This is a genomic window from Paludibacterium yongneupense DSM 18731, assembly GCF_000422925.1.
GTDB lineage: Bacteria > Pseudomonadota > Gammaproteobacteria > Burkholderiales > Chromobacteriaceae > Paludibacterium > Paludibacterium yongneupense.
Genome location: NZ_AUGZ01000036.1, coordinates 1 through 40,905 on the forward strand (window position 1 = coordinate 1; position 40,905 = coordinate 40,905).

Consider the following 40,905-nt stretch of genomic DNA (forward strand, 5'->3'; position numbering starts at 1 on the left):
GCCGGTCTGATGGTGGAAGGCTTGACCGACATGACGACGCTGGAGCCGTTCCAGACCCGTTTCGTGCAACCGGCCGCGGCGATTGCCGGCTGGACGCTGGAAACGGCGGGGCGCGTCAGCTTGCTCGATGTCATGAAGAATGCGCACCCGACCGTGCTGATCGGCGTGTCCGGACAGGCGGGCGCTTTCAGCGAGGCGATCGTGCGCGAAATGGCGCGCCATTGCGCGCAGCCGGTGATCTTCCCGCTGTCGAATCCGACCTCGAGCTGCGAAGCGCTGCCGCAAGACCTGCTGGACTGGACCGACGGACGGGTGGTGCTGGGCACCGGCAGTCCCTTCCCCCCGGTCGAACGCGACGGGCGTCCGTTCAAGGTCGACCAGACCAATAACTCTTACATCTTCCCGGGTGTCGGTCTGGCCGCGATCGCGCTCAAGCTGCCGTCGATTCCCGACAGCCTGTTCATGGCGGCTGCGCGCGCGCTGGCGTCGATCTCGCCGGCGCGGGCCAATCCGCGGGCCAATCTGCTGCCTCCGGTCAGCGATCTGCGCCGTGTGTCGTATACCGTCGCGCTGGCGGTGGGTTTGCAGGCGCATCGCGAAGGCCTGCTCGATGCCGCGCTCGGCATCGACGAGATCGAAGCCCTGATCCGGGCCAAGATCTGGGAGCCGCGCTACCCGACCATGCGCCATGTGGCGGCGGCAGACGACGGGCGTTGATCCGCTGCGCTTGGCGCAACTCGAAACCGGATTTTTCTTGGTATGATGGCTGGCCTGCGGCGGAGACGCCGTGGCGCCACGCCGGATTTCCGACACGATTTCCCCCGCTTGCGGAGGACCGTGCGGCGTGTGCCGCGACGGTCTGCACGCGTTTCCGGGGGGAATCTAGAACATGGGCACGTTAATTTCGATGGTTAAAGCGGCGTCGTTCCGGACGCGGTCGTTCTTGTTGTTGCTAAGCGTTTCCCTCGTCTTGTCGCTGATTATCGGGCAGTACGTCTTCAGTCGGATGGAAGACAGTCTCTATCGTCAGATCGGCATTCGCGCGCTGGTGCAGGCCCAGGAAATCGCGGTCATGCCTGATGTCGTTGCGGCAGTCGGCAAGGGTGACGTTGCGGCCCTCAAGCATCTGATTCTTCCCCTCAAAGCGCAGTCCGATGCCAGTTACATTGTCATAGGCGATGCCGCCGGCCGGCACTTGATGCACACCGATCCCGCTGTCAACGTCGGCAGCCCGATGCAGGGCGGCGACAACTATGCCGTTCTGAGGGAAGGGCAGAGTCGGGTGACGCTGAAGCGGGGCACGCTCGGTCTGTCGTGGCGCGGCAAGGCCCCGGTGCGCGATGCGGCCGGACGGGTCATCGGCGTGGTGTCGGTCGGCTATTTCCAGTCGCGCATCGAGCGCTGGAACCGCTCCCAGTTCATGCCCCTGTTCGCCATGTTGCTGGCGGTGCTGACCGCGCTGTTTTGTTGCGCCTGGCTGTTTACCCGCAGCATCAAGAAGCAGATGTTCAATCTGGAGCCCCTGGAAATCGCGCGCCTGGTCCGGCAGCAGGAGGCCGTGTTCGAATCGATCTATGAAGGCGTGTTGTCGCTCGATGTCGATCGGCATCTGACTGCAATCAACCGAGCCGCGCGCGATATTCTCGAGTTGCAGCAATCCGCGTCCGAATTGCTCGGAGTCTGCCTGGATGAGCTGGTTCCCGATTGCCCGTTCCTGATTGCGGCGGATGGCCAGGGCGACAAGAAAGACGAAATCTGTCTGTTCAATTCGGTGCAGGTGATTGCCAGTCGCGTCGGCATCCATATCGATGGCCGCCCTCAGGGCTGGGTGATCAGTTTCCGCCGCAAAGACGACATCAGCACCCTGAGTCTGCAACTGAGCCAGGTCAAACGCTATGCCGACAATCTGCGCGTGATCCGGCATGAGCATTTGAACTGGATCTCGACCGTGTCCGGTCTGTTGCACATCAAGGCCTATGATGAAGTGCTGAAGCTGGTCCAGTCGCAGTCAGCCACACATCAGAAAGTGCTGGACTATATTTCGATGACGTTCGGCAACTATCATATTTGCGGGTTGCTGATCGGTAAATATTATCGTGCCCAGGAGCTGGGGCTGGAGCTGGAATTCGAGTCGGGGTGCTGTCTCGACGCCTTGCCCGATGTCCTGACCGAAGTCGAATGGATGTCCATCATCGGCAACCTGCTGGATAATGCCTTCGACGCGACGCTATCCAGCGGCTACCCTGAGCGCCAGATCGTGCTCTACATTTCTGATGTCGGCGACGAAATGATCGTCGAGGTCGCGGACAAGGGGCGCGGCATCGCTCCGGCGGTGCGCGACACGCTGTTCGAACGCGGCGTCAGTACCAATGATGGCGCCGACCGCGGCATCGGACTCTATCTGGTCGGCAGCTACGTCAAGCAGGCGGGAGGGACGATCACCGTGGAAAACAATATACCCTACGGCACGGTATTTACCGTTTTCGTGCCTAAAAGGACGCAGAGCAATGCCTAATATCGATGTGCTTATTGTCGAAGATGAAACTCGGCTGGCCGAAATCCATGCCGAGTTCATCCGCAAAAACAACCGCTTCCGTGCCGTGAACGTGGCGTCCAATCTGTCGGATGCACGCAAGATGATCCAGGTGCTCAAGCCCAACCTGTTGCTGCTGGACAATTACTTGCCGGACGGCAAAGGCATTGAACTGCTCGAGGACATCGTCTCCTGCGACTACCCGACCCGGGTGATCTTCATCACGGCTGCCAGCGATATGGAAACATGCAGCAAGGCGATCCGCTACGGTGCGTTCGACTACATTATCAAGCCGGTATCTTACGAACGTCTGCAGATGACGCTGGATCGCTACATCCGTTTCTTCGATTCGCAGCAAGCGAAGGATCATGTCAACCAGCATCATGTCGACGAGCTGTTCAACCTGCAGTCGAAAGATTTTCGCAGCGAGAAACACACCAAGGGCATCGAGGAGCTGACCCTGCAGCGGATCAAGGATGTTTTCATTGCCAATGCGGACGAGCACACCACCGAGAGCGTGGCGCGCACGATAGGCATCAGCAAGACCACCGCACGGCGCTATCTCGAATTCTGCGTCGAGAACCGTTTTCTGCGAGCCGAGATTTCATATGGCCGCATCGGCCGTCCCGAGCGTGTCTACAAGAAGCAGGACGCATCGGACTGAACGCGGCGGTGGGGCGTACGGGCAGCGCAGGGACCGGATCAGGACGGAGCCGGCGTTTTTCCCTCGGCCTTGCGGGCTTTTACGTGTTCGATGACTTTGCGGCAAGGAACGTCGAGCGTGCTTTCGTGTTTTTCCAGACAGGCTAGAATGCGTCCGTCCCCGGAGGGAACGTTCGGGCAGTACTGCCTGATGTCGGGCTTGCAGGCGCGAATGGCGCGCAGGGTGGCGGGCCCGGCTTCGGGGGCGTCGGCGCCGTGGGCCGACAGGCTGAGCAGGGCCAGCAAGGTGGCGCCGCCTTTCATCACTGAATACTTCATCTCGCTCTCCATGAGAAAGTGGTTCGGGTTTTCGTGATGATAAGGGATGCGGGCTGTCTGACATTTGCCTGTTCGGACAGTGGCCCGGACGCTCATTCGGGCTATAGTCGAAGATTGACGCAAAAAGGGGCGCTCCCATGAAGCGCCCCTTTTGCCGTGCATGCCGTATTGAATCCTCGCGCGAGCGATATCAGACGTTTTCGCGCACGAGCCCCTCGCTTTCGGCGCTGCCTGCCGCCGCCGGCTTGATCTGCGGCGGGCCGACGAAGCGGCGGCGTTCGAACAGGAACCAGCCGCCGACCAGCAGCACCACACTGGCAATGGCATAGTTGTCGATGATGTCGTTGGGCGGTTGCAGTGCGATGAAGATCAGTCCAAGCACGCCCAATACCGTGATGGCGGCAAAAGGTTTGGACAGTGCGCCCAGGCGGAACGGACCGAAATCGGTCCAGGTTTTGCCTTCGGCGAACAGCCCGGCGGCAATCGGCATCGCATAGGATACGTACAGGAACATCGCGCAACCGGCCGCCAGGGCGGTAAAGGCCGGCGAATACAGGGTGGCGGCAACGGAGAGCACGGCCACGGTCCAGACGGCGTTTACCGGGGACTTGTAGCGCGGACTCACGCGACGCAGCCAGTGCGAGCCCGGCAGGCCGCCATCGCGGGCAAAGGCAAACACCATGCGCGAGGTCGATGTTACACAAGCCAGCGCGCACAGATAGTTGGCGACAACGATGGCGATGTAGAGCGTCGATTTGAGCGCAACGGGAATCGGCAGGCCGGCCAGCAGATTGAAGACCACGCTCCCGCCATCCTTGGCGGCGGCTGCCGGATTGTGCATCGCGAGCACGAAAGAGCAGATCAGGATGTAGCCGAACAGAACCGACCACAGTACGGCATGCAGCATGCTGCGCGGAACGGTGACCTTGGCGTTGACGGTTTCCTCCGCCGTGTGGGCGGAAGCGTCAAAGCCGGTAATGGTGTACATCGGCAGCAGCAGACCCAGTGCAAAGGCCATCAAGCCGCTACTGTGCGGAATCACGTTCCCGCCGGGAGCGCCGCTGTTGTTGACGAAGGTGAACAGGCGCGACACATCCAGCACCGGGATGCTGTAGAACATGATCAGGGTCAGTATGACGGCGACGGCCAGGATCAGGTAGCCCGAGAAGTCGGTCAGCTTGCTGGTCACGCGGATGCCGATATGGTTGAAAACAGCCTGGCTGGCCGTGATCAGGCTAACGGCCAGCGCTTGTTGCCACGGGCCCCAGTGCGAGACGTCGATGCCGAAGACCGGCGTCAATACCAACTGCGAGAACAAGGTGTAGACGCCGACATTGACCGACGCCACCACGAAAATCAGCCCCAGGAGATTGACCCAGGCTGTGGCCCAGCCCCAGCCGCGACCGCCGAGGATGGAGGACCAGTGGTAGAGACCGCCGGCAGTCGGGTAGGCCGAGGCGATCTGGGCCATGGCCGCGGCCACGATCAGCGCGAAAGCGCCGCCCACCAGCCAGCCGACCCCGATGCCGAAGCCACCTGTGCTGGAGAAGCCCGCCTGGAACGACGTGATGCCCCCTGCCAGAATGCAGATGGTGGAAAAGGAGATGGCAAAGTTGGAAAAACCGTGCATGCGCCGCGCCAACTCCTGGGTGTAGCCCATTTTGTGCAACTCGTGCGCATCGGCATCGGTAAGCGATTTGACCTCTGGTGTCTTGTCTGACATGGATACACCTCGTCTGTAGCGAAATATGAAGGCGTTGGGCGATAATTCGCAACGCACTGCGTGTTTACCTGCAACAAGCGTGCCACGCCGTTTTCGGGGCTTTACGCGATTTTTACTTGACTTCTGCACAGGCAGGGTAAAAAAAGGGGCGCCATTGTTGTGCACTGCACCAGCGCCGGGCATGTGCCGTGGCTGGCGCTTGACGCCGGATGGCCGCGAGACGGCGCGCCGGGGCTGGCGGCAGGCATGATTCATGCTGGCAATGGCTGACACCATTAAGGGCGGAGACCAACTACAATGGCTTACTTCAGTAGCATCGGTGTCAAACGCTATCGTTTCGACGACTTGAAAACCCTGATGGCCAGAGCCACTCCCGAGCGTTCGGGGGATTGTCTGGCCGGCGTCGCGGCGGAGTCCGCGGAAGAGAGGATGGCTGCGCGTCTGGCGCTGGCCGATGTTCCGCTTTCCACTTTCGTCGAACAGGCGCTGATTCCCTACGAAAGCGATGAAGTGACGCGCCTGATCATGGACAGCCATGATCGTGCGGCTTTCGCCGAGATCGCCAGCCTGAGCGTGGGGGAACTGCGCGACTGGTTGCTCGGCGATGCGGCTGACAGTGCGGCCCTCGCCCGTGTCGCGCCGGGTCTTACGCCCGAGATGGTGGCCGCCGTCAGCAAATTGATGCGCAACCAGGATCTGATCCTGGTCGCCGCCAAATGCCGGGTGGTGACCCGTTTTCGCAATACGATAGGCCTGCCGGGGCATCTTGCGGTCAGGCTGCAGCCGAATCACCCCACCGACGACCCGCGCGGCATCGCCGCCTCGATGCTGGACGGTCTGCTCTACGGTTGCGGCGATGCCGTGATAGGCATCAACCCGGCTACCGACAGCCTGTCGGCTCTGGCTACGCTCGAACATCTGCTTGCCGATGTCATCGAGCGCTACCGGATCCCGACCCAATCGTGCATCCTGACCCATGTCACCAACTCCATCCAACTGATAGAGCGTTCCGTTCCGGTCGACCTTGTGTTTCAGTCCATCGCAGGCACCGAGCGAGCGAATGCGGGCTTTGGCATCAACCTCGCCATTCTCGACGAAGCGCACCAGGCTGCGCTGTCGCTGGAGCGCGGTACGCTAGGAGACAATGTGATGTACTTCGAGACAGGGCAGGGCAGCGCGCTGTCAGCCGGCGCCCATCATGGGGTGGACCAGCAGACCTGCGAGGCGCGCGCCTATGCCGTGGCACGTCGCTACCGCCCCTTGCTGGTGAATACGGTCGTCGGCTTCATCGGTCCCGAGTATTTGTATGACGGCAAGCAAATCATCCGCGCCGGCCTCGAAGATCATTTCTGCGGCAAGCTGCTCGGACTGCCGCTGGGGTGCGATGTGTGCTACACCAATCATGCCGAAGCCGATCAGGACGATATGGATACGCTGCTGACCTTGCTCGGCACGGCGGGGGTGAATTTCATCATGGGAGTGCCGGGAGCCGACGACATCATGCTCAATTATCAGAGCACATCCTTCCACGACGCCCTGTATCTGCGCCGCGTACTGGGTCTCAAGCGCGCCCCCGAATTCGAACAATGGCTAGTCGAAATGGGAGTGGTCGATGCGGGGGGGCGGCTGTTGCCGGCATCGGCCAGCCACCCTCTGTTGGGCGTGATGCCGAAGCAGGAGGCCGCATGAGCGATATCTCGCAACAGGACAGCTGGCAGAAACTGAAGTGTTTTACCGCTGCGCGCATTGCCCTCGGACGGTGCGGCGTGAGCCTGCCGACCCGTGAAGTGCTGCGCTTCGGCATCGCGCATGCCCAGGCGCGCGATGCGGTGCATCTGCCGTTCGATGCGGAGGCCCTGGCCGCGCGGCTGACGGCGCACGGTTTTACGACACTGATGGCGCAGAGCCAGGCCTGCGACCGGCCGACCTATTTGCGGCGTCCCGATCTCGGCAGGAAGTTGGCTCCTGCCGCGAGACAGGCGCTGTGTGCCGCGGAGACTTCTTGCGATCTGGTTTTCATGGTCGGCGATGGGTTGTCCTCGCGTGCGGTGCACGAGCAGGCCGAACCCTTTCTGATCGAAGCGCGCTCGCGCCTGGAGAAGGAAGGCATTTCGGTGGGGCCCGTCGTGCTGGCGCGGCAGGCGCGGGTGGCCCTCGGCGACGAAGTGGCCGAATGCCTGCAGGCAAAACTGGTCGTGGTGCTGATCGGTGAACGTCCGGGATTGTCTTCACCCGACAGCCTGGGCTTGTATCTGACCTGGCAGGCGCATGTCGGCTGCAGCGACGCCGATCGCAACTGCATCTCCAATATCCGCGGCGCGGGCCTGTCCCATGCCCTGGCGGCGCAGAAAATGACGTGGCTTGTACTGCAGGCGCGGCATCTGGGGTTGAGCGGCGTCAACCTTAAGGACGAGAGCGATCTGATCGAGGCGCAGTGACGATGGCGTGCCGAAGCGGCCGGAGCGCATGTCTTCAACTCCGCTCGCACAGGTATAGCGTGTCTGCACGCCAGAACGTGACGTAACGTTCCGGGCACGGATGCACCTTCAGCGTGCAGCCGCCGTGCAAGCGCGCCTTGAGCAGCGGCAGCCCGTCGACGGGAACGGCAGGGTAGCCGTGTTCTACCGATAACATCAACAGTGCGCCGGGGTCCAGCTCGGCGCGTCCCCCGACCGCGATCAGGTCGGCCGCGCGAACCTTGCCGTCGGCCAGTGCGATGCCCAGCGATGGCGCCCAGGCGCCATTGGCGCGCACGATCAGGTCGCCTGCAATGGCGACGCGCCCGCTTCCCGCCGCCTTTGCATGGACGATGGAGAAGCGGCTGCCCAGGTCCAGTGCCGCGAGCCGTCCCCTGTCTGCCAGCCGCAAGCTCTGCCCGGTTCCGCCCTGGGTCGCCACCGGCGTGGTGGGCGAATCGGCCATGACGACCGAACCGTGAACGACTTCGAGACCGGAGGGGAGGTCGAGCGGGCGGATGAACTCGATGCCCCCCGTCGCACAGGCAAAAACCAGCACGACAGCCGGCCCAGTCAGGGTGCCGCGCTGTACCGCGCAACCTTCCGGAATCAGTAGACGCACGCGCTGATAGCATTCGACATCGCTGATGCAGTCGGCTCCCGGGTGATAGACAAAGCTTGAGTCGGCGGCGGCAAGCGGGGCCGCACCGAGGCTCATACGGCCATCGATGGTCCTTCTGCATCGTCGCAGCAGGGTGGCAAAACGACTGGGGTCGGGTAGCGGGTCGCGGCCGGGGCGGTCGATGCCGGGAACGGGGGCCAGCCAGGCATTCTCCCTTTCATCCGCCATGGCGTTCTCCCGATGCGCCGCGCCCGATCTGCCTGAGGTAGAGCGTAGAGGCTTGCCATTCGAGGTACAGGCCTATGGTAGCGATCAACTCGGGCGCCGGACCGTGGATATGGCCGGACACGGTCAGCAAGGGCAGACCGTCGACCGGAATCGGCAGTCCTAGCATATAGTTGTCCAGAGCCAGGCTGGCCCCTCTGTCAAACCGCGCATCGCCGCCGATGGCGATGTGGTCGGCGGCGACGACGGACTGCGACTCGGAATCGAGTACAAGGCTCAGGCATAACAGGCCCGAGGCGCTTACATCCAGATCACCCAGAATGCAAAGCGTCTGGGCGGCCGGATGACACCCCGTGCTGACGCCCAGTTTGCCTGTTTCCACGCGTACGGAAGCGATCCGCGTTGCACAGATCAGGGGGCCGTACAGGGTGAACGGCGTGCGCGCGGCATCTCCGCAGACCAGCAGGCTTCCTGCGCCGGTGACGAGCACCCCGGCGGGCAGGTCGACATTGCAGGCCAGAATGGCCTGGCCCTTGCCGGGTGGGGTGGAGACCGTCAAACGGGCTTCCCCGCTCAAGTCTCCGCTGTGCACGGCTTCGGTTTCGACCGCACCGAAGTTGAGGCTGCCGGCGCGAATCCACTCGATGGCATCCTCGCACTGTCCGGAATCGGGGTAGATCAGCGCCGCGCCGTCCGCGACGACGGGGGCGCTGCCGAAGTGCCCCGTCGGCGGCACCGATGTGCGCCCGCTGAGCAGCGTCTGGCTGCGGTTGAAAACATGAAGGGTGTCGCCGACCCAGTCCGTTCGATACCACTGCGGCTGAGGCTGGACCACCAGCCGCCCCGCATGTGTGCCCTTGCACTGCAGCACGGGCAGACCCGTCGCAGGGAAGACGAGAGGGTGAGGGCTGTGCGCGAGCTTCAATACGGCGCCCTCGTCCAGGGTGGCATCGCCGTCGACACGCACGATATCGCCCTGATAGCTGATGCCGTCATCGCGCGGGGGGGCGAAACTGGGGGCGAAAACGGCGGTCTCGCGCATGCGCAGATTGCGCTTGATTTGCAACTGCCGGTGCCCGGGCTCGCCCTGGGTGAGCGCGAGGCCGCTGCCAAGATCCAGCGCCAGCAGGCAGCCCCGGTTGCCGAGGTAGAGCTGCTCTGCGCTCCCCTGTGTCGTGACCGGCGTTGTCGGCGCCGAGGGCAGGGAGACCGAACCGCGTGTAAGGAAGAGGCCGGCCGGCAGGTCGGGGGCGCTGCCGAATTGCAGCATGCTGGCGGGGTTGACGGATAGGCTGACCTCGCCCGGGCCGGACAGGATGCCGCTGTGGCTGGCGTTGCCGTTGGGAACCTGCAGCTGGACCGTACTGTAACAGGCAATGTCGCTGGTGCAGTCCGATCCGCTGGTATAGACGAAGGTCGTGAAAATGGCCGCTATCGGCGGCTCGCCCACGCCCTGCCGCCCGCAGAGGGTGACGGTCTCGTGCCCATACAGGGTTTTGTAGCGCCTCGCCAGCGTCCGATTCGCGTCGCTTGACGCGTCGAGCATGAATGTCGGCTGCCGGTCCGGGCAGGGTTTCAGCGCCGGGCTGAGGTCGGACATGCGTCTCCCTCCTCGTGGTCCTGAGTTGATTTGATACATATGGTGACAATAGTTTATGTATAGTATTGCAAACAGGGCCAAACGGACAGTAGACGACAGACAAAGCGACAGCTAAGGCGGGATCAATCGGACAAAGGGGGCGTGGCGGAGCCCGCGCCGCCCCCTGCATGGTCAGGAAGCGGCGCGAGCCGGGGAGGCTCAGTCGCTGGAGAGGATTAGCAACAAGTCGTGGGCATTGACGGTGCTGCCGCGCTTGGCGACGACCTCGCGCACGGTCGCGTCGTTCTCTGCCCGCAAGACCGTTTCCATCTTCATGGCTTCGATCGACAGGAGCGGGTCGCCTTTCTTGACCTTCTGTCCGGGTTTGACTGCGACCATCACCACGATGCCGGGCATGGCGGCTCCGACATGGTTCGGGTTGCCGATCTCTGCCTTGGGGTGGTGGCTCTTGGCCGTCTGACCGGCGACGCCGACGCGAACGGCCCGCGGTTGGCCGTTGAGCTCGAAGAACAGCTTGACGCAGGCTTCTTCGCTCAGATCGGTCCGCCCCTGCAAAAATAGCAGCAAGGTCTTGCCTTGTTCGATCTCGATGGCAACTTCCTGCTGCTCCTGGAGACCGTAGAAAAAGGTCGGCGTCGGCAGGACCGAAACGTCGCCGAAGCGGGCCTCATGCGCGGCGAAATCGCGGAATACCTCCGGATACATCAAGCTGGACGCGAGCTCCTGTTCGCTGACCTTGCGACCGAGCTGCTTCTCCAGTGCCTGATGTGCGAGGACCAGGTCGACCGGTGGCAGCAGCTCGCCGGCACGGCCGGTCAGTGGCGCCTGGCCGGCGAGAACCTTCTTCTGCAGTTCGGCCGGGAAGCCGTCCGCCGGGAAACCCAGTTCGCCGCTGAACAGCTGAACCACCGACTTGGGGAAGGCGATTTCGCGTTCCGGGTCCAGAATATCCTCCGGCTTGAGGCCGTTGGCGACCATGTACAAGGCCATGTCGCCGACGACCTTGGAGGTCGGCGTAACCTTGACGATGTCGCCGAACAGCTTGTTGACGTCGGCGTAAGCCTGGCAAATCTCGGGCCAGTGCGAATCGATCCCCATCGAACGGGCTTGCTCGCGCAGATTGGTATACTGGCCGCCGGGCATTTCATGCACGTAGACACTCGACGTGCCGGAGCGCATCTCAGACTCGAACGGGGCGTAGTAGCGGCGCACCCCCTCCCAGTAGTTGGAAATGGAAGCGATGGCCTCGCGCGGCAGCAGCGGGTCGCGCTCGCTCCCTTCCAGAGCGGAGTTGATGCCGCCCAAGCTGGGTTGCGAGGTCAATCCGCTCATCGCGTCCATCGCCGCATCGACGGCGTCGACGCCGGCATTGATCGCGGCCAGCACGCTGGCCGATGCGATGCCGCTGGTATCGTGGGTATGAAAGTGGATAGGGAGCCCGGTTTCCTGCTTCAGCGTCCGGACCAGCGTCTCGATTGCACGCGGACGGCATACTCCGGCCATGTCTTTTATGCCTAGAATGTGGGCTCCGGCGCGTTCGAGCTCGTGCGCCATGTCGACGTAGTACTTCAAGGCGTACTTGGGGCGCGAGGCATCGAACAGGTCGCCGGTGTAGCAGATGGTCCCCTCGCACAAGGCCCCGTTTTCGCGTACCGCATCCATCGCCACCCGCATGTTGTCGACGCTGTTGAGCGAGTCGAATACGCGGAATACGTCCATGCCGGCCGCCGCCGCCTGCTCGACGAAGTGACGCACGACATTGTCGGGATAGTTGGTGTAGCCGACCGCATTGGATGCGCGCAGCAGCATCTGGAACAGGATGTTGGGCACCGCTTCGCGCAGCGTGCTCAGACGGTGCCACGGGTCTTCCTTGAGGAAGCGCATCGCGACATCGAATGTGGCACCGCCCCAGCACTCGAGCGAAAACAATTGCGGCAGCATCTGGGCGTAGTAGGGCGCGATATTCAGCATGTCGCGCGTCCGCATCCGGGTCGCCAGCAAAGACTGGTGCGCATCGCGCATTGTCGTGTCGGTGATCAGTACGCGCGGCTCATCCTTCATCCAGCGCGCGAAGCCTTCCGCGCCGAGCTCGCGCAGACGGTCGCGGGTGCCCGCTAGCAGCGGGGCGGTCAGGTCGACGTGCGGGCGTTGCGCCTCGGGCATGTGGCCGGATGGCGCCGCACGGCCCTTCATCTCGGGATTCCCGTTGACGGTGACTTCGGCGATGAAGTTCAGCATGCGGCTGGCGCGGTCGCGACGCTTCGGAAATTTGAACAGCTCGGGCGTCGTGTCGATGAAACGCGTGGTGTATTCGCCGGAACGGAACAAGGGGTGGTTGATCACGTTCTCGAGGAAGGCGAGGTTGGTCGACACGCCGCGCACGCGAAACTCGCGCAATGCGCGATCCATGCGCAAGATGGCCTCGGCCGCATCTGGCGCCCAGGTCGTCACCTTGACGAGCAGGGAGTCGTAGTAGGGGGTGATCACGGCGCCGGAATACGCCGTGCCGCCATCGAGGCGCAGCCCGAAACCCGCCGCGCTGCGATAAGCGGTGATGCGGCCGTAGTCGGGCGTGAAATTCTGCTCCGGATCCTCGGTGGTGATACGACACTGCAAGGCATGACCGTTGAGGCGGATGTTCTCCTGTCGCGGTATGCCGCTCGCACCGTCTCCGATGCGCTTGCCTTCGCTCACGTGAATCTGCGCCTTGACGATATCGATGCCGGTGACTTCCTCGGTCACGGTATGTTCGACCTGGACGCGCGGATTGACCTCGATGAAGTAGAACTTGCCGGTGTCGGCGTCCATCAGGAACTCGACCGTACCGGCGTGAGTGTAATTGACGGCCCGGCCTAGCTTGATTGCCGCGGAGCACAGGGCTTCGCGCGTGGCCTGGTCAAGCAGCGGCGACGGCGCGCGCTCGACCACTTTCTGATTGCGGCGCTGGACCGAACAGTCGCGCTCGAACAAGTGGACGAGTCCGCCGTGTTTGTCGCCCAGCAGCTGGACTTCGATATGGCGCGCGCGGCGCACCAGTTTTTCCAGATAGACCTCGTCGTTGCCGAAAGCCGACAGCGCTTCACGCTTGGCAACGGCGACCAGATTATTGAGATCATCCTCGTTTTCGATGACCCGCATGCCGCGTCCGCCCCCGCCCCAACTGGCCTTGAGCATCAGGGGATAGCCTATCTCGGCCGCCATCTGGCGCACGCTTTGCATATCGTCAGGCAGGGGCTTGGTCGCAGGCATGACCGGAACGCCGGCGGCTTCGGCCACGTTGCGTGCGGCGACCTTGTTGCCCAGCGTGCGCATCACTTCGGGCGTCGGTCCGATGAAAATGAAGCCGGCCTCGGTACAGGCCTCGGCAAACTCGGGATTCTCCGACAGGAAGCCATAGCCCGGGTGTATGGCATCGACTTTGGCAAGGCGCGCGATGCGCAGGATTTCCTGGATGTCGAGATAGGCTGCGATCGGTTTTTGACCGTCGCCGACCCGATAGCTCTCGTCTGCCTTGAAGCGGTGCAGAGCGAAACGGTCCTCGTTTGCATAAATTGCAACCGTTTTGATGCCCAGTTCCGATGCGGCACGCATGACGCGTATTGCGATCTCGCTACGGTTTGCGATGAGTATTTTATTGATTTTCATAATACGTCCTGGATGGGAAGAAAATCGTTCTGCGTCGAACCGGATGGCTCAACGCAGCGGTTTGATGTCGCTGCGGGTGACAGACGAGGCGTGCCGCGGGGCGATCGCGGTTGAGGTGTACTTAAATAGGTAACGATATATCAATGGCATATTCTCTACTATGGTCGGCCGTTCGGTATTCATGCCGCTGCGGCTGGCCGGTTCCCTTGTGATGGATGATTTTTTTATGTTCTAAACTTGTGTCATACCTGTGCGAAGCTGTCAAGACTTTGGCCGTTCCGGATGCCGCGTTGCACCATCGCGGCGCGCCGCGGTGCGAGCGAATCTCACCAACCTCATAAGGCATGTCGCATTTCAGACATTTGGTCGCATTATCGCAAATATTTGCGACGAGCGGGGCTTTGCATGCAGACCGACACGGCACGGTCCGCCGTATGGGGCCGCCATTCACGCCGTCATCGTGTCGGCGGCCGGCGACAGCCGCTCCGGCCGGGCCGCCAGATAGCATAGAAAATCGGCCGCCGGCAGCGGGCGTGCCAACACGTAACCTTGTACTTCGTCACACTTCAGCTCGCGCAAATAGTCCAGTACGGCCTCCTGTTCCACCCCCTCTGCAAGGGTTTGCAGCTTGAGGCTGCGCGCCATTTCGATGATGGCCTTGACGATAACCGAGTCCTCTTGCGAGGCGGTCAGGTTATCGATGAAAGAGCGATCTATCTTCAGCTTGTTGACTTCCAGCCGCTTGAGATAGGCGAGGCTGGAGTAGCCGGTTCCGAAGTCGTCTATGGATAGCCGCACGCCAAGTTCGCGCAGCCGGTGCATGGTGGCGAGCACCATTTCTGTCTGCGTGAGCAAGGTGCTCTCGGTCAGCTCAAGTTCCAGCAGATGCGGGGGAAGTCCGCTCTCATGCAGCGCCGCCGCAACGGTCTGTTCGAGGAGGCCGCGCTTGAACTGGATGGCCGAGATATTGACCGCAACGACGAGCGGCTCGGGGTGGAGGGCCTGCCATTGCACCGCTTGCCGGCAGGCCTTGCGCAGCACCCATTCGCCCAGCGGCACGATCATGCCGCTGCTTTCCGCCAATGCAATGAAGTGCGCGGGCGGGATCAGTCTGCCGTTCGCATCCTTCCAGCGCACCAGGGCCTCGGCCCCGATCAGGCGATTGTCTGCGAGCCGCAGCTGCGGCTGGTCGTGCAGGACGAACTCGTTGTTCTGCAGACCGTCGAGGAAGCTGCCGCGCAGATGCAGGGTCTGATGCTCCAGACGGCCCATCGCCGTTTCGAATGCACGCCAGGTATTGCGGCCAGCATCCTTCGCCTGGTACATCGCCGTGTCGGCTTTCTTGACCAGTGTCGCGAAATCCGGTCCGTCATCGGGGAAAAAGCTCGCACCTATCGAGACCGACGCCGACAGCGGGTGCGGTCCGACCCGGTAGGGCTGCGCGAGGGCCTGAAGCAGCGACTCGATCTGCGCTGTCGCGGCCTTTCTGTCGGTCAGCTCTGGCAGCAGAACGACGAATTCGTCGCCGCCGACGCGGCTGACGGTGGCATCCTGAGCCACATGCTGTTGCAGCCGGTCGGCAACCGCCTGCAACATGCGGTCGCCGCTTTCATGGCCCAGCGTGTCGTTGATATGCTTGAATCCGTCGAGGTCGAGAAAAAGAACGGCGATCGAGCCGCCGGGCTCCTTTATCTCGGCGCAATGGTGCGCGAACCGCTGCTCGGCCAGCAGCCGGTTGGCCAGCGAAGTCAGCGGGTCGTGGTGGGCCAGAAATTCGATACGCGCTGCATTGCGCCTGGCCTCTGTGACATCGTTGAAAAACAGGACGGCGCCGATCCGCTGGCGACCTCTCATGAGAGGGTAGGCGTTGTATTGCACGGGCAATGCCTGGCCGGCACGGCCACGGGAAGGCGTCAGCGCTATCCGTCCGCGTAAAAATGCCCGCCAGCGGCGGGCATCGGTATGGAGAACGGGGCAGGCGAAATCCCGTCCGCCCGAGCCGTCTCAGTCAAGCAGTGTCCACTTGGCGCCTTTGAGCTGGTACAGGGTCACGGTGCCGTCCTTGACATTGCCCTTGGCGTCGAAGGCAAGCTTGCCCGTTACGCCCTGGAAATCCGTCTTCGGCAGTTCGGCCAGGTATTTGGCCGGCGAGGCGGACCCTGCGCGCTTCATCGCGGCGATCAGCACCCGGGTAGCATCGTAGGTATAGGGCGCATACGCCTGTATTTCGGCATTGAAGCGTTTCTTGAACTTTTCGTTGAAGCTGGCGTAGCCGGGCATTTTTTCCTTGGCGGCACCGGCGGTCGATGCATAGCTGCCTTCGGCATCCGGACCGGCCAGTTTGGCAAATTCAGGCGTATTGATGCCATCGGCGCCCATGAACGGGGTAGCCATGCCAAGCTGCTTCATCTGCTTTACCATCGGGCCGGCCTGGGCATCCATGCCGCCGTAGAAAATCAGATCGGGTTGCGTGCCCTTGATCGAAGTCAGGATCGCGCGGAAGTCGGTCGCGCTATTGGTCGTGAACTCGCGCTTGACGATCTTGCCGCCTGCCGCTTCAATGGCCCGGGAGAAGTCATCGGCCAGCCCCTGGCCATAGGTGGTGCGGTCGTCGATGACGGCGACCTGTCTGGCCTTGAGCTTGTCGACGGCAAAACGGGCCAGTGCCTGTCCCTGTTGCTGGTCGTCGGCGATGATGCGGAAGGTGTTCTTGTAGCCCTGGTCGGTAAACTTCGGACTGGTCACCGAGCCGGAAATCATGGGAATGCCGGCATCGGAATAAATGCGCGATGCCGGGATCGCGGCGCCTGACGTCAGGTGGCCGATGACGCCGGCGACGGACGCATCGACAAAGCGCTGTGCAACCTGGGTGGCAACTTTGGGGTCGGCCTGGTCGTCTTCGGATACGATTTCGAAGCGCGCTTTTTTACCGTCGAGAACGATATTCTCGGCATTGGCTTCTTCGGCGGCCAGCTTGACGCCGTTGTCGGCGTCATGGCCCCAGTGCGCGAACGGACCGGTCAACGGATTGGCGGAGCCGATCTTGACGACGGTTTCGTCGTTCTTGGAGGAGGCCTGATCCTTGGCCGGATGGCAGGCGCTCAGTGCCAGCACGCTGGCGGCGATGAGGGTGAGACGGATGGTATACATGGTGATGCCCTGGTTATTGTAATGATTCAACGACGTGGGTCACTCGCCATTCACGCTTGTGGCATTGCAGCAGTCACGGACACGGGGTCGGTATCCGTTCATGCCGGCGAATGGATACAATCGCCAGCATCGACCGCCCCATTTTTGTGCCGGTGCACCATTTTCGTCAAGCCTGCACGGAGGCAAGCTGCGCTTCGTGTGATCGATATCAACTACCGGGGCGCTGCCGTGGCAAAGGCCGTGGGCCGAATTTTTGCTCAATACTGTTATTATCATCAAAATATTTATGCAAGAAGCAATACCTGCCGCCGGGCAAGTATCGGTTCCCGAATTCAGGGGTGGGGCGGGCTAGCATGCTTAGAGGGATACTCGTATCGTGAATCGCCAGGCGGCACGTATTGCAACGATCTATGCTCTTAGCGGCGCGATCTGGATTCTGCTCGGCAACGAGCTGCTGTCGCAGTGGGTGAAAGGGGGCGTCGTACTGACGCGTCTGCTGCCTTCTGTCGGACTGTCGTTTGTCTTTGTCAGCGCCCTCCTGATCTACGTCCTGACCCTGCGCGGATTGCGGCGGCAAGGCCAGGTCGAGAACGAATTGTTCCGTCACGACGAGAGATGGCGTTTGGCGCTGGCGGGGGCCGGAGATGGCATATGGGATTGGGATGCGACGAGCGACGCCCTGTTTCTCTCCACGCGTTACAAGGAAATGCTGGGTTACGATGAGGACGACTTCCCTAATGTCATCGGCAACTGGGAGGCGATTCTTCACCCCGAGGACCGCGAGTTCGCGATACGCTCCATCAACGATCATCTGAGCGGCAGGACGCCGCTGCACTATGCCGAATTCCGTTTGCGCTGCAAGGATGACAGCTGGAAATGGATACTTGGCCGCGGGCGGGTCGTCGCGCGCGATAGCGAAGGACGACCGCTGCGTATCGTCGGCACCCATACCGACATCACGGTGCTCAAACTCGCGCAGCAGGCCTTGCAGACGACCGAGAACCAGATGCGGGAACAATTCGACTCGCTGCCGACCGCCATGCTGCTGCTCGATGCCGATAGCGCACGTATTGCGGACTCCAACTTCGCCGCGCAAAGCCTGTTCGGCTACGATGCGGCGGCGCTGCACGAGATGAGCCTGGCCGATCTGACTGTCTGGCCCGAGGTCGTTCTACCCTTGCCTTGCACGAGTGCCAGTTTCGAGGCCCGTTACCGCCGGAGCGACGGTAGCGTCATGTGGGCCGACGTTTGCGCTGCGCCGCAGCGCAGCGCGGACGGTGCCGTCGCTCGGCTGTCGCTCGGCATTCTCGACGTGACTGAGCGCAAGGCCGCGCGCGAGGCGGCGGCGGCCAGCGATCGGCGCTATCGCGAGTTGTTCCAGAACATGCTCGATGGCGTTGCGCATTGCCGCACGATCTATCGCGGACGGGCCGCGGTGGATTTCGAGTTTCTGGGGGTGAACGCCTCGTTCTCGCGCCTGACCGGGTTGGTTGATGTGGTCGGCCGCCGCGCGAGCGAGTTGATTCCTGGCCTGCGCGGTAGTTGTCCGGCGCTGTTTGCCACGCGCGGCCTGTTCAATGAGCAGGGGGCCTCGGAAAAGCAGGAAATCTATGTCGAAGCGCTGCAGCGCTGGTATTCGATAACCCTGTACAGTCCCGCGCCGGACGAATTCATCGCCGTATTCGAGGATATTTCCTTGCGCAAGGCGGCCGAGGAGCGCAGCGACTTCCTGGCCTTTCACGATCCGCTTACCGGTTTGCCAAACCGGCGCCGGGTTCGCGAGCGTCTGGAGGACGACTTGCGGCTGGCCCGTGAGGATGGGGGGGCGGTGACCGTCTTTTTCATCGACTTCGACCATTTCAAAACCATCAACGATTCGCTCGGCCACGCCGTCGGCGATGTTTTTCTGCAAACGGCGTCGCGACGTCTGCAATCCAGCCTGCGCGACGGCGATACGCTGGCGCGTCTGGGGGGCGACGAGTTCCTGCTGGTGCTGAAGGGCGTCGCCGATCGCGCGACCCTCGCGCGCCGCGCCGATGACTTGATCGCACGCATGGCCGAGCCCTTTCGTCTCGAGCAGCACGAACTCTCGCTGTCGGCATCGATCGGCATTGCCTGTTGTCCTGGCGATGGGGAGGACTACGATACCTTGCTGAGCAAGGCCGACGCGGCCATGTTCAGCGCCAAGGAATCGGGGCGCAACGGCTGGTGTTTTTTCGATGCCAGCATGAGCGCCGATGCCGACAACTATCTGGCCATGTACGCCGGACTCCACCGTGCACTCGACCGCGGCGAGTTCATTATCGAATATCAGCCCCAGGTCGAGCTGGGGACCCGGCGCGTGCTGGGCGCCGAAGCGCTGGTGCGGTGGCGCAGCCCGGAGCGCGGGCTGTTGTCGCCGGAACGCTTCATCGGCGTGGCGGAAACCAGCGGCCTTATCGTGCCGATAGGGGCATGGATCTTGAATGAAGTGTGCCGGCAGGCCGTGATCTGGCGCAAGTCCGGCCTGCCCGGCCTGGTGTTGGCGGTCAATCTGTCGGCCGTCCAGTTCCGGCGCGGCGATCTTGAGCGCACCGTGATCGATGCCCTGGCCACATCCGGTCTCGACCCTTCCGCGCTCGAGCTCGAACTGACGGAATCCACGCTGGTCGACGATACGGAAAACGTGCTCCTGACCTTGTCGCGCTTGCGCGAGCTGGGCGTGCGCCTTTCGATAGACGATTTCGGAACGGGATATTCGAGTTTTACGTATTTACGCCGCTTCGTGATCGATAAAATCAAGATAGATCAGAGCTTTATCCGTTCAATGCGCGTCGATCGCAATGATGCTGCAATTGCGCACGCCATTATCAAAATGGCGCGCATAATGGGGGTGCGCACCCTTGCCGAGGGGGTGGAAGACGAAGCGGTCGCCGAGATGCTGCGCACGTTCCGCTGCAATGAAGCGCAGGGATTTCTTTATGGCCGACCCATGCGCGCGGATGATTTCACCCACTTTCTGCATGAGGCGACGAGCGGCGAGAAGGCATGACGGCGGCGGGGCACGGTTTTTGGCCTTGCTCAATACCTGACCCCCGTCTTTTTTTCATACTGGCCACAGAAGGGCCTGCCGGACATCGCGGCGGCTGTTTCCCTCGCCACCGTCGTTCCCGGACGGTCGCGTAAATTGTCAGGAGAAGTGAATATGTCGTTCAGTCAATTGAAGCAACAGGAAAAGGCTTTGCGCCTCGAATTCTATGAAGCCAACTACCACGGCGATAAAGAAGCTCTCAAAGCCGTTTTGAAAAAGCTGGAAGCCGTTCTGTTTCAGCAACGTACCGTGCAGCACTGAGACGCATACGGTTCTCCGCGCGGGCTGAGAGTGACGAAAGCATCCGCCAACATCCCGCGCCATCCGCGTCGACCCGGCTCCGGCCGGGTTTTTTAACGCCCTCCACGCCGGTTCGCCCCATCCTCCCGTCCCTGAGCTAAGCTTGAAGCGGTCTTTTGTTCAATGAGACGTTTCCTGGGGCGATGAACATGGCTGCCGCATTTCTGCATCTGCCGCGAAATTCCCTCGGCCGCGACTATGTCGTCGGCGACATCCATGGCGCCTTCTCACTGCTGGAGCGCGCACTCGCCCATATCGGCTTCGACACGGTGTGCGACCGCTTATTGTCTGTCGGCGACTTGATCGACCGCGGCCCCGAGTGCCCGCGTGTTCTCGACTGGCTACAGCGGAGCTGGTTTTTTCCCGTGCGCGGAAACCACGAACAGATGGCGCTGGACAGCGACCCGGCGTCGGCGCCTTCACGGACTCTGCAACGCATGAACGGAGGCGCCTGGCTGCTGCAGGCCGGCCCCGCCGAGCGTAAAGACTATCTGACGGCATTTGCGGCCATGCCACTGGCCATGGAGGTCGATGGCGAAGGGGATGGGCGTCTGGGCGTGGTGCACGCGGACTGCCCGGGCGGCGACTGGCGGCGTTTGCGGGCTTTGCTGGAAGGGGCCGCCACCGTGCCCCCGGCCCTGATTCAGGCGATGCTGTGGAGTCGTAACCGCCTCTGTCTGGGCGATGCGGCGCCGGTTGAGGGGGTGGCGCGGCTGTGCGTCGGGCACTCGATTCTGGAGCAGCCGCAACGATTGGGCAATGTCGTCTTTCTTGATACCGGCGCCTATGTCAGCGGACGGTTTTCCTTGTACGACGCGGCGGCGGATCGTATCGTCGTTTATGAAGAGGGAAGCCAGGCGGGAGGGTGACAGGCTGTCGCGCTGTCCGGGTCTGCCCAGAGTGCGGGCGTCGCCATCATGAGCGCGGCGTGGCGTGGCAGTGTCATCGGGCCAAAACGCGTGGGTACGGTCTCGAATGCCGCATCCTGCGTGTCCGGGCTTGGCGGGTGGACGTGCTGCAGTCCGCCGGTCCGTCCCAGGCGGCGCAGCCACAGACCGGCGCGTGCGAGCGACATCCTGACCCGCCAGTCTCCTCCCTCGTTCATGCGCCGGTGCAATGCGGTCAGGATGGATAGCGCCAGTAGCGAGCCCGCCACCCGTTCCAGTGCCTTGACCGGGAGTGCGAGGGGAAAGGTCGATCCCGCAGCGATGGCTTCGGCGTGGCAGAACCCGGTTGCGGCCTGCACCAGCGACTCGCCGGCGGCGCCCCCCGACCAGGGGCCGGCTTCGCCGAACGCGCTGAACGAGGCTCGGATCAAACCCCGGCGGGCTGTGAGCATGGCGTAGTGCGGAGAGCCGGCGGCGAGCACGGCGGCCGGAGCGATCAGGACATCGGCGTCGGCCAGAAGCCGCACCAGATCATCGCGGTCGTTTTCGTTGCCCGGGTCGAATGCCCAGCGTCGCTGACCGCGATCGGTATCGATGTCGGCCGCCGTCGAAACCAGGTGGGGTGGAGCGAGTCGGATGACGTCGGCGCCATGGGCTGCGAGCATTCGCGCCGCAAACACGCCGGCGCCGGTGCGGGTGTCGGACATATCGAGCACTCGCAAGCCGGACAAGGGGCGTGCCGCGACAGGCCAGGTCAGCGGAGGGGTGGTTCCGGTCTTGTCGATGCAGAGTAGCGGGGCAGACGCGAGCGTCTGCCCTTGCTCGTGGGCGTCCCATTGCGCGAAGCGGCGCAACACAAACAGCGGTGCGGCCTGTGCCTGGGCGCGGTTTTCGAGCTCGATTCCTGTGCGACGCGCGATGGCGTCGGCCAGTGCGGCACGGCCAGGGGAACACGCGAGCAGGCGTCGAACGGAGGCCGCCGAGTCGGCAAGCGGTGACTGGATGCAGACCCAGGCGCCGTCAGCGCAACGGTAGAAGCCCGAGGTGTCGTCCTCTGCCGCCGGCAGGAGCCGCCCGGCAAGACGGACCCGATGCCCGCTGTCCGCTTCGGCGGCAGCGTGCCACATATTGACCGCTATCGTCTGCCGCGCCCCCCCGCGGCGTTGCCATACGCCGGCTGCCGCCAGCGCGCACGCGGCGACCCCGGCTTGCAGCGCCGTGGCGAGGGCGAAAGACGTGGCGAGCGCCGGCTCCGCCCCGCTGAGGTGGACATGGCGCAACGCACGCGTATCCAGTCCGGCGTCGGCCCATAAGCCGGCCAGGGCCTCGCGTGCGGAAACAGAGGGGAGCGGACTGAGCGGCATTTCGAATCCATGCGCGGTAGCGGCGGCCCGATTCGGCGCGGGGTCAGGAGTCAAGATAACATATCAGGACGCTTCTAATTCCAACAAATTATCATGGGAGAAACCCAGGGCGACACGACTGCCGCGCTGCGGCAACGTCTGTCCCGGGTCGTTGAAAATATCGAAACTCAAAACCGTCTCCTGCAGCCGGGCTCGCAGGCGTACTACGGAACCGAGAAAATTCACTTCTTCTATCGTGGCCATGAGAGAGTTGCGTCCGGCCAGCGGGGATTCCAGTACAACGGCTTCGGGACGCAGCGCGAGTGTCCGCTCGCCATGCCCGCTGCGGCGCAGGCGCGCAACGGTCACCGTCTGTCCGTCGACCTCGACCAGGCCCGAAGCCTCGTCGAGTACGCGGCTGTTGAGGATGTTGAGCGTGCCGACAAAGGAGGCGACAAAACGAGTGCGCGGGAAATTGTATATTTCGAATGGCGTGCCAACTTGTTCTATTCGTCCTTCATTCATGACCACGACGCGATCCGATAGCGACAGGGCCTCTTCCTGGTCGTGTGTGACAAAGAGGGTGGTAATGCCCAGCTTGCGCTGCAGCGCCCGGATCTCGTCGCGCAGCGCGACGCGGATTTTGGCATCGAGCGCGGACAAGGGCTCGTCGAGCAATAACAGTCGCGGCGAGGAGGCCAGTGCCCGCGCGAGCGCCACGCGTTGCTGCTGTCCTCCCGACAATTGCCACGGGTAGTGCTGCGCATGCTGGCTCAGCCGTATCAGCTTCATCATCTGTTCGACGCGCTCGGCGATGGCAGACTTGGGTTCGCGCGCGATTTTGAGTCCGTAGGCGATGTTGTCGGCGACAGTCATCGTCGGAAACAGCGCGTAGGACTGAAACACCATGCCGACCCGGCGTTGGCGTGCCCGCTGCAGTGTAACGTCATGACCATCGATATGAATCGAGCCCGAACTTGCCGATTCGAATCCGGCAATCATGCGCAGCAGAGTCGTTTTGCCGCAGCCCGACGGGCCGAGCAGCGTCACGAACTCGCCTTTTTCTATGGCAAGGTTGACGTCGTTCACTACGCTGGCGGCGCCGAAGGTTTTGCCCACGTGGGCGATATCAAGAAAGGCCATGCTCAAGCTCCTGGCAGGCGGCGCTTGGCGCCGGCGCCGGCTGCGTTGCGGGATACGACCTGGATCAGGCCCATGCTGGCCCATGTCACCAGGAAAGCGATAACGGCGAGCGCGGATGGCTCGTAGGCGCGGTTGGCGCCGATCAATTGCAGATAGGGGCCGAAAGCCGGTCGATTGAGCAGGCTTGCCATCGTGAATTCGCCGATAACGACAGCGAACGTCAGGAAACTTCCGGACAGAATGGCCGACTTGAGGGCCGGGGCGATGACGTGCGCGAGCGTTGTGAACCAGCCCGCGCCAAGGCTTTCCGATGCTTCTGTCAGTGTGCGCACATCGATGGCGCGCAGCCCGCTATGCACCGAACGGTACATATAGGGCAGTGACAGCGTCACATAGCTGCAAATGAGCAGTAGATCGGTTGCTCTTTCATTGCCGGTCAGGGGCAGCCACGAGCTGCTGTTATACAGGCGCAGATAACCGAATACGATGATGATGGCGGGAATCACCAGCGGAAGCAGTGTGATGAACTCGATCACTGGCCGCATGCGTGGCAGCCTCAACTCGATCCAGCAGGCGGTGGGCACGACGAGCACGATACTGGTGATGACTGTCAGCAGTGCCATCAGAATCGAATAGCCGAAGGCGGACTGAAAACCGGGATCGGTCAATACGACACGATAGGCTTCGAGACTGTAACTCTCTCGGCGCATGCGCAGACTGAACTCGAAGGTCGCGATCAGCGGCAGCAGAAAGTAGAGCGAGCCGAGTGCGATGGCAAGCCAGGCGCCAGCGCGAGAAGCGGGTTTCATGAGCGCCTCCGTTGCGTGCGTGCACTTAGCCACAGATAACCGGCGCTGGACAGGCTGGTAATCACGATCATGCCTAGCGCGAGCGCATAGCCGAGGTTGGGATCGTGCAGGACGTCGCCGCGAATCTGCGCATAGAGCAGGATGGTCACGATATTGAGCGAGCTCCCGGTCAGGGCGTAGGCGGTTGCAACGGCGCCGAAGGCGTTGGCAAACAGCAGCAGGCTGGCGCCCAGGACACTGGGCGCCAATACCGGCAGCGCGACATGAATCCAGTAGTGCAAGGCCGTGCCGCCAAGGCTGTCGCTGGCCTCGCGCCACTCCTTGCGCAAGCCTTCCAGTGCCGGTGTGACGATCAGGACCATCAGCGGGATCTGAAAATAGAGATAGGTCAGGACCAGGCCGTGAAAACTGAGCAGGGTGAAGCCGGTCGAGTAAGGGTCGATGCCGGCGTAGTGTTGCAATAGGAGGGTCACCAGGCCGGTTCGTCCCAATGTGCACAGAAAAGCGAAGGCCAGCGGAACGCCGGCAAAATTGGCGGCGACGCCGCTGAACGTCAACAGCGATGGACGGATCCAGGCGGGCAGGCCGCCGTGCACGACGGCCCAGGCCAGGGCGAAACCGGCGATAGCGCCGACAATGGCCGAGGCGGCGCTGACTTCGAGGCTGATCAGATAGGCGTCGAGGACATTGCCCTGCAGCAGCAGCCCCAACTTGGCCAGCGTGAAATGACCCTGGGCATCCTGAAAGGCGCCCACCATCAAGAAAGCCGTCGGCAAGAGCAGAAATAGCAGGGCAAACAGCATGAACGGGACAATGCCGAGCCAGTCCAGACGAATGGCGAGGCGCGGGCCGGGCACGGCGGTCACCGAAGGGAGTGTCGTTTCGGCACCGGATTGGGGGCTGGGGGGCATGGCGTGTTCCTGATGAAGAAAACGGATCGCCGCCATGCATGGCATGGCGGCGACAGGAGGGCCTCTTACTTGACGTTGGTGCCCACGACCTGATCCCATTGCTTGGTGATCACGGCCTTGTAGGCTTCCTGTTGTTCCAGTGTGGGGAACACGGCATGGGTGTAGTTGGCTGCCGCCGGCAACTTGGCGAGCAGGGCGGCCGGCACCTTGCCGCGGTGTGCGAGATCATTGAAACGGATCGGGTGGCAATAGCCCTTCAGCCAGCCAACCTGGCCTTCATCCGAATACAAATATTCCATCCACAGCTTGGCGGCGTTCGGGTGCGGCGCATAGGCGCTGATGCCTTGTACATAGACCCCTGCCACGACGCCGGTCTTCGGGACGACGACGGCGATCTTGGGGTTGCCTTTCAAGGTGTCGCGATCCGCCAGTGCGTTGTAGTCCCAGCGCACGATGATGGGGGTGGTGCCCTGTGCCAGTGAGGCGGCCTTGCCGATGACGGGCACGAAATTGCCGGCCTTGTTCAGAGCCGAGAAGTACTTGAGGCCCGCGGCGGCGGCCGGAGCCTTGCCATGCGCCTGCGACAAACCGGCGGCGAATACCCCCTGAATCGCCTGGTTGGCGGTGCGCGGGTCCCCTGCCAGTGCGACGGCATTCTTGTACTGGGGCTTGAGCAGATCGCTCCAGTCGGCGGGCACTTTGGAAACGAGGTCGGTGTTGACTTCAAACGACAGCACGCCGTAGTAGTCGCCATACCAGTAGCCGGCGGCATCCTTGGCCGAATCGGGAATGCTCTTCCAGGTCGAGACTTTGTAGGGCTGAAGCAGGCCGGCATCCTTGGCCTGCGGTCCGAAGGACAGGCCGACGTCGATCACATCGGGTGCTTGCGGGCCCTTGTTGTCCTTGTTGGCGCGGATGGCTTCCACTTCGTCGCCGGAGCCGGCATCGGGGTTGAGCTCGTTGATCTTGATGCCGTATTTTGCCTTGAACCCGGCGATCACCTCGCCATAGCCACACCAGTCGTGCGGCAGGGCAATGACGGTGAGTTGTCCTTCTGCGCGTGCGGCGGCAACCAGTGCCGCCGGTGCGTCGGCACGGGCAGCCTGAGTGGTACCGAGCGCGCCGAGCGCGGCCAGTGCCGTCGCGACCGTCTTCAAACCTTTTCTTTGCATGCTTATGGCTCCCTGGAAGAGGAACGGCCAGCCTTGCGGGCTGTGCCGTGTGATGTGTCGGGTTCTCCGCAAACGGGAACCGCAGCAAAGTATAGTTAATGAAGGGTGACGAAATTATGACAAAGAGAGTTATACCCGGAGCCCGCATTGATCGATGCACAAAATAAAACCCTCGCGCGGGCGAGGGTTCGGAGTACGGGCAAGGGGCTCGGCCAGCGGCCGGGCCCGGATGCGCGGTTTACTTCATCAGTACGTTGGCCAGGACCAGCAGGCCGAGCGATACATTGATCGCGCCGCCGATACGGGTGGCGATCTGTGCAAACGGCATCAGTTGCATGCGCTCGGCCGATGTCAGGATGGCTACGTCGCCGGTGCCGCCCTGGCCGCTTTGGCAGCAGGACACCACGGCCACATCGATGGGGTGCATGCCGATGCGTTTGCCGACATAAAACCCGGTTGCCACCAGGCTGACTACGCTGCTGACGATGACAACCAGGTTTTCCACGGTGAAGGCGGCCATCAGCTCGCTCCACGGTGTGATGGCGACGCCGACGGCAAACAGGATGGGATAGGTGACCGAGGTCTGGAAAAACTTGTAGACGACTTGCGAACCTTCCAGCAGCCGCGGCGAAACACCGTGCGCCAGTTTTACGGCGACGGCGGCGAACAGCATGCCGACCGGGGCCGGCAGACCGATCAATTTGAAACCGAGCATGCCGACCATGTACAGCAGAATCGCGAGTAGCGCGGCGGATGCCAGGGTCGTGGCGTCGATCTTGCCGCTGAACGCGGATTGCAAGGGGCCAACGCCGTCAACGTCGGTGCCCGGCATCAGTTGGCCATTGCCTGTCAAGTGCGGGTAGCGCTTGCCCATGCGATTGAGCGCACCGGCCAGGAAGATCGCGGTCAGACCGCCCAGCATGACGATGGGCAGAATGCGCCCGAGCATGACGCCTTGTTCCAGATGGAAAATCGACGAGTATCCGATCGACAGCGGGATTGCGCCTTCGCCGACGCCACCGGCCATGATGGGCAGCACCAGGAAAAAGAAGGTATGGAACGCGCCGAGCCCCAGCAGGGTGCCGACGGCGGTCCCGACCAGCATGCCGACGATTTCGCCGCACAGCATCGGGACGAAGATGCGAAGGAAACCCTGGATCAGCACTTTGCGATCCATGCTCATGATACTGCCGACGATGATGCAGCAGATGTAGAGGTAAAGAATGTTGCTGGATTTGTAGAACTGGGTCGTGGCATGTACGACCTCCTGCGGTAACAGCTTGTAGAACACCAGAGCCGACGGAATGAACGTCGCGCAGATGGCGGGTGCGCCCATTTTTCCGAGGAAGGGGATGCGCTTGCCGATCTCGCCGCAGGCGAAGCCGAAAAACGCGAATGTCGCTACCATCACGACGATGTCGGAAGGCAGCTTGCCGTTTTTGCAATCGATGGCAATCAAAATGCCGGCCAGGATAAACAAGGGCAGCGGGATGATCCCGATTTTGTAATTGTCCATCAAATTCCACCAGATTTCCTTGGCGGAACGGTGAGGGGCGGGGAGGGCCTGCGCATCGGCTCCCGATTTTGGATTCATGTCCATTTTTATCTCCGTTTGGTACATCGAGCGTTGTGCCAGCCAAATTTCTACAAATAAATTGCAAAGAAGTTTGTCTGCTAGCTGCTTTATATCAGCCCTTTGATGTGGTGTTTATGTTCTTTAAATGGCCAAGTTTCTTTTTTGACATCACGGCAAAAAAGCGGAGAGGGCGAGGTGCACGGGACGCGCTGCGTGTGCGCGGATGCGACAGACAGGGCTGGATTTCAGGCGGTGCGGGCGGATTTCGCGCTTATCGGAGAAAGTAGGAGAGTACGAACAGGGTGGCGGCTACCCAGAAAAAAACGCCGGCATGCGTTTGCCGGGTCGAGGCCGTGGGGTGGGTCAATTCGTCCGGATCCAGAAACGGTGAAAAGAAATCGTCAACCAGGCGTTGGCCCTTGTGCATGGCGCCCAGCGCGGACAGGCCCACGCAGATGAGTACGCAAACGATACCGGCGAGAAACAGCAGGTCAGCAACATTCATCGTCAGGCTCCGGTTTACGGCGCTGCGCTAGCGCCACGTCATTCTGAGCAAGCAAGTTTCGATCAATTTGCATCCAATACTAGCCCGATTTGCGGGATGTTGGATCACTTTTACATGACAAAAAGCAAAAATCGGTACGAAACGGGGCGGGCCGCAAACAAAACGCCGGCACGAGGCCGGCGTTCGTGAACGGGGCTGCGCATGGCAAGCCCCGGAAAGAGCGGTTTACGCCTTGAAAGCGCGCTCGACCGCGACCGCGACGGCAACCGAAGCACCGACCATCGGGTTGTTGCCCATGCCGATCAGACCCATCATCTCGACGTGAGCCGGAACCGAGGACGAGCCGGCAAATTGAGCGTCGGAGTGCATGCGGCCCATGGTGTCGGTCATGCCGTAGGATGCCGGACCGGCGCCCATATTGTCGGGGTGCAGGGTGCGTCCCGTGCCCCCGCCGGAGGCGACGGAGAAGAATTTCTTGCCTTCGAGCAGGCATTCCTTCTTGTACACGCCCATGACCGGATGCTGGAAGCGGGTGGGATTGGTCGAATTGCCGGTGATGGCGACGTCGACGCGTTCCAGGTGCATGATGGCGACGCCTTCGCGCACGTCGTCGGCGCCGTAGCAGCGCACTGCCGCGCGTTCTCCGTTGGAGTAGGCTTTTTCACGCACGATGTTCAATTTGCCGGTCGCATAATCGAATTCGGTTTGCACATAAGTGAACCCGTTGACGCGCGAGATGATCTGGGCCGCATCTTTGCCCAGGCCATTCAGGATGACGCGCAGCGGGGTCGCCCGCGCCTTGTTGGCGGAGCGTGCCAGACCGATTGCGCCTTCGGCGGCGGCAAACGATTCGTGGCCAGCACAGAAGGCGAAGCAACCGGTTTCCTCGCGCAGCAGCATGGCCGCCAGATTGCCGTGACCGATACCGACCTTGCGATCGTCGGCAACGGACCCCGGAATGCAGAATGCCTGCAGGCCGGCTCCCAGGGTTTCCGCTACGTCGGCGGCTACGGTTTGTTTGTTCTTGATGGCGACGGCGGCGCCGATCAAGTAGGCCCAGCCTGCGTTCTCAAACGCGATCGGCTGGATCGATTTGACGATTTTCCGGACATCGACTTCTTTGTCCATGCAGATTTTTTCTGCAGCTTCCAGCGATTCGATACCGTGGCCGGCAAGGAACGCGCTGATCTGGGCGATCCGTCTTTCGTAACCTTCGAACAATGCCATGATCTGATCCTTATTCCTTGCGGGGGTTGATGGTTTTGACGGCGTCGGCAAAGCGGCCGTAGGAGCCGGTCGCTTTGGTCAGGGCGGTCTGTGCATCCACGCCCTTGGCGATGGCGTCCATCATGACCCCCAGCTGTACGAATTTGTAGCCGATGATTTCGTTGTCGGCGTCCAGTGCGATCTCGGTTACGTAGCCTTCGGCCATCTCGAGATAGCGCGCGCCTTTTTCACTGGTGCCGTACATGGTGCCGGTCACGCTGCGCAGGCCCTTGCCGAGGTCTTCCAGGCCGGCGCCGATAGGCAGGCCGCCTTCGGAGAAAGCGGTCTGGCTGCGACCGTAGACGATCTGCAGGAAAAGTTCGCGCATCGCCACATTGATGGCGTCGCACACCAGGTCGGTATTCATCGCTTCCAGGATGGTTTTGCCGGGGAGGATTTCGGCGGCCATGGCGGCCGAGTGAGTCATCCCGGTACAGCCTATCGTCTCCACCAGCGCTTCTTCGATGATGCCGTTCTTGACATTCAGCGTCAGCTTGCATGCGCCTTGTTGCGGGGCGCACCAGCCCACCCCGTGGGTCAGGCCGGATACATCTGTGACTTCCTTGACTTTGGTCCAGCGACCTTCTTGCGGAATGGGGGCCGGGCCGTGATTGGGGCCTTTGGCGACAACACACATCTGTTCTATTTCGTGTGTATGCATCATGGAGTTGCGCTCCTTATCTTGGTTGGATTCGGGAGCCACAATAGCCGAAAGCAGGTGAGCATCATCTGGATAAACTCAAGGAATTGTCAATTAAAGCCTCCTGGGGATGATTTTTTACAAAAATCCGCTGCGAACCCTTATGGCGAGGGTTCCCGGTCCGCCCCTTCGATGAGACAAACCTGGCTCTGCGTCGTGTTGGTACCGGTTCCATTTGTGGGCGGTAAGCAGTTCGAACGGGAATCGCGCTAATTCCTGCCCGGCATGGGTGTGCTGGCGCGCTACTCGAGCGGGGGAGGCTCGCTTTTTCCGGTAGGGAATAGCCGAGAAGCCCCCTTGAGAAGGTCGGCATAGCATTTGCACGACGCGCCCTCCAGGCCCTGACGGTCGAGCAGATGGATTTCGCCACGGGCGTAGCGGATCAGCCCCTCGCGTTGCAGAAGACCTGCGGCAATGGATACCCCGCTGCGATGCACCCCCAGCATGTCGGCCAGGCTCTCGTGAGTCAGATGAAACGAGCGGCCGCCCGCTCTATCCTGTGCCAGGAGCAGCCAGCAGGCGAGCCGCTGCCCGATTTCATGAAAATGACAGCAGGCGGCATGGATGGGGGCTTGCGTGAGCAATACGAACAAATAGCGTTCTATCATGCGTTTCAGTCGGCGATGGGCCTGCAATTCGCGTTGCAACTGGGATGCGCCCAGGCGCAGGGCATGTCCGCCGATTTGCACTCTTGCACGCAGCGGGGCGATCCGGGTGCCGAGTGCAAGCGTCGCGCCCAACATGCCTTCATTGCCGACCATGGCGACGGACAGGGAAAGGGGCGCGCGCAGGGGCGTCTCCAGGACGACGAAACCACTGAGCGGGAAGTAGGCATAATGCATCGGGGCGCCGGGCTCGCTCAAGACATCGCCGGTGGCGAGTGCGACGGGCTCGCACAGTGCGCACAGGGCCGCGCGCTCCATTTCCGGCAGCGCGACGATCAACCGATTGGACGAGGGTGATGACGCTTTGTTTGTCATGAGGGGAAATCCGCACGAAAATCCCGGGGCGGGGTCGGGCAGGGTGCTTGGCGCTACTCGACGCTCTAGTGTGACAGCTCAGGGTGATGGAGTTTGTACGTTAAAACACAGAGCACTTGCCGCTCCCGGTCGGGAGCGCCCGCGTCGGGTGCGATGCGATGCTGTGTGCGATAGCGCACATATAAAAACAGGCAAACCAGGGATAATCGCAAAAAAAGAACTGATGAGTCACCGTTCACTATGCCAGCGATTCCCATCCCGCAGCAGAACCAACTGCTTGCCGCATTGCCCGCCGATGTCCGCGAACGGATATATCCCTTCCTCGAATGGCTGCCCCTGCCCTTGGGAAAAGTGATTTATGAGTCTGGCGACATTTTGCAATATGTCTACTTTCCGACGGATGCCATCGTGTCGCTGCTTTATGTCATGGAAAACGGAGCGTCGGCCGAAATCGCGGTGGTCGGCAACGAGGGCATGGTCGGTGTCGCCCTCTTCATGGGCGGCGATAGCACGCCAAGCCGGGGCGTCGTGCAAAGTGCGGGTTCGGCCTACCGCCTATACGGCAAGCGGCTGAAAGACGAATTCAAGCGCAACTCGACGTTCCTGATGCTGATGCTGCGCTACACCCAGTCGCTGATCACCCAGATGTCGCAAACCGCCGTCTGCAATCGCCACCACTCCATCGATCAGCAACTCTGCCGCTGGCTGTTGCTATCGCTGGACCGGCTGGAAGGCAATCAGCTGAGCATGACCCAGGAACTGATCGCCAATATGCTGGGCGTGCGCCGAGAAGGCGTGACCGATGCCGCGGGTAGACTGCAAAAACTCGGGATCATAAGCTATCACCGAGGCTTGATCACGGTGCTCGATCGCCCGCGCCTCGAAGCCTTGTGCTGCGAATGTTACGCGGTCGTCAAAAAAGAATGCGACCGCTTGCTGCCCTTGATTTGAGTCCGGCGCCAGGCCCCGGCCGCCCTGGACGCGGTTGCCTGCCCCTGCCCGCTGCGGGATGAACGGATTGCCTGTGTGCTCCAGCGCACAGTCAGCACACGTCATTGCAGCCATGCTGATGGCAGATGAACATATCGTCGCCATTTTGAATCTTTTCCAGAGGAGAAGGTCTTACTCGATGTAAGGCTGTCTGTTCCCGGCTGCGATATTACATGTGATTCCCGTCTTAAGATCCCCCTAAGGTACCGGGGTTTAACAAGGATAATATCATGCTAGGTTTATATCGAAATTTGCGCAGGGCGCTTGTGTCGTTCGTTGCTGCCGTGACACTTGGCACGATGGGCAGTCCAGCCCTGGCGGCTACCGCGGCAGATTTGAATAGCGAGGCCGAACAAGCGCTCCAGGTCCTTTACCAGAGCAACCCGGTGGCGAAAAGCATCGCGTCGCATGCAAAAGCCATTCTGGTTTTTCCGAAAATCGTCAAAGCCGGTTTGATATTTGGCGGCAGCTACGGCGAGGGCGTTTTGTTCGATAACTCGAAGCCGGTGAATTATTACAACTCGGTCTCCGCATCCTGGGGATTGCAGGCTGGCGCTCAATCATATGGCTATGTCGTATTTTTGATGAACGAGAAAGCCGTCAAATACCTGACCGTATCCAAAGGGTGGGAAATCGGCGTCGGTCCGACCGTCGTGATCGTCAACGAAGGCGTGGCCAAAAATCTGTCGTCCACGACCTTAAAAGACGATGCCTATGCCTTTATCTTCGATCAGCAGGGCCTGATGGCCAGCCTCAGCATCGAGGGCTCCAAGATATCGTTGATCAAGCGCTGATCGTTCACGCGTGTCGTTTCAGGCCTGCCGCTGCCAGCGTATGGTTGCGGCAGGCCTTTGTGTTTCCTTCAGGAGAGTCGCCATGTACAAGCCCGGAGAGAATGCCGGACCCGAGTCCCAGTCGGCGCTGGGCACTTCGCCGCGCCCGCAGGCCGTGCCCGCGCGGGCGCAAGAGCATGAAGCAGGTGCCGGCAGAGAGGAGGCGCAACGGAGAGGCGAGCTGGCGGTACAGGAAGCCGACGTGGCGTATTCGGACCGCAGGATCAGCGACAGCGTCAAGGCCCGTTGTTCGCAGTCGACGCTGGTCGATGCCCGTCATGTCGAGGTCAGCACGCTGGGTGGTATCGTAACCTTGCGCGGCTGGGTGCGCTGTGCCGCGGAACACGCCATGGTCGTCGGCCTGGCGCGGAGGGTGCACGGCGTGCTCCATGTCGTAGCCGTCGCCCTGCGCCAGTACCGGCGCTTGCGCGGCAAGCCGCGCGCCTAGTCCCTAACTCCAGATACCGTCTATCGCCAGCAACGCGTTCCGGCTGCTGGCGAACACACCCGCTGACCCGATTGATCCTGACAGAGTCCAATACCTGCTCGGCATGCAGCGACCCATGGGCTTGCCCTGCGCCGATTTTGAAGGCCAACGGCAAACCTGTACCGTCAGTCAGCAGATGGATTTTGCCGGTGAACGGCGAAACACCATGCCATTGGGGATGACGCGGTGATCATGGCTGCGTCGTCCTCCATCGTGGCGATGGGGCCGTAATGGCTTCAGCGGGCCTGCTCTTCATCGGTCAGCGCGTGGCGGCGGGATATCATGGCAACTCTCGATAGAAGGTCTGAAACTCAGACGTCAAGAGGGCCGGATAGTTTGCAGACAGGGCCTAGTCGGCCGGGATCGGGATCAGGCGATCGAATTCGTGGCGCACTACCTGATAACACTCGCAAACTCTATTTTCCAGACCGGGGCGGTCCAGGACGCGAATGTGTCCGCGCGAGTACTGGATCAATCCCGCGTCCTGCAACTTGCCGGCCGCTTCGGTGACCCCTTCGCGCCGTACGCCGAGCATATTGGCAATCAACTCCTGGGTCATGACCAATTCGTCGCAGGGAAGCCGGTCCAGCGACAGCAACAGCCAGCGGCAGAGTTGCTGATCGATGGAGTGATGACGGTTGCAGACGGCGGTCTGTGCCATCTGGGTGAGCAGAGCCTGGGTGAAACGCAGCAGCAGATGCTGCAATTCGCTGCCCAGTACGAATTCGCTTTTCATTATGCTGCCGGGAAGCCGATAGGCTAGCCCGGCGCTTTGCACGATTGCACGGCTGGTGGTTGTTTCGCCGCCCATGAAAAGGGCGACACCGACCATGCCCTCGTTGCCGACCACCGCGATTTCGGCCGACGCTCCGTTTTCCATGACATAGAGCAGCGATACGATGGCGGTGACAGGGAAGTAGACATGTCTGAGCGTTGCGCCCGACTCGTACAAGACCTGGCCGAGAGGCAGTTCTACACATTCCATATGTGGACGCAGCCGCAGCATGACACTTTCGGGAAGAGCGGCGATCAGACGATTGCGTTGCAATTTTGACATTGTCAGCTCCCGGGGCATTGCAATTGGCGCCGCCTGGTTCATGATTGCTGGCGGTAACGATGAAAGGGGGATGGGCAAAGCAACAACGATCCTGTCTTCGCGTTCTCCGCTTCTCTTCGACGACCGCCCGGCATAGATACAGCCTGCCATCCGCCCCGGGGCGGAGGCAAGCGCCGAGGTCAACGCCGAGCCAGCAGAAAACCGATGATGAGTCCCGTTGTGGCGGCAAAACCGATCGCATGCCACGGCTTGTCATGGACGTAAGCTTGCGATGCCTGTCCGGCGAGGCGCGCTTTGCCGCCGACCGCCTGCAACGCCTCGCCAAGGCTGGACTGTGCCTGAAGCAGAATCGTCTTGATTCCGGCCTCCGCATCGGCGAACTCGTCCACGGTCGAGGTGGCCATCTGCGCAAGCAAGGCGTGCGCGTCGCTCTGGACGCGTTTCAGGTCGTCGATCAGAGCAGCCCGTTTATCTTCCATGTTTTCCGTTGTCGAATGGTTCATGATCATGCACCCTGGTGTTGGTAGAAGAGCAGGGCGACATCGATATCATCACGGCGTGTAATGCAATCCAGCTTGCATGGGATGCAACCCAGCTTGCGCAGTATGACATCATAATGCCGCAGTCGTATGTGCGGTAGCGCACAAAGGTTTGCCTCTCCGCCGAAGCGGGCGGCGGGTTGAAGTTCAGAGTGGCGTTGCGCCGTCATCCGGTGGGGGCGCGCGTTGTGGTGAAACTCCGTCTGCGAGTAGCCACTGAACGGCGACCAGTGCTGCCGGCAGCCAGTTTTTGCGTAGTAGCAGAACCCCGATCTCGACGCCGAGTGCCATGCGCGAGGCGGACTTGTGCTCCTCGGTGCCGAGTTTCAGCATGGCCCCGCCCCAGGACAGTGCGCAGGCCGAGATCCTTTGCAGGGCGCGGCCTTCCTGAAAGACGCCTTTTATCGATTCCTGCGCCAGCAGAAGTTCTTGCCGATAGCCTTGCCCCTGTGCGAGCAGCTGCGCCTTGCGTTCTGTCAGCGGCTGGGAGGGTGGGGGCGTCATGGCCGCGCCCTCCGCTGCAAACGATGGCGCCGCTGCCAAGCGATCCTCACCCCGGTCAGAGGACGATATCCCGGTCCGCCTTCAGCTCGGACAGGGTGGCGGGCAGAAAGTGCGGATGGCGGCGCAGCAGCGCGCGCGCATAGACGAGCAGGACGAGCGCCAGCACGAGGAAGCCGCCGGCGAGAAGCGCCAGAATTTTCCATCCCAGCGCTGCCCAGCTCAGTACGACGACCAGCACTGTGGCGCACGCGAGGGAAAAACAGATGGCGACCAGCAGTAGCGAGAATACGCACGCCAGCTTCAGCAAGTGATCGCGCGCCTCCGACAGCTCCAGCACCGCCAGCTCCAGCCGGGTCAGCAGCAAGCCGGTGCCGTTCTTGACGACGCCATTCAGGCCCGCAATCAGGCCGGTGAGCGGGGGTCCTGCCGATTTGTTCATGATTTGCCCCCGTTGAGTTGGGTGGGTCGCCCCGTTGCGATGGCGCGGCGACGTGAGTGAATGTGCCGTGCCGGCGGGACAAAAGAGCGCCATTGTCTGCCGTGGCCTCAGGCCAGCAAATCCCGCATCTCTTCCGCATGTTCTTCCTCTTTGGCCATGATGCCGACCAGCATCTGCCGCGTCGTCGGGTCATCTTCACCAATGGTGGTGATCATCTGCCGATAGGCTTCGATTGCGACCCGTTCGGCGATCAGGTTGGCCCGGATCATGGCGTTGATCGAACGCGAGTCATCGTACTCGGCATGGCTGCGATCCATCAGCGTGGCCGGATTGAAGTCGGGCTCGCCATTAAGCTGGATGATACGATCCGCCAGCAAATCTGCATGGTCCTGTTCTTCCTGGGCATGCTTCAGGAATTCTGCCTTGATCGGACGGTTGATCAGGCCGCTGACGGTGAAGTAATGGCGGGTGTAACGCAATACGCACACCAGTTCGGTCGCCAGGGCTGCATTGAGAAGCGCAATGATTTCCTTGCGCTCGGGGGGGTAGCCGGCCGTGACGGCGCCATCGTCGACATTCCGGGCCGCAGCCCGGATGGCTTCGGTGTCGATACCGCGCGCGTGCGGCGTTTTCTTGTCGCTCATCTGCATCCTCGCTAACAAAAACCTGGAAGAGGTGGTGGTGCGAAATTTAACGGGGCTGGGTATGACCATGTTCGTCCGATAGCAGCACCTCGACCCGGCGATTAAGCTGCCGGTTCTGTGCCGTTCTGTTCGACGCCGTCGGGTAAGCTGCGCCATAGCCATGGGTTACCATGCGTTCCGCATCGACCCCCATGCCCAGTAACGCGGCTTTCACCGAACTCGCGCGGCGCATCGATAAGGCCCGGTTGTAAGCACCCCCGCCGGTACTGTCGGTAAACCCTTCTATCCGGACGGTGCGTTCCGGATTCTGCTGCAATATCTCGGCCAGTTTTTGCACCGTCTCCACGCCCTTTGGGCTCAGAGTCGCGTGATCGGTCGCGAAGAGCATGTCCCCGAGCGTGACAATGTCGCCGCGCGCGGTTTTCTTCGCGGCGAGCGCCGTCAACTGCGCTTCGAGCTGCGTGGTACGGGCCAGGGCGTCCTGGGTCGTCTGCTTGGCCTTGTCCGCTTCGACTGTCCTCTGCGCAAGTTGCACTTCGCTCATCTGGGTGCCGGCATGAGCGATGTCGGTTTCTGACGCTTTTTGCTTGGCGGCCTCCTGACTAATCGCTATTTTTTGCTTGGCGATATACGCGAGCTTGTCGATTTTCTCCTGGCTTTCACCCTTGGTGGACGCGGCGCTTGCCATCTCCATGGCATCGCCCGCCTGTTTCAATTCGAGGGGGGCGTACTGGCTGACATTGGGGTTGTTCTGTGCGTCCTGATACGCGCTGCGGGCCTGTTCCAGCAGCGGGGTGTTCGTCGGGGATGAGGCGCATGCGCTGAGCAGCGCGGCGATCGCGAGCATGATCGGTGTGAGACCGGTATTCTTTTTCATGGTGTAGCCTTTCGTGTTCCGTCGGGTGGGGCTTACTGGGCCGCGCTGCGTGCGAGTTCCTTGCGCATTGCGTCGATATCGGCCTGGAGCGCATCCGCGGCTTGTTCGGCCTTGGCCGAATGGGCTTTGCTGCGGGCGAGTTGAGCATCGACCCGGGCTTGTGCGGAATAGTCGGAGGCGGCTTGGTAGTCTTTCTTGGTCATGGCCTGGCGGGCCTGCGACAATTTTTCTCGCGCTGAATTCATCTCCAGCGGGGCATATTCCGCCGCGTTGGCGCTGGCCGCATCGCTGACGGTCGCCGCCGAAACGGCAACGCTGGCGGCGGCTGGGGTTTCCATATTGCTGCACGCCGCGGTAGAGAGGATCGCGATGAGCGCGCCGTAGTGCCATATTTTGAAATGGGTTTTCATTATTTCTCCCGAACGGGGTTGGATAGGCGTGATGTCTCTATCACGGTGAAGAAACTTATAGGCTCCACCCGCGGCAATCTCGGTGCGATAGCGCGCATTGCGTGCGATCTGTTTTATTTAGCCGCGCGAAAGGGGGGCAGACCGGGATGCGCCGCCTGCGTGCCTGGGCGGCCGCGTTTACGCCTGGCGCCGTATGGCACGACGCCCTTTGCGGCGGGAATAGAGATTCATCAACGGCGTGACCGAAATGCCGTGCAAGACAATGGAGATGGCGACGATGCCGAGTGTCAATGAGGCGATCTCCTTGCCGGGCCCGGGTGAAAGCCCATGATTGATCGAGTACAACAGATAGTAGATGGAGCCGATGCCGCGAATGCCGAACCAGGAGATCAAGGCGCGCTGATCGCGCGATATGTTGGCGCCAGCCAATCCGCCCCAGACCGAGAGCGGCCGGACCAGCAGCAGGAAGAACAGGGCGAAGAGCGTGCACCGTAGTGGAAAATCGATATAAGCAAGCATCGCTCCGACAATCAGGACGATGCCGACTTCGGCCACCCTTTCCATCCGCTCGTTGAAGCCAAGCACTTCTTTCATCATATAAGCGCTGGCATGTGCTGAATGGGTGGCAAAAGCCTCTTGTGCCTGCTTGTTCTGAAAGCCCGACGCCTGTTGCCGGTCGCTTGGGGCGGCCTTGTTTCCCGGCTGCTCCCTGACCCGTTGCAGGGCGAGCCCGGCCGCAAAGACAGCCAGGAAGCCATAGCAATGACTGAACAGGGCAAGACCGTAGCTCAGTCCTATGAGCCCGAGCGCCAGAAACTCATCGTAGCCGACGGACTCCTGGTGCCGGCTGCGCAGATAGACCACTATCCGTCCGACCAGTGCCCCCATCGCGCCGCCGATGAACAAGCCGCCACAGATGGCCCACGCAACGTCGATCGCCAGCCAGCGCCAGCCGAAGGCGCCGAGCTCGTGCTGACCGATCAGACCCAGGCCCAGCATGACGAACGGGAAGGCCACCCCATCGTTCAATCCGCCCTCGCCGGTGAGGCTGAAACGCAAGCGGTCGCGGTCGCTCGCCTGCAACACCTGGACATCGGATGCCAGCACCGGATCCGTCGGTGCCAGTATGGCGCCGAGCAAGGCGGCCGTCCCCAGCGGCAGGCCCAGGCCCAGCGTTCCCGCCACGGCGACCAACAGGATGGATAAAGCCATGGAAATGACGGCGAGACGCAGGGGAAGGTGCCAGTGCCTGTCGCGGAGGGGGAGGCCGAGTTTCAAGCCGACGGCGAACAGAGAGATCAACACGGCGATTTCGGCCGCTTTTTCAAGGGCATGCGAATAAAGGAAGGGGTCGGGCGTCAGGAGCCCCCAGCCTCCTGGGCCGAGCGCATAGCCGACCGCCAGGTAGAGCATCGGGGTGCTCAGGGGGAGACGCTGCAGCGCCGTGCCGGACAAGGCCATCAAAGTGAGCAAGCCGCCGACGATCAGGCACCAGGTGGCAAATATCATGAGATCGGTGCACCCGCATGCATTCTGACCGTGTCTAGCGGTTCAGATCGTGTATTCATGGCTGCCCAGTGGCGTGTATCCACACCGCTCCCGGTACGGGACGCCGACGTTTGCGCGCGCCCGGCCCGCTTCCGGATGGGCCGGGCCTGCCCGCGAAGCGGGAATACGCCCGGCCGCATCGCGCTAGTGGGGGCTATTGGCGCCGTCAGTGGAGCGGTTCTTGCCTTCGAACAGCCGGATCTGCTCCTCCGCTTCCTCGTGGCTTATGCCGTAAGCTTCCTGAATACGCTTGACCAGCAGACTGCGTTTGCCGGCGATGGAGACGAGGTGCTCGTCGGTCAACTTGTCCCAATGTTGTTTGATATTCGTTTTGAATCTGTCCCAATCGCCTTCTACGTTTTCCCATTCCCAGCTCATGTCTGCTCCTTCAAAGGGTGGTCCGATTGCGGTCGCTCGACGAGGATGGCTCTGCCTTCATCGAGCGACCACTTTGCCGGTGCCTGTGGCCGGCGTCTGTGCTATGGCCCACCTATCGGCGTCGCGCGATGTCGCGGATTTGGTCTTCTTAGTACCCGTCTCGTGCCGACAAACGCGGTGCGGGCACGAATTGCGGTAGCATGCGCGCCAGAGAGCGCCGCTCCATCGTCTCGGCCGACAGGACAAGCCGGAAAAACCCTCGCCCATATTCGCAAACGAACTTTCGAAAAGCTCCCCGCCGCAATGTCGTTGATAACATGGCTTTTGTTGTAATGGGCGTTGATTAGGCAGGCTTTTTTGTGCGTCGCATCATGGCGGAATCTGCGAGTTGACTTGATGTGGGTCAATAGATGTCCGGTGCGGTAGGCATACCATCGTTTTCAGTTAGTGACATTCATGTTCGAAAAAGAAAAGGAAGACCGTCATGGACGCAATCAACCACGCTGCAACCGCCGCTGACCCGTGGGCTGGCTTTGTCGCCGGCGACTGGCAAAAAGGCATCAACACCCGTAACTTCATTCAACTGAACTACACCCCCTATG

The 40,905-nt window shown here is 61.6% G+C and carries 37 protein-coding genes and 1 pseudogene; 11 read left to right on the top strand and 27 right to left on the bottom strand.

The window, feature by feature from the left end; translation table 11 throughout:
* The 3 genes from G520_RS0112525 to G520_RS0112535 form a co-directional block, all read left to right on the top strand.
* A partial coding sequence (locus tag G520_RS0112525; protein WP_028535964.1) for a malic enzyme-like NAD(P)-binding protein occupies positions 1-717 on the top strand: 717 nt, incomplete at its 5' end.
* A gap of 172 nt (positions 718-889) precedes the next feature.
* Positions 890-2,515, top strand: coding sequence for an ATP-binding protein (locus G520_RS0112530; RefSeq protein WP_211222825.1), 1,626 nt, complete (start codon positions 890-892; stop codon positions 2,513-2,515).
* Positions 2,508-3,197 (top strand): response regulator, encoded by a 690-nt coding sequence (locus G520_RS0112535; RefSeq protein ID WP_028535966.1) that lies wholly within the window; start codon positions 2,508-2,510, stop codon positions 3,195-3,197. The genes G520_RS0112530 and G520_RS0112535 overlap by 8 nt, the downstream gene beginning before the upstream one ends.
* A 38-nt stretch (positions 3,198-3,235) precedes the next feature.
* Here G520_RS0112535 and G520_RS25220 read toward each other — a convergent pair whose 3' ends face one another.
* Positions 3,236-3,514 carry a cysteine rich repeat-containing protein gene (locus G520_RS25220; protein WP_036666266.1) on the bottom strand — a complete coding sequence of 93 codons (279 nt, stop codon included), beginning with the start codon at positions 3,512-3,514 and terminating at the stop codon, positions 3,236-3,238.
* Between the two features lie 190 nt (positions 3,515-3,704).
* A complete protein-coding gene (locus G520_RS0112545; RefSeq protein ID WP_051229371.1) occupies positions 3,705-5,237 on the bottom strand; it encodes an amino acid permease in 1,533 nt (510 codons plus the stop codon).
* A 297-nt stretch (positions 5,238-5,534) separates the two neighbouring features.
* Here G520_RS0112545 and G520_RS0112550 point away from each other — a divergent pair, with 297 nt between their 5' ends.
* Both G520_RS0112550 and eutC read left to right on the top strand, forming a co-directional pair.
* Positions 5,535-6,926 carry an ethanolamine ammonia-lyase subunit EutB gene (locus tag G520_RS0112550; RefSeq protein WP_028535968.1) on the top strand — a complete coding sequence of 464 codons (1,392 nt, stop codon included), beginning with the start codon at positions 5,535-5,537 and terminating at the stop codon, positions 6,924-6,926.
* Positions 6,923-7,675, top strand: a complete 753-nt coding sequence (eutC, locus tag G520_RS0112555) for an ethanolamine ammonia-lyase subunit EutC (RefSeq protein WP_028535969.1) — start codon at positions 6,923-6,925, stop codon at positions 7,673-7,675. The genes G520_RS0112550 and eutC overlap by 4 nt, the downstream gene beginning before the upstream one ends.
* A 34-nt stretch (positions 7,676-7,709) precedes the next feature.
* Here the strand turns inward: eutC and G520_RS0112560 are convergent, their stop codons facing one another.
* From G520_RS0112560 to G520_RS0112580, 5 genes are all read right to left on the bottom strand, one after another.
* Positions 7,710-8,543: a hypothetical protein gene (locus G520_RS0112560; protein ID WP_028535970.1), complete on the bottom strand. Its 834-nt coding sequence runs from the start codon at positions 8,541-8,543 to the stop codon at positions 7,710-7,712.
* Complete coding sequence (locus G520_RS0112565) at positions 8,533-10,140, bottom strand: hypothetical protein (RefSeq protein ID WP_028535971.1); 1,608 nt, start codon at positions 10,138-10,140, stop codon at positions 8,533-8,535. The genes G520_RS0112560 and G520_RS0112565 overlap by 11 nt, the downstream gene beginning before the upstream one ends.
* 198 nt (positions 10,141-10,338) lie before the next feature.
* Positions 10,339-13,785 carry a pyruvate carboxylase gene (locus tag G520_RS0112570; RefSeq protein WP_036666268.1) on the bottom strand — a complete coding sequence of 1,149 codons (3,447 nt, stop codon included), beginning with the start codon at positions 13,783-13,785 and terminating at the stop codon, positions 10,339-10,341.
* A gap of 447 nt (positions 13,786-14,232) precedes the next feature.
* Entirely contained in the window at positions 14,233-15,639 is a 1,407-nt protein-coding gene (locus G520_RS22720; protein WP_051229372.1) for a putative bifunctional diguanylate cyclase/phosphodiesterase, read from the bottom strand.
* Between the two features lie 150 nt (positions 15,640-15,789).
* Entirely contained in the window at positions 15,790-16,935 is a 1,146-nt protein-coding gene (locus G520_RS0112580; RefSeq protein ID WP_028535973.1) for a branched-chain amino acid ABC transporter substrate-binding protein, read from the bottom strand.
* 376 nt (positions 16,936-17,311) lie between these two features.
* On the opposite strand from G520_RS0112580, the gene G520_RS24030 reads away from it, so the two are divergent.
* The 3 genes from G520_RS24030 to G520_RS22730 all read left to right on the top strand — a co-directional run bounded on the left by G520_RS24030 (position 17,312) and on the right by G520_RS22730 (position 21,174).
* Complete coding sequence (locus G520_RS24030; RefSeq protein WP_051229373.1) at positions 17,312-19,966, top strand: sensor domain-containing protein; 2,655 nt, start codon at positions 17,312-17,314, stop codon at positions 19,964-19,966.
* Between the two features lie 153 nt (positions 19,967-20,119).
* Entirely contained in the window at positions 20,120-20,266 is a 147-nt protein-coding gene (locus tag G520_RS24950) for a hypothetical protein (protein WP_156876935.1), read from the top strand.
* 188 nt (positions 20,267-20,454) lie between these two features.
* Positions 20,455-21,174, top strand: coding sequence for a metallophosphoesterase (locus G520_RS22730; protein WP_036666284.1), 720 nt, complete (start codon positions 20,455-20,457; stop codon positions 21,172-21,174).
* Here G520_RS22730 and G520_RS0112600 read toward each other — a convergent pair.
* The 10 genes from G520_RS0112600 to G520_RS0112645 form a co-directional block, all read right to left on the bottom strand.
* Positions 21,144-22,556 carry a CoA transferase gene (locus G520_RS0112600; RefSeq protein ID WP_051229375.1) on the bottom strand — a complete coding sequence of 471 codons (1,413 nt, stop codon included), beginning with the start codon at positions 22,554-22,556 and terminating at the stop codon, positions 21,144-21,146. The two genes, G520_RS22730 and G520_RS0112600, sit on opposite strands and share 31 nt — an antisense overlap.
* 63 nt (positions 22,557-22,619) lie before the next feature.
* The gene (locus tag G520_RS0112605; RefSeq protein ID WP_028535975.1) at positions 22,620-23,678 is read right to left on the bottom strand and encodes an ABC transporter ATP-binding protein; all 1,059 of its coding nucleotides are present in this window, start codon (positions 23,676-23,678) and stop codon (positions 22,620-22,622) included.
* A 2-nt stretch (positions 23,679-23,680) separates the two neighbouring features.
* A complete protein-coding gene (locus G520_RS0112610) occupies positions 23,681-24,487 on the bottom strand; it encodes an ABC transporter permease (RefSeq protein ID WP_028535976.1) in 807 nt (268 codons plus the stop codon).
* Positions 24,484-25,398: an ABC transporter permease gene (locus tag G520_RS0112615; protein WP_028535977.1), complete on the bottom strand. Its 915-nt coding sequence runs from the start codon at positions 25,396-25,398 to the stop codon at positions 24,484-24,486. Before G520_RS0112615 ends, G520_RS0112610 begins: the two co-directional genes overlap by 4 nt.
* A gap of 65 nt (positions 25,399-25,463) precedes the next feature.
* A complete protein-coding gene (locus tag G520_RS0112620; protein WP_028535978.1) occupies positions 25,464-26,570 on the bottom strand; it encodes an ABC transporter substrate-binding protein in 1,107 nt (368 codons plus the stop codon).
* A 238-nt stretch (positions 26,571-26,808) separates the two neighbouring features.
* A complete protein-coding gene (locus G520_RS0112625; RefSeq protein ID WP_156876936.1) occupies positions 26,809-28,170 on the bottom strand; it encodes a 2-hydroxycarboxylate transporter family protein in 1,362 nt (453 codons plus the stop codon).
* A 247-nt stretch (positions 28,171-28,417) separates the two neighbouring features.
* Positions 28,418-28,651 (bottom strand): hypothetical protein, encoded by a 234-nt coding sequence (locus G520_RS0112630; RefSeq protein WP_028535980.1) that lies wholly within the window; start codon positions 28,649-28,651, stop codon positions 28,418-28,420.
* Between the two features lie 225 nt (positions 28,652-28,876).
* Positions 28,877-29,878 carry a GGGtGRT protein gene (locus G520_RS0112635; protein ID WP_028535981.1) on the bottom strand — a complete coding sequence of 334 codons (1,002 nt, stop codon included), beginning with the start codon at positions 29,876-29,878 and terminating at the stop codon, positions 28,877-28,879.
* 10 nt (positions 29,879-29,888) lie between these two features.
* A complete protein-coding gene (locus tag G520_RS0112640) occupies positions 29,889-30,581 on the bottom strand; it encodes an iron-sulfur cluster assembly scaffold protein (protein WP_028535982.1) in 693 nt (230 codons plus the stop codon).
* Between the two features lie 278 nt (positions 30,582-30,859).
* Positions 30,860-31,597, bottom strand: a complete 738-nt coding sequence (locus tag G520_RS0112645) for a Crp/Fnr family transcriptional regulator (RefSeq protein WP_028535983.1) — start codon at positions 31,595-31,597, stop codon at positions 30,860-30,862.
* Between the two features lie 240 nt (positions 31,598-31,837).
* Between G520_RS0112645 and G520_RS0112650 the strand changes: the two genes are divergently transcribed.
* The 3 genes from G520_RS0112650 (at position 31,838) to G520_RS0112660 (ending at position 33,868) form a co-directional block, all read left to right on the top strand.
* The gene (locus G520_RS0112650; RefSeq protein WP_028535984.1) at positions 31,838-32,548 is read left to right on the top strand and encodes a Crp/Fnr family transcriptional regulator; all 711 of its coding nucleotides are present in this window, start codon (positions 31,838-31,840) and stop codon (positions 32,546-32,548) included.
* A gap of 269 nt (positions 32,549-32,817) precedes the next feature.
* Positions 32,818-33,381: a lipid-binding SYLF domain-containing protein gene (locus tag G520_RS0112655; RefSeq protein WP_036666271.1), complete on the top strand. Its 564-nt coding sequence runs from the start codon at positions 32,818-32,820 to the stop codon at positions 33,379-33,381.
* Between the two features lie 82 nt (positions 33,382-33,463).
* The gene (locus tag G520_RS0112660) at positions 33,464-33,868 is read left to right on the top strand and encodes a BON domain-containing protein (RefSeq protein WP_028535986.1); all 405 of its coding nucleotides are present in this window, start codon (positions 33,464-33,466) and stop codon (positions 33,866-33,868) included.
* A 43-nt stretch (positions 33,869-33,911) separates the two neighbouring features.
* On the opposite strand, the pseudogene G520_RS25825 reads toward G520_RS0112660, so the two are convergent.
* The 10 genes and pseudogenes from G520_RS25825 to G520_RS0112710 form a co-directional block, all read right to left on the bottom strand.
* A pseudogene (locus tag G520_RS25825) lies at positions 33,912-34,022 on the bottom strand (hypothetical protein); the annotation flags it as partial.
* A 234-nt stretch (positions 34,023-34,256) separates the two neighbouring features.
* The gene (locus G520_RS0112665; protein WP_028535987.1) at positions 34,257-34,964 is read right to left on the bottom strand and encodes a Crp/Fnr family transcriptional regulator; all 708 of its coding nucleotides are present in this window, start codon (positions 34,962-34,964) and stop codon (positions 34,257-34,259) included.
* 179 nt (positions 34,965-35,143) lie between these two features.
* Positions 35,144-35,467, bottom strand: coding sequence for an ElaB/YgaM/YqjD family protein (locus tag G520_RS0112670; protein WP_028535988.1), 324 nt, complete (start codon positions 35,465-35,467; stop codon positions 35,144-35,146).
* 183 nt (positions 35,468-35,650) lie between these two features.
* Positions 35,651-36,007 (bottom strand): hypothetical protein, encoded by a 357-nt coding sequence (locus G520_RS0112680; protein WP_028535989.1) that lies wholly within the window; start codon positions 36,005-36,007, stop codon positions 35,651-35,653.
* A 55-nt stretch (positions 36,008-36,062) separates the two neighbouring features.
* The gene (locus G520_RS0112685; RefSeq protein WP_028535990.1) at positions 36,063-36,446 is read right to left on the bottom strand and encodes a phage holin family protein; all 384 of its coding nucleotides are present in this window, start codon (positions 36,444-36,446) and stop codon (positions 36,063-36,065) included.
* Between the two features lie 107 nt (positions 36,447-36,553).
* Entirely contained in the window at positions 36,554-37,090 is a 537-nt protein-coding gene (locus G520_RS0112690) for a ferritin-like domain-containing protein (protein WP_028535991.1), read from the bottom strand.
* 46 nt (positions 37,091-37,136) lie between these two features.
* Complete coding sequence (locus tag G520_RS0112695; RefSeq protein WP_028535992.1) at positions 37,137-37,967, bottom strand: OmpA family protein; 831 nt, start codon at positions 37,965-37,967, stop codon at positions 37,137-37,139.
* A gap of 32 nt (positions 37,968-37,999) precedes the next feature.
* Complete coding sequence (locus tag G520_RS0112700) at positions 38,000-38,377, bottom strand: DUF4398 domain-containing protein (RefSeq protein ID WP_036666274.1); 378 nt, start codon at positions 38,375-38,377, stop codon at positions 38,000-38,002.
* A gap of 177 nt (positions 38,378-38,554) precedes the next feature.
* Positions 38,555-39,886, bottom strand: a complete 1,332-nt coding sequence (locus G520_RS0112705) for a cation:proton antiporter (protein WP_028535994.1) — start codon at positions 39,884-39,886, stop codon at positions 38,555-38,557.
* A gap of 183 nt (positions 39,887-40,069) precedes the next feature.
* Positions 40,070-40,303, bottom strand: coding sequence for a CsbD family protein (locus G520_RS0112710; RefSeq protein ID WP_028535995.1), 234 nt, complete (start codon positions 40,301-40,303; stop codon positions 40,070-40,072).
* Between the last annotated feature and the right edge of the window lie 602 nt (positions 40,304-40,905).

Bases quoted from the DNA above. Each gene is read 5' to 3' on its own strand.
- G520_RS0112705 (WP_028535994.1), bottom strand. From the start codon at position 39,886: ATGATATTTGCCACCTGGTGCCTGATCGTCGGCGGCTTGCTCACTTTG.
- G520_RS0112650 (WP_028535984.1), top strand. From the start codon at position 31,838: ATGCCAGCGATTCCCATCCCGCAGCAGAACCAACTGCTTGCCGCATTG.
- G520_RS0112640 (WP_028535982.1), bottom strand. From the start codon at position 30,581: ATGATGCATACACACGAAATAGAACAGATGTGTGTTGTCGCCAAAGGC.
- G520_RS0112545 (WP_051229371.1), bottom strand. From the start codon at position 5,237: ATGTCAGACAAGACACCAGAGGTCAAATCGCTTACCGATGCCGATGCG.
- G520_RS0112660 (WP_028535986.1), top strand. From the start codon at position 33,464: ATGTACAAGCCCGGAGAGAATGCCGGACCCGAGTCCCAGTCGGCGCTG.
- G520_RS0112605 (WP_028535975.1), bottom strand. From the start codon at position 23,678: ATGGCCTTTCTTGATATCGCCCACGTGGGCAAAACCTTCGGCGCCGCC.
- G520_RS0112615 (WP_028535977.1), bottom strand. From the start codon at position 25,398: ATGCCCCCCAGCCCCCAATCCGGTGCCGAAACGACACTCCCTTCGGTG.
- G520_RS0112695 (WP_028535992.1), bottom strand. From the start codon at position 37,967: ATGAAAAAGAATACCGGTCTCACACCGATCATGCTCGCGATCGCCGCG.
- G520_RS0112710 (WP_028535995.1), bottom strand. From the start codon at position 40,303: ATGAGCTGGGAATGGGAAAACGTAGAAGGCGATTGGGACAGATTCAAA.
- G520_RS0112580 (WP_028535973.1), bottom strand. From the start codon at position 16,935: ATGTATACCATCCGTCTCACCCTCATCGCCGCCAGCGTGCTGGCACTG.
- G520_RS0112620 (WP_028535978.1), bottom strand. From the start codon at position 26,570: ATGCAAAGAAAAGGTTTGAAGACGGTCGCGACGGCACTGGCCGCGCTC.
- G520_RS25220 (WP_036666266.1), bottom strand. From the start codon at position 3,514: ATGAAGTATTCAGTGATGAAAGGCGGCGCCACCTTGCTGGCCCTGCTC.
- G520_RS0112610 (WP_028535976.1), bottom strand. From the start codon at position 24,487: ATGAAACCCGCTTCTCGCGCTGGCGCCTGGCTTGCCATCGCACTCGGC.
- G520_RS24950 (WP_156876935.1), top strand. From the start codon at position 20,120: ATGTCGTTCAGTCAATTGAAGCAACAGGAAAAGGCTTTGCGCCTCGAA.
- G520_RS0112665 (WP_028535987.1), bottom strand. From the start codon at position 34,964: ATGTCAAAATTGCAACGCAATCGTCTGATCGCCGCTCTTCCCGAAAGT.
- G520_RS0112670 (WP_028535988.1), bottom strand. From the start codon at position 35,467: ATGAACCATTCGACAACGGAAAACATGGAAGATAAACGGGCTGCTCTG.
- G520_RS0112570 (WP_036666268.1), bottom strand. From the start codon at position 13,785: ATGAAAATCAATAAAATACTCATCGCAAACCGTAGCGAGATCGCAATA.
- G520_RS0112685 (WP_028535990.1), bottom strand. From the start codon at position 36,446: ATGAACAAATCGGCAGGACCCCCGCTCACCGGCCTGATTGCGGGCCTG.
- G520_RS0112535 (WP_028535966.1), top strand. From the start codon at position 2,508: ATGCCTAATATCGATGTGCTTATTGTCGAAGATGAAACTCGGCTGGCC.
- G520_RS0112630 (WP_028535980.1), bottom strand. From the start codon at position 28,651: ATGAATGTTGCTGACCTGCTGTTTCTCGCCGGTATCGTTTGCGTACTC.
- G520_RS0112655 (WP_036666271.1), top strand. From the start codon at position 32,818: ATGCTAGGTTTATATCGAAATTTGCGCAGGGCGCTTGTGTCGTTCGTT.
- G520_RS22720 (WP_051229372.1), bottom strand. From the start codon at position 15,639: ATGAGAGGTCGCCAGCGGATCGGCGCCGTCCTGTTTTTCAACGATGTC.
- G520_RS0112690 (WP_028535991.1), bottom strand. From the start codon at position 37,090: ATGAGCGACAAGAAAACGCCGCACGCGCGCGGTATCGACACCGAAGCC.
- G520_RS0112645 (WP_028535983.1), bottom strand. From the start codon at position 31,597: ATGACAAACAAAGCGTCATCACCCTCGTCCAATCGGTTGATCGTCGCG.
- G520_RS0112550 (WP_028535968.1), top strand. From the start codon at position 5,535: ATGGCTTACTTCAGTAGCATCGGTGTCAAACGCTATCGTTTCGACGAC.
- G520_RS0112565 (WP_028535971.1), bottom strand. From the start codon at position 10,140: ATGTCCGACCTCAGCCCGGCGCTGAAACCCTGCCCGGACCGGCAGCCG.
- G520_RS0112600 (WP_051229375.1), bottom strand. From the start codon at position 22,556: ATGCCGCTCAGTCCGCTCCCCTCTGTTTCCGCACGCGAGGCCCTGGCC.
- eutC (WP_028535969.1), top strand. From the start codon at position 6,923: ATGAGCGATATCTCGCAACAGGACAGCTGGCAGAAACTGAAGTGTTTT.
- G520_RS0112680 (WP_028535989.1), bottom strand. From the start codon at position 36,007: ATGACGCCCCCACCCTCCCAGCCGCTGACAGAACGCAAGGCGCAGCTG.
- G520_RS0112560 (WP_028535970.1), bottom strand. From the start codon at position 8,543: ATGGCGGATGAAAGGGAGAATGCCTGGCTGGCCCCCGTTCCCGGCATC.
- G520_RS0112700 (WP_036666274.1), bottom strand. From the start codon at position 38,377: ATGAAAACCCATTTCAAAATATGGCACTACGGCGCGCTCATCGCGATC.
- G520_RS0112625 (WP_156876936.1), bottom strand. From the start codon at position 28,170: ATGGACATGAATCCAAAATCGGGAGCCGATGCGCAGGCCCTCCCCGCC.
- G520_RS22730 (WP_036666284.1), top strand. From the start codon at position 20,455: ATGGCTGCCGCATTTCTGCATCTGCCGCGAAATTCCCTCGGCCGCGAC.
- G520_RS0112635 (WP_028535981.1), bottom strand. From the start codon at position 29,878: ATGGCATTGTTCGAAGGTTACGAAAGACGGATCGCCCAGATCAGCGCG.
- G520_RS0112530 (WP_211222825.1), top strand. From the start codon at position 890: ATGGGCACGTTAATTTCGATGGTTAAAGCGGCGTCGTTCCGGACGCGG.